The organism is Planktotalea sp., assembly GCF_018607965.1.
Classification (GTDB): domain Bacteria; phylum Pseudomonadota; class Alphaproteobacteria; order Rhodobacterales; family Rhodobacteraceae; genus Planktotalea.
Genome location: NZ_JABBAM010000109.1, coordinates 1 through 57085 on the forward strand (window position 1 = coordinate 1; position 57085 = coordinate 57085).

Consider the following 57085-nt stretch of genomic DNA (forward strand, 5'->3'; position numbering starts at 1 on the left):
CGTGAATCATATCAGCCCCACAGGCTCAATCAGTTAATGGGTCCTGACCATAGCCTATCGGATGATTTCGCAGTTTTTTGGGCCAGTCACAGGTGTCAAAGTGAATGAAAATAAGGGCGCGTTATCCTTATCCAATCCCCTTTCATTTGAATTTGTTTCGAATGGCTTGCTGACGTGTAACAATATTGAAGCCGGTGATTTTCTAACAGGTATCGACTTGATCGCACCTGATTGGGGGTCCTTTCGCGACGCCCTTGATGATCGCTTTTCGGACCTTCCAAGAACGGTGACCACTCGAACCGCGCAAATCTCACACGTGTTTCTGCCCCGATCCCTCGCTGACCCGATGGAACTAGAAATAGAACAGCACTCATCAGGGGCGTCCGTTTTCATCCGTCAACGCGTGAGCGACCTTGATATTGACGGGATTGCCCTGCACGATGTCCTTTCAGCCTTGCCAAAGCTTGAACTGATTAAATCAGTTAGCGACCGCGCGCCCTTTCCAGTTTGGCAAACACTTGCAGACGGATCCGTGGGCTGGTCAAACGCGCGGTACAAAACACTGGATGCACAGGTTTCACGTGATGATGATGCGGTGTTATTCAATTTCACACCTACGACAGAAGCAACTGACAAGCCTACGCGCGTGACGGTGAAGGATGACGCCCATAATCGCGCCTATTGGTTTGATGTAACCAGCCAAGAATTTGATCAAGGCTACATGAATTTTACGGTCGATATGCACGCCGGAATCAGCGCGGAATCAGCCCAGCGCAATTTCGTTCAAACTTTGGCCAAAACCTTTGCCCACCTTGCAACAGGGCTCGCTATTTTTGATCGTAATCGGCAATTGGTCCTCTTTAACCCATCCCTTTTTGATATCACCGAACTGACACCGGAATTTCTGACGGCTCGGCCAAACCTTTTCTCCTTTTTGATCAATTGCGTGACAATCAGATCATGCCAGAGCCCAAGAATTATTCAAACTGGCGCAAACGCATCGCCGATGTAATATCCGCGGCAAGCGAGGATAATTTCAACGAAACACGGCATCTTCCAAACGGCCTGACGTATCGCGTTACGGGTAGACCCCATCCTGACGGCGCAATCGCTTTCCTTTTTGAAGACATCAGTGCCGAAATTTCCCTGACGCGCAGGTTTCGCAGTGAAGCAGAAGTCACGCGGTCTGCCTTGGATTCGATGGATCACGCTATCGCCATCTTCGATCCCGCAGGCTTTGTCCAACAGTGCAATGCGGCTATGGAACACTTTGTTGACGAAAGTGCAGAAAGCAATCTTGAGACCATGTCCGTGCGCGACATCACGCGTCTTTGGCAAAAGACATGCAAGCCAAGCCCTGCTTGGGGTGAAATTCGCGATTTCGTGGCCGGCCATTCAGAACGTGAGGTATGGACCACCGTCCTGCAGCGCAAGAATGGAGAAACGTTTGATCTTCAGGTTTCGCCCTTGGTTTCTGGTGCCAGTCTTGTCACCTTAACACCAAAACCAGTTGTGCTTTTTTCAGCCAACCCAGCAATGTTGGTCAACGCAAACGGCAAGCAAAGCCCGACAGTCGCAGTCTAGTCGCAATTCGCAGTTTCGTATCGTGCGAAAGCACCGTAACTTGCGGTCATGTCCATCACCTTGCCCAATCTTTTACTAGACACACCAAGTGCAACGACCGAAATCGCATCGCGTATCGGCGCATGTCTGATTGCAGGCGACACGCTCTTGTTGCACGGGGATATTGGCGCCGGGAAAAGCTATTTCGCGCGTGCGCTCATTCAATCCCTGCAAGATCGCCCCGAAGATGTGCCATCGCCAACCTTCACCTTAGTGCAAACCTATGAAACGCAATTGGGCGAGGTTTGGCACGCTGATCTTTACAGATTAAGTGATCCAGGTGAGGCCGAAGAGTTGGGCCTAACCGACGCCTTTAGCAGCGCGATTTGTCTGATCGAATGGCCAGACCGATTGGCAAGTCTGGCCCCCAAAGGCGCGCTCTCGCTACATTTTCAATACACTGACAACAACACGCAACGTGACCTTTCCTTCATGGGTGGTTCAGATACGTTGTGTACGCGCATATCAAGGGCCTTAGCATGACCGATAGAAACGACGTAATCACCAAATTCCTTGCGAACACACCTTGGGCCGATGCACCACGCACGCCACTGGCGGGTGATGCCTCAATGCGCAAATACCAACGTCTCGACGCGAACAAGGCTGGTCAGATTGCAGTCCTCATGGATGCTGACCCAAACCTTGGAAATGATGTCAGGCCCTTTCTAAAAATCACCAAGTATCTGCGTAGTATTGGTCTTAGTGCGCCTGAAATTTACCACTCCGATATCGCAAATGGTTTACTTATTATCGAGGATCTTGGAGATGCGCTCTACGCTCGCGTTGTTCTGGAGGCTCCCGAGCAAGAGATCCCCCTCTACCAAGCCGCAACAGATACCTTGTTTCAGCTTCACAAATCGCCACCTCCCACGCTTGATCCGTATGATGCAAATTTGATGACACAAATGGCAGGTCTTGCTTTTAATTGGTATCAATTGGGTGCATCAGACGGTGTGGATACTGCCGCCAAAAACGCGTTCAAAAATAAGTTTATGTCATTATTAGACACTGAAATTGACCCACCCAGCGTTCTGATCCAACGAGATTACCACGCTGAAAATCTACTGTGGCTTCCAAGCCGTGCCAACAATGCACGCGTCGGTTTGTTGGACTATCAGGACGCGCTTCTGGGCCATCCCGCCTATGATCTCGTTTCGCTTCTCAAAGATGCGCGCAGGGACGTGCCGCAAGACATCGAAGAAATGATGATCCTGCGCTATGTTCAAATATCAGGGACAAATGACGCGAATTTTCGAAACGCCTACCATCTTCTTGGACTACAAAGAAACCTGCGCATCCTCGGTGTATTTGCGCGCCTGTCCATGCATTTTGGCAAGCCGTCCTACATCGACCTAATTTCCCGTGTTTGGGATCACATCCAGCGAGATCTTAAGCAACCGATCAATGCGCCCCTTGCTGCAATTTTGAATGAAGCGCTGCCCATTCCAACCCTCGACATTCTTCAAAGGCTTAAAGACAAATGCGCGACAGTCCCAACGCTGTAATGCTCTTCGCGGCCGGCTTCGGTACGCGCATGGGTACACTCACAAAAGACCGCCCTAAGCCGCTGGTTAACGTCGCAGGTCGCGCCTTGCTGGATCATGCGCTGGAGCAAGTTGACGGCATACAGCCAGATAGCATTGTTGTGAATTGCCACTATTTCCCTGATCAAATCAAAACACACCTCAAGGATCGCGCAGACATTACCCTAATCCATGAAGACCAAGAGATTTTGGAAACAGGTGGCGGACTTAAAAACGCATTACCAGCGTTGGGGAGTGGGTCAGTTTTCACGATGAACACAGATGCGGCTTGGCTTGGGCCCAACCCCCTACAGGCACTTTTGGCTGCTTGGGAGCCTGAAAAAATGGATGCGCTGTTGCTCTGCGTTCCCTTGCAACATGCTGTTGGGCATAAAGGGTCAGGCGATTTCATTCTTGGCAGTGAAGATCGGATCACCTACGGCGCAGGTGACATCTACACAGGTCTGCAAATCATCCGAACGGATCGCCTTTCTGAAATTTCTGACGTGTCATTCTCATTGAAACTGCTTTGGGCGAAATTGCTCGTCGAACAGCGTATGTTCGGTCTGTGCTACACTGGAAAGTGGTGTGATGTTGGAACGCCCGAAGGCATCACGTTAGCTGAAAACATGCTGGACCAAACCGATGTTTGAACCACAATCCACACCCCGCATATTCGCACTCGGACTTGGCGTAGATTTTCCCCAAGTCTTGGTGGAGGGCGTGATCGAACGCATGAAAGACCAGCCGCCCGAAGCAATGGCGCGCGTTCAATTAATCGTAAACACCGCACGGATGCGTCGGCGCGTGACCTCGCTTTTCATTGGTGGTGGTGCGCGACTTTTACCCCAGATCACATTGCTTGGTGACATCGGGAAGCACCCGAAATTTCACACAATCCCACAAGCGGTCTCCCCCTTGTCGCGCCGTATCGAATTAATCTCGCTCGTGGATGCGCTTTTGCAGCAGAACCCAACGCTCGCAGCGCGCAGTTCTTTATTTGATCTTGCAGATTCACTCGCTGGGTTGATGGACGAAATGCAGGGTGAAGGCGTATCGCTTGAAGATATTTCGAACCTTGAGGTTTCTGATAAATCAGGACACTGGGCGCGCACGAAAGAGTTCATCAGCATCGTCGGAAAATTCCTCGACATCTCGCAAGAGCAACCCGATACGCAAGCCCGCGCGCGCGCTGTTGTCCTCGCTCAGATCGCCGATTGGCAGGAAAACCCACCAGACCACCCTATCATTTTGGCCGGCTCTACGGGATCACGTGGCACGACTGCGCTGCTTATGAATGCCCTCACCAAGCTACCACAAGGAGCGGTCATTTTGCCTGGTTTCGACACTGATACGCCCTCCGAAGTTTGGGAGGAATTGATTGTTGAGCACCCTTCTAGAATGGATCCCCAAGATCATCCGCAATACAGGTTCGCCAAGCTTCTCAAAGACCTCGAACTTCACCCCGAGCGCGTTCCGCCTTGGATACAAGCACCCCCAACAGACGGCCCACGCAACAAGGTTGTTTCACTTGCGCTGCGCCCCGTTCCTGTCACCGATGGGTGGCTGCGCGATGGTCCGGACTTGGGTAATTTACCCAGCGCTATGCAGAACGTAACGCTATTGGAACCACAAACGTCGCGCGAAGAAGCGCTTGTGATCGCGATGCGTCTTCGCCTTGCCGCTGAGCAGGGAAAAACCGCTGCCCTTATCACGCCGGATCGTATGTTAACCCGCCAAGTCACCGCTGCATTGGATCGCTGGGATATCAAACCCGATGATAGTGCGGGCATACCTTTACAGCTTTCACCACCCGGGCGCTTTTTGCGTCACGTACTGGACCTATTCACGCGATCACTTGATGCCGAAGCGTTGCTGACACTTCTAAAACACCCGCTCACCCATTCGGAATCAGATCGCGGCATCCATCTGCTTTTGACTCGTGAACTTGAACTCTCTATTCGCAAATACGGTCCTGCGTTTCCTGATGCAGAAAGCCTTCAAAAATGGGCGGATAAGAACAAGCTTGAAGGTGCCGCTGAATGGGCCAACTGGGTCGCCGAAACATTCTGTGGACATCAAATTGAAGGCCCCCAAAATGCTGTTGAGTTGGCCGAACGCCATATTGACTTGGCTGAACGGATTTCTCTTGGTCAATCTAGCGAAGGTGTCGGAGAGCTGTGGAAGGAAGCTGCTGGTCGCGAAGCGCTTTCACAATGGATGATGCTGCATCCGTTCCTGGATGCTTTGCCCGATCTAAGCGCACGTGATTATGCAGACTTATTCGGTGGCATTCTTTCGAAAGGCGAAGTGCGCAATCCTGACACAGATCATCCAAATGTTCTGATTTGGGGCACCTTGGAAGCGCGGGTTCAAGGGGCCGACCTGCTTATTCTTGCGGGGCTGAATGAGGGAAGTTGGCCCGAGGTACCCAGTCCAGATCCTTGGTTAAACCGTTTTATGCGCGCCGATTCGGGGCTGCTCTTACCTGAACGCCGCGTTGGTCTGTCCGCGCATGATTTTCAACAAGCAATTGCCGCACCAAAAGTTTGGCTGTCGCGCGCGCAACGCTCTGACGATGCGCAGACTGTGCCCTCAAGATGGCTCAACCGATTAACCAATCTCATGGGTGGTTTACCTGATCAGAACGGCCCTGAAGCAATAGACCAAATGCGCGAACGTGGACAAGCGTGGTTGGATCGGGTGTTGCAATTGGAAACTCCAATTGATGCATCGCCTGCTGTGCGCCCCTCACCGCGCCCACCACTTACAGCGCGACCAAAACAGCTTTCGGTGACCGAAATTAAGACGCTCGTGCGTGACCCTTATGCGATCTACGCCAAACATGTTCTGCGCCTGTCGCCGCTGGATAGTCTTGTCAAAACCGCCGATGCCCGCCTACGCGGAATCGCCGTGCATCAAGTCTTTGAGGACTTCGTGCACGATTGGAAAGCCGACAGCACTCCTGAGGATTTGGTTGCAATAGCGCGGCGTATTTTCGCGGATGACGTTGATTGGCCATCTGCGCGTTTAATGTGGGAAGCCCACATCGCGCGTATTGCTGAGGATTTCGTCACGCAAGAACGCGAACGGCAGCAAAACAACGTGTCCACGCATCTAGAGGTCAAAGGCGAAAGTACCCTTCGCGACCTTGGCTTTACCTTGAGCGTCAAAGCAGACCGCATTGATCTGAATGACCGAAGTGGTGTGCATTTGTATGACTATAAGACGGGTCAAATTCCAACTAAACCACAACAGCTCTCGTTCGATCTTCAGCTATTGCTAGAGGCCGCGATGGCCGAACGCGGTGACTTTGAAGGGCTGAACCCGCGCCATGTTGAAAGCGCCACGTATTTAGGTGTTGGGACGAGTGTTAAGTCTGTGCCAGCCCCCTTGAATGAAAAACCGACAGCGCAAGTGTGGAAGGAATTCCACAAACTGATATCGGATTATCAAGACCCTAAAAAGGGCTTTACGGCCCGTCGTGCAATGGAGAAATCCAAAAGTTTTGGGCGTTACGATCAGCTTTCGCGCTTTGGAGAATGGGACGAAACCAACAGGCCCGATGATGGGGGAGTCACATCATGATCCAACACGATGACGCGACCCGAGCACAGGTAAATGCCGCGCGCCCACATTTTTCTACATGGCTTTCGGCCAACGCGGGCTCTGGCAAAACCCGCGTTCTGACAGACCGCGTTGCGCGCCTTCTTTTGGCGCAAGTCCCCCCCGAACGCATCTTGTGTTTGACCTACACCAAGGCCGCGGCAGCAGAAATGCAGAACCGCCTTTTCAAGCGCCTTGGCAAATGGGCAATGCTGGACAACGAAAAATTACAAGCCGCATTGCAAGAGCTTGGCGAAGAAGGCGCGATTGATATAGAGGCCCTACGCAAAGCCCGAACGCTTTTCGCTGCCGCGATTGAAGCGCCGGGTGGTTTGAAAATTCAAACTATCCATTCGTTTTGTTCAACCATTTTGCGCCGTTTTCCGTTAGAGGCAAATGTCAGCCCACAGTTCGCAGAGATGGAAGAACGCGCGTCTGATCTATTGCGCGAAGAGATCATCGAAGACATGGCCAGCGGCGATGAGGCTGCAATGATCATGGACTTGGCGACGGTTACAGGCGCTTATGATCTGACAGCGCTTAGCGGTGAAATCGTCGGTCAGCGCACAGCGATGATCACACCGCCAACGGACACAGCCATCTACGGTGCCTTCGATCTTGATCCCAACACGACACCCGAAACCATCGCCAGTTCGGTCTTTATGGGTGGTGAAGGGGGCGTTCTTGCTGCGCTCATTCCTGCATTAAATGGATCGAGTGTTAACGATGTTAAGCTCGCGGCAAAGCTCTCGTTAGTAACCACCCTAGACGCAAAATCTTTATCAGCGCTCGAGGGGGCATTCCTGACAGCAGACGGACGTTCCAAAGCTGGGAAAATCCCTGCCAAGAAAGCACAAAAAGACTTCATCGCGCATCAATCTGCGTTGGACGCTTGGATCGAACGTATCGAGGCCGCACGTGCGTCTCGCCTGAAGCTTGCAGCCGTTCAAAAGACCCTTCACCTGAACCGTTTCGCAGCAGCGTTTCTAAAGCGGTACGAGGCGCGCAAACAAGCACATGGCTGGCTGGATTTCGACGATCTCATTCTAAAAACGCGCGACTTGCTGGCAAATTCGGAAATGGCGCAATGGGTGCTGTATAAGCTCGACGGCGGCATTGATCACATCCTCGTTGACGAAGCGCAAGACACGAGCCCAGCACAATGGGACGTGATTGAACGCCTTACCTCCGAAATTATTGCCGGCGAGGGTGCGCGCGGTGAAGTGCCGCGTGCGATCTTTGTAGTGGGTGACAAAAAGCAGTCGATCTATTCGTTTCAGGGTGCAGATCCGCGCGAATTTGATCGGATGCACGGCGAATTTGACGAACGTTTGCACCCCACGAATTCACCACTTGTTCCTGCTGAATTGCTCTATTCTTTCCGCTCTGCTAGCTGCATTCTTGAACTGGTCGACCAAACGTTTGAAGGCCATGCAGCAGCGGGCTTTGACAGCTCGATCCACCTTGCCTTTGACGGCGGCCCCCCCGGTCGCATTGATATTTGGCCCGCCATTCCCAAGGCGGAAAAAGCAGACAATGACGCCGATTGGTCAGACACCGTCGACAAGCTTGGCGAGAATGATGAAATCGTTCTGATGGCGCGTCGCATTGCTGGTGAAATCAAGCGGATGACGGGACGAGATGGTGGAAAACCCGAACCAATCTACGACCAAAAACTGAAAGCGTTTCGCCCCGTTCGTGCGGGCGACATTCTAATCCTTGTTCAGCGTCGATCTGATCTGTTCGAAGAGATCATCCGCGAATGTAAGGTTGCAGAACTGCCCATCGCGGGTGCGGATCGCTTAAAGGTTGGCGCAGAAATGGCCGTGCGCGATTTGCAGGCTTTGCTTAGTTTTCTCGCAACGCCAGAAGATGACTATGCATTGGCCGTCGTCTTGAAATCCCCCTTGTTTGGGTGGAGCGAAAAGCAGCTTTTCGATGTGGCCAATGATCGTGGATCACGCTTCTTGTGGCAGGAACTACGTGGGCAAAAAGGTCAGCATCCCGACGTGCTTCGGGTACTCGAAGACCTGCGTAGCCAAGCCGATTTCTTGCGCCCCTACGATCTGATCGAACGTGTCCTAACCCGCCACAATGGCCGCAAACATTTCATCGGTCGCCTTGGGCGCGAAGCGGAAGACGGCATCGACGCGCTGCTTGCCCAAGCCCTGTCATTTGAGCGTAGCCGCATTCCATCGCTGACGGGTTTCCTGACATGGATGGAAAAAGATGACCTGACGATCAAGCGCCAACTTAGCCAAGATCGCGACGAAATTCGCGTGATGACGGTGCACGGATCTAAGGGGCTTGAGGCGCCCATCGTGATCATGCCCGAAACCCAAAAACGCCAAAGCCCCAAGGGTGGTTCGCTGATCAAGATTGATGACCTTGTTGCATGGAGCGTGCGCAAAGAGGATGCGCCCCAAGCGGTTCATGACGCCAAAGCCCAGCGCGAGGAGCGTCAGGCCGAGGAGCGGATGCGCTTGCTTTATGTCGCGATGACGCGTGCTGAAAAATGGCTAATCCTTGGCGCTGCTGGCGGCGTCGGCAAAACCGCTGAGGAGAGCTGGTACGGTATGGTCAACGCCGCTGCGCGCACGCGGCCGCATGTGGATCATGATTTCGGGTTTGGCACGGGCTTGCGAATCGAACCCGTTCCGTGGGGCGATGTTAACACCCAGCCAGCACGTGCGGCAGTAACGCCAATTCAGAACCTGGAACCCTTTTTTCTGAATCCCGCCCCACAGGTTATCGCGACGCCAGACACCCTCAGCCCCTCTAACCTTGGCGGTGCAAAGGCGCTTCCCAGTGAACAGGGTCTTGATGAAGACGCTGCAAAACTGCGGGGAACGCGCATTCATCTTTTGCTCGAACACTTCTCTGAAACGCCACCAGACAGCTGGCAGAACATTGCAAACGCGTTGCTTGGCGATATCACCGATCTTTCAGACCTCATCGTTGAGGCAAAACGCGTTGTTATGAACCCTGACCTTCGTTTCTTGTTCGCCAAGGGGTCGCTTTCAGAGGTGCCAATCACCGCAATTCTACCTGAATTCGAGAACACTCCACTGCACGGCATCGTGGATCGCCTTATTGTGAACAAGACTGACGTATGGGTCGTCGATTTTAAAACCAATATTGCTGTGCCGCAATACATGGGCAAATGCCCCGAAGGATTACTACGCCAAATGGGTGCCTATCATGCTGCTTTGACGCAGATTTATCCCGAAAAGCGCATTCGCCCAGCCATTGTTTGGACACGGGATGCCTCCCTTATGGAACTCTCGATTGATCATATGAAAGATGCGCTGCACAGGGCCAGTGAATCTATGCAGCTTGACGGCGTCACCCCCAATACCTAGTTTGAGCATCAAGAATTCCCGCGATATTCCCTAGGAGATACCCCATGGCTACCGTTGCTGTTACAGACGCCACATTCGAAGCTGAAGTAAAAAATTCCACTGTCCCTGTTGTTGTAGACTTCTGGGCCGAATGGTGCGGACCTTGCAAACAGATCGGTCCATCTTTGGAAGCGCTGTCCGCCGAATACGGCGACAAGGTTAAAATCGTTAAGGTTGACGTTGATACAAACCCGAATTCTGCTGCCGCTATGGGCGTGCGTGGAATTCCTGCGTTGTTCATCATCAAAGACGGCGAGGTTGTTTCCAACCGCGCAGGTGCCGCTCCAAAAGCAGCACTGCAAAGCTGGATCGACGACGCGATTTAAGTCGTCTAGTTTCGGACCAATCAGGGGGCGTGCCAATGGTGCGCCCTTTTGCTTTTTTGGCGCGCTTTCTTGCACCACACTGCGACCCTCGCCATATAGAGCAGACAGAACAAGGAGAGACCCATGAGCAGCAACGAATTTCCCGGCTGGCACGGAACCACGATTATCGGCGTTCGCAAGGGTGGCGAAGTAGTGATTGCGGGTGATGGACAGGTCTCACTTGGACCAACGGTGATCAAGGGCACTGCCAAAAAGGTGCGTCGCTTGTCCCCCGGTGGATATGATGTTGTTGCAGGTTTCGCGGGATCTACCGCTGATGCGTTCACATTGCTGGAACGCCTTGAGGCCAAATTGGAGGCGACCCCCGGTCAATTGGCGCGCGCCTCTGTTGAATTGGCCAAAGACTGGCGCACCGATAAGTACTTGCAGAAGCTAGAAGCGATGCTGATTGTTACGGATGGCACAGACCTCTTCGTGATCACCGGGGCTGGCGATGTTCTGGAGCCTGAACATGGCGTCGCTGCGATTGGGTCTGGCGGTAACTTCGCACTCGCCGCTGCACGCGGTTTAATGGAAGGCGACGGAACCCCAGAGGAAATCGCGCGCAAAGCGATGGCGATTGCGTCCGACATTTGCGTCTACACCAACGGCAAACTGACCGTCGAAACCATCAAGGCCACATCATGAGCCTAGATAAAGACGACATTCGCGCCGCTGTCGCAGGCAACATTCTGACAGAACCACAGGCCGCATCCTTGATGGCGCTTGCTGATAGTCGTCGTGGAACACGTGAAAACATGGATGGCCATGATGAACCATTCGAATTGTTCCGTGGCTTCAACGAAGTGTTTATCGTCATTGGTCTTGTTATTCTTTATGCGGGCTGGATGGGTCTGACGGGGATCAACACGTTCCTGTCCGAAAATGCGAATTTGAGCACGCTGATTTATGGTGTCATTTCCGTTGTCGTCACCTATTTTCTCACGCGGTACTTCACATTGAAACGCCGTATGGTTGCGCCGTCGATCATGCTCGTTGTTTTGATGATGCTGAGCGGACTTCAGATTGGTGCAAGTCTCGCTAATCTGTTTGGGTTCGATGGCGCATCTATGGTGGCTTTAGCTGTTAGTCTTTCAACGCTGTTGCTTGCTGCGTTTTATTTCGTGTTTCGTATTCCCGTTACGGTGTTTTTCATCGCACTTGGTGTATTCGTCGGAACCGGCGCGCTTGTTGTGCAAGGTGGTGTGAACACCCCCAGCTTCAACGATTTTTTCATGCTCACGAATAGCGGCCCCTATGCCTATATCACTATCATCTTGGGTTTTATCGGCCTCGCCATTGCACTGTCTTTCGACATGTCTGACCCGCACCGCGTCACGCGTCGTGCATCTTCTGGGTTCTGGCTACACGTGATCGCAGCACCCGCAATTGTGAACACAGTAGCCCTCACGCTTTTTCAAAGCGGTAGCATGGTCAGTCAGTTCATCCTTCTCGCCTTTCTTGCTGCGATGGCCATCTTCGCAATAGTAATTGATCGACGCAGTTTCCTGGTCGCAGGTATTGGTTACATCGTTGCAATCGCGATTGCAGTGCTTGACGGAAATGCAGCGATCGTAATTCTTATCCTCGGCCTTGGGCTCGTCTTTCTGGGTGCAAAATGGGAAGGCTTACGTGCAGGAATCATGGACGCTTTGCCCGCGTTTCGAGGCAAAGATAAACTACCCCCATGGGGTTTGACGGAGACTTCACTATGACCGACCTCACCCCCCGCGAAATCGTATCCGAGCTTGACCGCTTTATCATTGGGCAGAACGACGCCAAACGCGCAGTCGCCGTTGCGTTGCGCAATCGCTGGCGCCGCAAGCAGTTGGCTGATGATCTACGCGATGAAGTGTATCCCAAAAATATCCTGATGATCGGGCCCACGGGTGTCGGCAAGACCGAGATTTCCCGTCGCCTCGCCAAACTGGCACGCGCACCGTTCATTAAGGTGGAGGCGACCAAGTTTACAGAAGTCGGCTACGTGGGTCGCGACGTAGAACAGATCATTCGTGACCTCGTCGACGCAGCCATCGGCGAAACTCGCACCTACATGCGTGAAGACGTCAAATCAAAGGCCAAAGCTGCCGCCGAAGAACGTGTGATTGAAGCCATTGCTGGCGAAGGCGCGCGCGACGCAACGCGTGATATGTTCCGCAAAAAACTGCGTTCGGGTGAATTGGATAACACCATAATCGAACTTGAGGTCGCTGACAGTTCGAACCCAATGTCCGGTTTTGAAATTCCAGGTCAGCCTGGTTCGAACATGGGCATGATGAACATTAGCGATCTTTTCGGCAAAACCATGGGCGGTCGCACGACGCGCAAGAAGCTCACGGTTTTAGAAAGCTATGATGTGCTAATTGGTGAAGAAGCGGATAAACTACTTGATAATGAGGCCGTCACGCGCGCAGCCCTTGAGGCAGTTGAACAAAACGGCATCGTTTTCCTTGATGAGATCGACAAAGTTTGTACCCGTGCCGATGCACGCGGTGGTGATGTGTCCCGCGAAGGCGTGCAACGTGATCTGCTTCCCTTGATTGAAGGCACGACGGTCAGCACAAAACATGGTCCTGTGAAAACAGACCACATCCTGTTCATAGCGTCTGGTGCATTTCACATCGCGAAACCATCTGATCTATTGCCCGAACTACAGGGTCGCCTTCCAATCCGCGTGGAATTGCGCGCACTCACGGAAGACGACTTCGTTCGTATTTTGACAGAAACAGATAACGCGCTGACGCTTCAGTATACTGCGTTGATGCAAACGGAGGAAGTGATCTTATCCTTCACCAACGACGGTATCGCGGCCCTTGCCAAGATCGCAGCAGAGGTCAATCACAGCGTGGAAAACATCGGCGCGCGTCGGCTCTACACTGTTCTAGAACGCGTTTTCGAGGAACTATCCTTCACAGCACCGGATCGTGGTGGCGAAACGATTTCTGTCGATTCCGCTTTTGTAGAGACGCATTTGGGTGAATTGTCCCGCTCAACAGATCTTTCTAGATACGTGTTGTAAAACCAAAAAATGGGCGCGCTTGGCGAATTCCTAAAGGCCAATGCTCGCTGGTTAAGTGCAGGCATTTTATTGACGGGCCTGTCCAGCTTTGGGCAGACCTTTTTCATCGCACTCTTTGCGGCCAACATCCAAGCCGCGTTCGACCTAAGCCACGGCGCATGGGGATTGATGTACACCGTCGGCACAACTGCGTCCGCAATCGTTATGGTTTGGGCAGGACGACAAGCCGACATATTTCGCGTACGCACTTTAGGCGCACTGTCTCTAGCAGCACTCGCACTTGCGTGCCTCGCAATGGCGGTAAACCCATGGATTTGGCTTTTGCCCGTTGTCATTTTCGCACTACGCCTGACGGGCCAAGGCATGACGAGCCACATCGCCGCCGTCGCAATGGCGCGTTGGTTCGTGGCCTCGCGCGGTCGCGCCCTTTCGATTTCAGCGCTTGGATTTTCTGTTGGCCAAGCGCTGTTCCCAATCATCGTCGTTGCATTGATGGCCTTCATGGATTGGCGGATAATCTGGGTGGTTTGTGCGGGCATTGCACTGCTTGGCATTCCCATTTTGTTCAAACTGCTTTCCCAAGAACGCACACCAGCATCCATGGCGAAAAACAGTGAAAGACTCGGCATGGGCGGGCAACATTGGACCCGCCAGAACGTGCTGCGCCATCCCCTTTTCTGGTTAATGATCCCTGCCCTCCTTGGCCCATCCGCCTTCAACACAGCGTTCTTCTTTCACCAAGTCCACTACGCCAGCGTGATCGGCATCACCAACATGCAAATGGTCAGCTATTTCCCGTTCTTCATGATCATCACAGTTGGCGCGACGCTTTTGTCAGGCGCCCTTTTGGACCGTTTCGGAACTGCACGACTATTGCCGTTTCATCAACTTCCGTTGGTGATCGCGTTCGTGATCTACGGCACACATCTCCTTGGACTTGGCTACGGTTTCTTTTTCCTCGCCCTAAGTGCGGGCGCACAGGCCACTCTGATCGCAGCGTTCTGGGCGGAATTCTACGGAACTGCACATCTGGGCGCAATCAAAGCGATGGCAGCCGCCGTCATGGTTCTGGGATCTGCAATTGGACCAGGTATCACGGGCGCGTTGATTGATTTCGGCATCGGAATCGAGGTGCAATATCTTTGGGTCGCTGCATATTTCATGCTGGCCACATTAATGATGTGGCTCGGCATTCAGATGTCTCGCGGATCGTTAACGCGCGCGGCGTAAGTAGACGTAATATGCGCCTGCCCCACCGTGACGAATATGGGATTCTGTGACCTGCAGGATTGCGGACGACACAGGCGACATGGTCAGCCACATAGGAACTTGCCGTTTAAGAGCGCCCATACGTTGGGGCGTGAATGTGCCAGGTTCAGCACGCTTACCGCCCTTGCCCGTAATCACCAAAACCAAGCGTTTGCCAGATGCCTGCGACATTAGAATGAAGGAGATCAACGCGGGATGCGCCTCGGCAACAGTCATTCCATGTAGGTCGATACGGCCTTCTGGTTTGATCTTGCCACGCTGCATCGTTTTGTAGGACTTTGCATCCATCTGCAAAACCGCTGACCGTAGACGATCGCGTAGTTCGGGCAAAACATCATGCACCTCGCGCGTGGATGTCGAAACAGCACCTAACGAGAACGAAGCAATGGGCTTGGGTTCAGCTGATTTCGGTTTCTTCTTAGCTACGATATCCGCGATGGGTTCACGCGCGGGTGGGTTTAAACGTTCCGCCGTGCGCGCCACCTGATTCCACAGATCAAGCTCTTCAGGCTTCAAGCGACGACGTACCATTTTACTGCACGTTCTCTGGCAAATAGGCGTACGCGCGCTGAATCGGCATCAGCACAACCATGCGGCCCGGATCGCGCAAGCGACCAGCTTCGCGACCAGCTTCGTCACCTGTTCCAAAGAAGACGTCAGCGCGTTGTGATCCCTTAATCGCCGATCCTGTATCCTGCGCAATCATCAGACGGCGCAACGACTTTTTGCCGTCCTTTTCGATCCACACAGGCGCACCAAGGGGCGTAAATTTTGAATCAACCGCGACAGAACGCATGGTCGTGATCGACCGGTTCATCGCACCAAGCGGACCCTTGTCGGCAGGCACTTCGCTCACTTCGCGAAAAAACACGTAAGATGGATTGTGATACAAAAGCGCCTTACCGTCTTCCGGATTGCGCCTAACCCAATTTTTAATCACTTGCGCCGACACTTGATGCGCTTCGTAAATCCCACGCCGCACCATTTCTTGACCGATAGAGCGATAATTATGTCTGTTCGACCCAGCAAAGCCAACACGCAGAAAGCTTCCATCGGGTAGCTTTACGCGACCCGACCCTTGGATTTGTAGAAAGAATAACTCAACAGGATCATCGACGTAGCAGATTTCATGGTTAAGACCGTCCATGACGCCATCTTCCAAAATCTCGCGACGTGTGTGCCACTGTGATGCGGTCTTGGCATCTTTTGGCATTCCATAGATCGGATATTTATAACGCGGTGTTTTAACGCGCGAGCCATCAAGCTCGGGTTCAAAATACCCCGTAAACATCGCGTCATTGCCGTCTTCGATCATCAAGGGTCGGAAGAATAATTCAAAGAACGCGCGCGCATTCGTTTGATCGTTCGCGGCCTTGCACAAGTTCTTCCAGTCCGCGGTTTTCATATCGCGGCACGTGTTGCTAAACACGTCTAACGCCGCTTGGTGATCATCTTCGGCCCAACCATCAAGGTCCTTGAAATCGAGAATGCTGTAGACGGTTTCTGCCTGTGCAGGGGCGGTCATTGAAACAGCCCCTGCCAAAAATATTGCCCTAAGGGCACGGATCATTCGCCAGTGGCAACAAGTTGCCAGTTAGGATCGTCAGAACCCATGTGACGCGCGAAGGTCCAAATGTCTTTCTGACGCTTCACTTTTTTCTCATCACCCTCGACGATTTCGCCAGAGTTATCGCGCACAACGGATGTCATTTCACCAACGAAACGAACTGTGACTTCACCGATGCCTGTCGCATCATCGAATGTGGCATCTGCCAAAGACATTTCGCGGATACCAATGAACTTGGCTTCAATCGTTAGGCCCTGCTTTTCGCGGGACTCAACCACTTCTGCAAAGCTTTCGTACACATCATCATCAAGAAACGGTTTAATGTCAGCCATTTCGCCGCGCTCGAAACCCAACAGGATCATTTCGTATGCGCCACGTGCGCCGCCAAGAAAATCGGACACGCCGAACGACGGCTCTGCCGATTTCATTTTGGCCAAAGCTTCGGCGGCTTCAGGCATATTCTCAGTGTGATCCGCGATGTCCGGATCAGGACCACCTTCAATCACTTCAAACTCGGGGCGTTTGCGTGTGGGCGCTATGGTTGGTGGCTTTTCAAAGCCATCCCGTGTGCCAAGAACATTTTTTAGGCGCAAAATTAGAAAAACCGCGATGCCGGCTAGTACTAAAAGCTGGATAATGGGCGAATTCATGTAAGTGTCGTCCTTCTGGGCATAGCAACAGTTATACTGAGGACTTATGTACGCAAGGGCGGCGGTCAAGTCCACTACACCGCCAAGTGACAGGAGAAGCAGAAAGATGTGGTTATTTTTAGCCTTTTTATCGGTCCCATTGATTGAAATTGCGTTGTTTATCCAAATTGGTGGGGCAATTGGCCTCTGGTCTACTTTGGGAATCGTCATTTTGACGGCTGTGGTCGGTACGTTTTTGGTGAAAACCCAAGGCGCACTTGCGATGAACAACCTGCGACAGTCCTTCGGAACGCTGTCTGATCCTTCAGAGCCGCTTGCCCACGGGGCTATGATCCTCGTATCTGGCGCGCTTTTGCTGACACCGGGGTTTTTCACAGACACTGTTGGATTTGCTTTGCTTGTCCCCGCGGTTCGCTCTGCGGTGTTTCGCTATCTGAAGTCGCGCATCAAAGTGAAAAGCTTTGATATGGGTGGCGCACAACAACGTCCCCAGCAACACCCAAGAGATCCAAACGTTATCGACGGTGAATTTGAAGAAGTGCCGCGTGATCCGAATGCACCCCCTTCTGGATGGACCAAGCATTGAGGCCCGCGCATCTTACTGCTAAGCACTGCGCCAACTGACATTTTACCGGAGAATTCCCATGGCTGAAAACGAAACAGCGGCTGCTGCACCAGAAGCACCCCAAGTTAAAATGAACATCCTCGCGCAATTCATTCGCGACATGTCTTTTGAAAACATTCTTGCCCAAAAAGGCATTCAGGGCGAAGTGAATCCGGACGTAAACGTTCAGGTGAATTTGGACGCGAAAAAACGCGCAGCCGAGCACCAGTATGATGTCATCACCAAGATCGAAATTAACTCAAAGGTGAAAGACACTGGCCAGCAACTATTTTTGCTGGAACTTGAGTACGCAGGTGTTTTCCACATTGAAGGCGTGCCAGACGATCAGATGCACCCGTTCCTTTTGATCGAGTGCCCGCGCATGACGTTCCCATTCGTACGTCGCATCGTTTCCGACGTGACACGTGACGGTGGCTTCCCGCCGTTGAACCTAGAGACTATTGACTTTGTAGCGCTGTATCGCAATGAAATCGCGCGTCGTCAGGCCGAAGCTACTGCGCAAGCCCAACCGAATTAATCAAATTTCCGCCAAAGCGCATCATCGCCTAGTTTTTCAACGAAAGCAGCATGCGCTTTGGCTTCCACTTCGCTCACTCTATCGGGCAAAGGGGTCGGGCGTTTAGATGCGCGCCATGTTTCTTCAGCGTTTCCGCTGTTTCCCCCACCAGAGTTTGCAAGAACCAGACCTGGTTGGCGACCCCCCAGTAATTCCAAATACACTTCGGCCAAGATTTCAGAGTCAAGCAAAGCACCGTGCAGCGTCCGGTTCGAGTTGTCGATGTGAAACCGTCGGCAAAGCGCATCCAACGACGCTGGTGAGCCTGGGAATTTCTTACGCGCAATCGCGAGGGTGTCTAATGCTTGCTCCCATGGAAGCTGTGGAAGGTTCAGCCAGCCCAGTTCAGCATTCAGAAATTTCATATCAAAGGCTGCGTTGTGGATCACCATCTTATCATCTTTGACGAAATCCAGAAATTCCTGTGCGATCTGTTTGAACACAGGTTTGTCGCGTAGAAAGTCATCGCCCAACCCGTGCACTTCGAATGCGTCATTCGGCATCGCGCGTTCAGGGTTGATGTATTGATGATACGTCACGCCCGTAGGCATTTGGTTGATCAACTCCACCGCACCAATTTCAACGATGCGATCACCACTTTGGGGATCAAAACCTGTCGTTTCCGTATCCAGAACCAATTCACGCATGGGTCAACCTCCCTTTGATGTCCGCAAGGATCGCCGCGACCTGAGCCCGTGCATGATCCAGAGTATCGGTTTCGATCACATAATCACTAAGCGCGCGTTTTTCTTCAATGGGCATTTGGCGCGAGAGGATCATCGCAAAATCATCCTCAGACATTGTTCCACGTGACAGAACGCGTTCTTTTTGCGTTTCTGCGTTGGTCCAAACGCAAGCAACTGCATCCATGCCAACGTTGCCACCCGTTTCGAATAGCAAAGGTGTGTCGAAAACGAGGATTTCAGACGCAGCATCCGCTTTGAACGCGTCACGGCTAGCGCCGACCAACGGATGCACGATCGCCTCAATCTTTGAAAGCAACGAAGCATCGGCGCGGATTGCGTTGCGCAGAACAGTTCGATCCAAGACATTGTCTTGCAAGGCATCTGGAACTAGTACCGCAATCGGCGCAATCGCAAGACCGTTTGGCGCATAAAGCTGATGGACAGCGGCGTCCGCATCCCAGACAGCACAGCCCGCATCAGCGAACATTTGAGCAGTTGTAGATTTTCCCATGCCAATAGATCCGGTTATGCCCAAAAGAAAACTCATCGCAAAACAGCCGCGCGCAGTTCGTCATCGACTTCTGGGCGGACCCCGAACCAGCGTTCGAACGCGGGGACTGCTTGGTGCAGCAGCATGCCTAAACCATCAACGGGGGTCGCGCCCGCATCTGTGGCCGCGCGCAAGAGTTTGGTTTGCAAAGGCGTATAAATCAAATCGCTGACCAACATCCCGGGGGCAAGCGCGTCAAGCGGAACGCGCATCTCCTGTTTGCCGACCATCCCAAGCGAGGTGGTGTTCACAATAGTCTTCACACCTTCCATCGCGTTGCCAACCTGAGCCCAATCAACAATCGTGATCTTGTCGCCAAAATCGGCCTTTAGCATTTCCGCACGCTCGCGGGTTCTATTGCTCAGAAAAATCTCTGGCACGCCAATATCAAGAAGGGATGCAAGAACCGCGCGCGCAGCACCGCCAGCACCCAGCACAAGAGCTGGGCCCAACGTCGGGTTCCATTTCGGTGCCGATTGCAACAAATTCTGCATAAAGCCGTAGCCGTCAGTGTTATCCGCATGAATTTGACCGTCCTTACGAAAAATCAACGTGTTTGCCGCGCCAATCAGCTTGGCACGATCTGTCACGATGTCCGCAAGCTCATGTGCAGCGTGCTTGTGCGGGAGGGTCACGTTTGCCCCAACGAACCCAAGCGATGGCAAAGTACGCACCAAACGTTCAAAATTATCGACCTTGATATCCAACGGCACATAGTGCCCTTTGATCGCGTACTTACGCAGCCAATGGGCATGAAGCTGTGGGGATCGAGAATGTGCGATCGGGTGGCCAATTACGCCTGCCAATGGAATTTTAGTATCACTCATAGCTGTAGTTCCCCTTTGAGAGTGAGATAGTTCACCAGTTCAATCAGGGGAAGTCCGAGAACGGTGAAATGATTGCCTCCAACTTGCGCAAACAGACGCACGCCTTCGGCTTCTAATTTGTAGCACCCAACACAGTGGCGTACGTCATCCCAATTGCGCGCTAGATAATCGTCTAAAAAGTCGTCTGAAAACACGCGCATCGTCAGACGCGCAATTCCAACATGACGCCAGATGGGTTTACCGTCTTCATACAGAACCGCCGCTGATAAAAGGGAATGACGTTTACCACGTAGTTCTGTCAGTTGTTCTTTTGCCTCTTCGACCGTGCGTGCCTTGGAATACAGCACACCTTTAAGGTCGAGAACCTGATCACAGCCCAGAACTAGACGACTGGGGTGTTTTTCACTGACACGACGCGCTTTCATTTCTGCCAAAGCATCCGCAATATCGCGGGGTGGTGCGTCCTCTGCCAGCATCGCATCGCGCATCATCTCTTCGTCAACGCGCGGCTTCACAACCTCGATTTGAACGCCAGCATTTTCGAGCAGTTCGCGACGGGTTTCAGACCCAGATGCCAGAATAAGAGGCGCGCGCATGTGGATAACTCCGTGGATCAAGGTAAGGACTTCTTAAGGAGTATTACTGGGCAACTCAGTGAGATTTTGCAAGTTGGGGAATGTCACACCGTCCCACAGTTTTACGCTCCGATTCCTCCTGTGTGGATGAGGATAAGTTTTGGAGCGGTTTTTGGAGATCTGAAGAAGGTTGTGCAGATCTATATGTCAATCAATACATATCCTAATACAACTAAATATATGAAAAAAAACAATAAAATATGGTAATCCACAGCTGGGGATATATCGAATGAAACTCTTAATCATGAGGGTAGATATGTGGATATCAGAATAATCCACAGAAATCGGCTTACCTACATAATCATCAACCTTTAAATCTTTCTTTATTATTATTAAGGAAGGGTCATGTCTGATTTTCTCGCTCTCGCCTTTCCTTGGATCAAGTCACTGCACATCATGGCAGTGATTTCTTGGATGGCAGGGTTGTTCTATTTTCCAAGATTGCTTGTGAACCATGTAGAACGGGATGATCCGACTGGGATCTTGAACACCATGTACCAAGACATGGAAATGAAACTTTATAAAGTGATCATGCAGCCTGCGATGATTGCGACATGGATCTTTGGGCTTCTTTTGGTTTTGACACCTGGCATTGTAGATTGGTCCTCTGTTTGGCCTTGGACGAAGTTGGTTGGTGTTCTTGGTATGACCTGGTTCCATGAATGGTTAGGTAAACGTCGTAAAGATTTCATTAGCGGCTCAAATACGCTCACTGGGCGTCAGTATCGTTTAATGAACGAGGTACCGACCATTTTGATGGTTCTCATCGTTGTATCGGTCGTTGTGAAGTTCTGAGGGCCTAATTGACTTGAGATCTTAGGCGCCTTAAATGATCTTCAACGCGCGCCCATTCGGGATCACCGTGCACTCCCATATTTAAGATTGATCAAGCAGCAACAAGCGATGTGTGCTGCGTAAGGAATATTCATGTCCCAGAACTCCCTCACCCTTGCACAGCTAAAAGCACAAAGCCCAAAAGATCTGGTGGCTATGGCCGAAGAGCTGGAAATCGAAAACGCGTCTACGATGCGTAAGGGCGAAATGATGTTCCAAATTCTGCGTGAACGCGCAGATGAAGGTTGGGAGATCATGGGCGACGGTGTTCTCGAAGTTCTGCAAGACGGTTTTGGTTTTTTGCGTTCTCCTGAAGCGAACTACCTGTCCGGTCCGGATGACATCTACGTGTCTCCTGAAATGATCCGTGCGAATTCATTGCGCACGGGTGATACTGTTGATGGTGTGATCAAAGCGCCTGATGAGCAGGAAAGCTACTTTGCCTTGGTCACTCTAATGGCGATCAACTTTGAGCCACCTGAAAAAGCCAAGCATAAGATTGCCTTCGACAACCTGACGCCGCTTTATCCTGATGAGCGCTTCAACCTAGAAATCGAAGATCCGACTATCAAAGACAAGTCTGCCCGCATCATCGATCTGGTTGCGCCAATTGGTAAAGGCCAGCGTTCGTTGATCGTGGCACCCCCGCGTACGGGTAAAACGGTTCTTCTGCAAAATATTGCGGCCAGTATCGAAACCAATCACCCTGAATGCTACGTGATCGTTCTTTTGATCGACGAACGTCCCGAAGAAGTGACCGACATGCAGCGTTCGGTTAAGGGCGAAGTTGTCTCGTCTACGTTTGACGAACCAGCAACACGTCACGTAGCAGTTGCTGAAATGGTCATTGAAAAGGCCAAGCGTCTTGTCGAACATAAGCGCGATGTTGTTATCCTTCTCGACTCTATCACAAGACTTGGTAGAGCGTTCAACACTGTGGTGCCGTCCTCAGGAAAGGTACTAACAGGCGGTGTAGACGCGAATGCGCTGCAACGGCCTAAGCGCTTCTTTGGAGCTGCTCGTAATATCGAAGAAGGTGGATCGCTAACGATTATCTCGACCGCGCTGATTGATACGGGGTCTCGTATGGACGAAGTTATCTTTGAAGAATTCAAAGGTACGGGTAACTCAGAAATCGTTCTTGATCGTAAGATTGCGGACAAGCGCGTGTTTCCGGCGATCGACATTCTCAAGTCTGGTACGCGTAAGGAAGAGCTGCTTATCAACAAGGTCGACATGCAGAAAACATTCGTTCTGCGCCGTATCCTTAACCCAATGGGCACGACCGATGCTGTTGAATTCCTACTCGGTAAGTTGAGACAAACAAAGAGCAATGCTGAATTCTTCGATTCAATGAACACCTAACAAACAGGTAGGGCAGGTGTCATGGACACAATCTTTGCTCTAGCGACGGCGCTTGGAAAAGCGGGCGTTTCGGTGATCCGTATTTCAGGGTTTAAGGCTTGGGATACGGGTGTTTTGCTTTGCGGTGATTTACCTCCGTCGCATAAAGCTGCTGTTCGCAATGTGTCTGACAGTGATGGTGCTTTGATTGATCAAGCGCTTGTTATCCCTTTCGAAAATCAACGAAGTTTTACAGGAGAACCTGTTGTTGAACTTCATTTACACGGCAGCACTGCAATCGTTGCGCGTGTTATAGAGATGCTTGGCGGGATTGCTGATTTGCGTTTGGCAGAACCGGGTGAATTTACGCGACGTGCTTTGGAAAACGGTAAACTTGATCTTACGCGGGTTGAGGGGCTCGCTGACTTGATTGATGCAGAGACCGAAGCACAACGCAAACAAGCGGTTCGTGTTCTTGCGGGGGACTTGGGTCGAACTGCTGAAATTTGGCGCAGCGATCTAATTCGTGCCGCGTCTTTGTTGGAAGCAACGATTGATTTCGCTGATGAAGATGTTCCCGTCGATGTCACCCCAGAAGTGCGCGATCTGCTTACACGCTCACAAGCAGCTATTTCTAAGGAAGCTGACGGCGTTAAAACGGCAGAACGCATTCGCACAGGGTTCGAGGTCGCAATTATTGGTGCGCCTAATATTGGTAAGTCTACGTTGCTGAACGCAATCGCTGGTCGCGACGCTGCGATTACATCTGAATATGCAGGCACGACACGTGATGTTATTGAGGTGAAGCTTGATCTTAATGGTCTAGCTGTGACAATTCTTGATACCGCCGGACTTCGTGAAACCGAAGATTTTGTGGAAAAAATCGGAATTGAACGGGCTTTGACGCGGGCTGCAAGCGCGGACCTGCGTGTGTTTTTGAGAGAAAATGCAGATGAAGCGCTTTCGATTGATCCTCTTCCTGATGACATCATCGCAATTGGCAAAGCCGATGTTCTGTCAGTTGATGCTGAGTTTCCGGTTTCAGGTAAGACGGGCGCAGGTGTTGATAAGCTCGTAGATGCGATTTCGTCTATTCTGCTCAATCGTTCTGCTAGTGCTGGTATCGCGACGCGAGAACGCCATAGGCAAGCGTTACTGAAGTCTCAGCAGTTTCTTGCCGCCGCACAGGATGGGCTTGACCTTGGGCCAGATCACTATGATTTGGTAGCGGAGGATTTGCACTCTGCCATTCGTGCTTTGAACAGTTTGATTGGTCATGTAGATGTCGAAAATCTGTTGGATGAGATTTTCTCAAGTTTTTGCCTTGGTAAGTAAGGAATGTTTCACGTGAAACAATCAAGTTTTGATGTAGTGGTAATCGGTGGTGGTCATGCAGGCTGTGACGCCGCACACGCAGTTGCGCGGATGGGATCTTCCACAGCGCTTGTGACACTAAACAAAGGCGGAATTGGTGTTATGTCATGCAATCCTGCGATTGGCGGTCTTGGAAAAGGTCACCTCGTTCGCGAGATTGATGCGCTTGATGGCGTTATGGCGCGGGTTGCTGATAAGGCGGGTATTCAATTCCGTTTGCTGAATCGCCGCAAGGGACCTGCAGTTCAAGGTCCGCGAGCGCAATCAGATCGGGCGATCTATCGCGCTGAAATGTTGCGTGAAATTGAGAATCAAGAGAACTTAAGTATCGTTGAGGGTGAAGCGGTCGATTTCCTTATGGAAGATGATCGTGTGGCAGGGGTCGTTCTCGCAGACGGCAGCCAATTCAGCGCTGGTGCTGTTATCCTCACAACTGGAACGTTTTTGCGGGGTGTGATCCATATCGGTGACATTGCGTGTCCTGGTGGCAGAATGGGTGACAAGCCCTCAATCAAGCTTGCAGAACGCATTGATAGCTTTGGATTGCCGCTTGGTCGTTTGAAAACTGGAACGCCGCCTCGGCTAGATGGGCGAACCATTAACTGGGATATTCTTGAAAGTCAGCCGGGTGATGATGATCCTGTACTGTTTTCATTCCTTTCCAAGGGCATCACAGCGCCTCAAGTAAATTGTGGGATTACGCATACAAACGCCGAAACCCATCGTTTGATTGCTGAAAATCTAAAGCGCAGCGCCATGTATGGTGGCCATATTGATGGAATTGGTCCGCGTTACTGTCCTTCCATTGAAGATAAGATCGTTCGATTTGCCGATAAAACCTCACATCAGATCTTTTTGGAACCTGAAGGCGCGACAGATCAGACTGTTTATCCAAACGGAATTTCGACGAGTTTACCCGAGGATGTTCAGCACGATTATGTCCATACAATTGTGGGGCTCGAAGAAGCAAAAATATTGCAGCCGGGTTATGCAATTGAATATGACTATGTTGATCCACGAGCGCTTGATGCGCGTTTGGCTGTCAAAGGTGTCCCCGGGTTATACTTAGCTGGCCAGATTAACGGAACAACAGGATATGAAGAGGCCGCCGCACAAGGACTTGTAGCTGGCCTAAACGCTGCTCTGGCTGTTCAAAACCGCGATCCAATACTGTTTAGTCGCACGAATAGCTATATTGGCGTAATGCTGGATGACCTAATAACGCGTGGCGTGATAGAGCCGTATCGGATGTTTACATCACGCGCAGAATTTAGGCTTTCGCTGAGAGCAGATAATGCGGACCAGCGCCTTACTCCCATGGGAATAGAAATTGGCTGCGTTGGAAAAGAACGTCAAGACGCGTACGGTACGAAGAAGGCCAAGATTGATCATACGATCAAGACGCTTAGGTCAAAATCGTTAACGCCCAAAGAGGTGAACGCTGGCGGCGTCACGGTTAAGCAAGACGGAGATCGGCGTGACGGAATTCAAATTTTGGCATTTCCTGATGTCGAGTTTGATAACATCCTTGCCCTTTTTCCAGAGCTTGATGGGACGGAACGCGAGATTAAGGAACAAGTTGAACGAGACGCGCTTTATTCGAATTATATTGGGCGGCAGCAAAAAGATGTTGATGCGCTTAAGCGAGATGAGGCGCAGGTAATTCCAAGGGATTTTGACTATGAGTCAATCAACAGTCTTTCCAATGAATTGAAGCACAAGTTAGGTCAGGTTCAGCCAATGAATATCTCACAAGCTGGGCGCGTTGATGGCATGACGCCGGCTGCTTTAACGCTGCTGCTGGCTAAACTTCGTCAAAGAAAGCGTGCTTGATATGACCTTAAAGCTTGGAAACCTAGATGTTTCACGTGAAACATTCGAGCGGCTTGAAACGTACTCGGCGCTGCTTACAAAGTGGAACCCCAAGATAAACTTGGTTTCCAAGTCTACAATCGAGGATATCTGGACGCGGCACATTCTAGATTCCTCTCAGGTATTCGATATGGCACCTGCTGAAGTCAATAGCTGGGTGGATATCGGAACAGGCGGCGGCTTTCCTGGATTAGTCGTCGCAATTCTATCAAAAGAGCTTACACCCGATCGGGTTGTGACCTTGGTTGAAAGCGATCAAAGGAAATGTGCGTTCTTGCGAACAGTTGCACGCGTAACCGGATGCGCAGTTACGGTACTGGCTGACAGAGTTGAAAAACTTGCAGAACAAAAGGCCGATGTCTTATCTGCAAGAGCGCTGGCAAGCCTAGACGTCTTACTTGGATTTGCGGATTTACACCTATCTTCCGAAGGAATCTGCTTGTTTCCAAAGGGACTTACATGGGAAAAAGAAGTTGCCCAGGCTCAAGAGGCTTGGAACTTTAAAGTCGAAGCAATTAAGAGTGAAACTAGCGAAGAAGCCGTTGTTTTGCGCATAAGTGAGATCAAACATGTCTGACCCGACTCGCACGAATGATACCAAAATCGTCGCGGTCGTGAACCAAAAAGGTGGTGTTGGTAAGACAACGACAACGATCAACCTTGCTGCGTCGATGGTTGCCGAAGGTCTCCGTGTTTTGATCATTGATCTTGACCCGCAAGGAAACGCGTCGACTGGTTTGGGAATCGATGCGAACGCACGAGAATTGACGACGTATGAACTGTTGCTCGAAGACATTCCGCTTGGTGATGTTATTCAGAAAACCCAAACTGTCGGGTTGGAAATTGTTCCGGCGACGGTTGATCTTAGCTCTGCTGATATAGAGCTGATGTCGAATGAAAAACGAAGCTTCTTGCTGCATGATGCATTACGACAGCCCCTTATGGATGAATTTGAGTACGATTTTATCCTGATTGACTGTCCGCCATCGCTGAATTTATTGACAGTGAACGCGATGGTTGCTGCCCACTCGGTCCTCGTACCGCTCCAAAGTGAGTTCTTTGCGTTGGAAGGTCTGTCACAGCTCATGCTGACGATCCGCGAGGTGCGCCAAACAGCGAATCCTGATCTAAGGATCGAAGGTGTTGTTTTGACGATGTACGACGCACGCAATAATTTGTCTCAACAAGTAGAGAGCGACGCGCGTGAAAATCTTGGTGACATTGTGTTTCAGACGAAGATCCCTAGAAATGTCAGAGTAAGTGAGGCACCGTCGTTTGCAATGCCTGTGCTCGACTACGATCCCACATCTAAAGGCGCGAAAGCCTATGGTGACCTTGCGCGTGAAGTTATCGCAAAGAAAGCAAAATTGAAAGTTTAAAAGGGGAACGACATGGCAGATATCAAAAAGACACGTGGTCTAGGTCGTGGTCTTTCCGCATTGATGGCGGATGTTGGTCCAGAGCCGACGAGCGCAGCGGTTGCACCTGCACGCCCTGATTTGATCGTTCCGATTGAAAAGGTGTTTCCAAACCCTGACCAGCCGCGACGCAGTTTTACCGCAGACCATCTTGAGGACCTTTCAGCGTCTATCAAGGCTAAAGGTATCATTCAGCCCTTAATCGTTCGCAAACGTGCGTCTGGAAATGGTGAGTTCGAGATCGTTGCAGGTGAACGCCGTTGGCGCGCTGCGCAGATGGCGCAGTTGCATGAAATTCCTGTTTTGGTGCGTGAGTTCACGGATACAGAAGTTCTTGAAGTTGCGATCATCGAGAATGTCCAACGTGCAGATCTGAACCCCGTTGAAGAAGCTGCTGGTTATCGTCAGTTGATGGATAAGTTTGGTCACACTCAGGAAAAGCTGGCGTCAGAGCTGGGTAAAAGCCGTAGCCATATCGCCAATTTGATGCGCCTTTTGCAGCTTCCAGATGACGTGCAAGAATTATTGGTCGCTGGTAAACTTTCAGCGGGACATGCGCGTGCTTTGATTACGTCGGAAGATCCGTCGGCCTTGGCTAAGCAAGTCGTGGCGCAGGGTCTGTCTGTTCGCGCAACGGAAGCGCTCGCCAAGAGAAAAACCGATGGGGAGGCGTCAACAACAAAGGCGCGCCCACGTGGTTTGGAGAAAGATGCAGACACTAAAGCGCTTGAAAATGACTTGTCAGCTGCGATTGGAATGTCGGTTGAAGTCCAGCATAAATCGGGCGGTGAGACAGGTCAGGTCCTGATCAAATATGCGTCGTTGGATCAACTAGACGAGATTTGCCGGATCCTAAGCATTACTTAAAACAGCAATTCTGCGATCACTGAATTCAACAAAAGACGACCTTTGGTAGTGGCCCGCAATTGCGTGTCGCTGCTTTCTACCAGTTCAAGATCCGTCATGTGGATTAACGCTGATTGGTCGACCGCTGTACCAGCGAGCGCTTCCAAACGTGGCAGATTAATACCTTCGGAAATACGCAGGCCCATCATCAGATATTCATTTGCTTGATCGGTTGCGCTAAGGGCGTTGCGAAGTTTCTCGCCTTTAACGCGCTCGACATTTTCCAACCAAGCAGTTGGCATTTTGTAGTGCTCGGTCGCATAGCGAGTTCCGCTGATTGAAAGGCGACCATGGGCACCAGGGCCAACACCAAGGTAGTCGCCATATCGCCAATAGATCAAATTGTGCCGAGATTCCGATCCCGGCCGCGCATGATTGGACACTTCGTAGGCTTCAAAACCGGCTCTCTCGCCGATCTCCTGCGTTGCCTCGTACATATCTGCGCCGAGGTCTTCGAGAGGAAGCCCTAGAAGCCTACCTTTTTCATACCGATCCGAAAAAACTGTTCCTTTCTCGATAGTTAGCTGATAAAGGGACAGATGATCAATTGCCAAAGAAAGGGCTTCATCTAACTCATTTTCCCATTCTTTCAGGGTTTGGTCCTGTCGGGCGTAGATAAGATCGAAACTAACGCGATCAAAGACAGAGCGCGCGGTGTCGAAGGCAATTTTCGCTTCAGCTACTGTATGGATGCGGCCCAAGCGTTTTAGGTCGCGATCATTCAGCGCCTGAACCCCCATAGAGATCCGCGTGACACCGCCGTCGGCATATCCACGAAATCGTCCCGCTTCGACAGAGCCAGGATTTGCCTCGAGCGTGATTTCAGGATCGTTCGCCATTGGCCAATGCTTGCGAATACGAGTGATGATTGCAGTGACCGTATCAGGATGCATCAGGCTGGGCGTCCCACCGCCAAAAAAAACTGCGTTAACGACGCGCCCGGGAAGTTCGACTGCGGCACGATCCAGTTCTACTAAGTACGCGTTCAGCCAACGCGTTTCGTCTATTTCACGTGAAACATGGGAGTTGAAATCGCAGTAGGGGCATTTGGCTTGGCAAAATGGCCAGTGCACATAAATGCCAAAGCCACCATTTTGCCAATCAGCGTTCAAAACAACCCTTAACCAATTTGGCGAACGCGTCCGCACGGTGGCTGATTGTGTTTTTCACAGTGAAATCCATTTCGGCGAAGGTGATGTCATAGCCGTCGGGCATGAACATTGGATCATAGCCGTGGCCCTGCGCGCCGCGCATCGGCCAAACGAGGGTGCCGTTAACTTTGCCAGTAAAAACCTCGTCGTGACCGTCAGGCCATGCGAGCACCAAGGTCGAACAGAACCGCGCGCGGCGCGGGTGGGTAGCATTGATGGCCTCTAACTTGTCATGGGTTTTGGTCATCGCCATTTCAAAGTCGCGACCATCCGGCGTTTCGGCCCAATCGGCTGTGTTAACGCCGGGTTCATTGTCTAACGCTTCGACTTCGATGCCGCTGTCATCGGAAAGGGCGGGTAGGCCCGTTGCCTTGGCTGCTGCGTGGGCTTTGATTCGTGCGTTGCCGACAAACGTGCTTTCGGTCTCGTCTGGCTCTGGCAAATTCTTTTCAGCGGCACCTACAATGCTAACCCCAAAGGAGGTCAGCAATTCGCGCATCTCATCCAGCTTGCCTGCGTTGTGCGTGGCAATCAAAAGGGTGCTGTCTGTGAATTTCCTGCTCATGCAACAGCTGCCAATTGAATCGCGGACAATTCGGAAACACCTTTCTCGGCCAGGTCGATCAGCTGGTTCATTTGATCGCGCGAATATGTACTGCCTTCAGCGCTCATCTGCGTTTCGATCATTTGGCCGTTTGCGAGCATGATGAAGTTGCCATCAACGCCGGCTTCGCTGTCCTCTGGATAGTCTAGATCAAGAATGGCTTGGCCGGCATAGATACCACAAGAGATCGCTGAAACGGGGCTAATCAAAGGATCAGAAATGATGTCACCGGCCTTGATCAGCTTGTTCACAGCCAATTTCAAAGCAACCCAACCGCCTGTGATAGAGGCACAACGCGTGCCGCCATCTGCTTGGATAACGTCGCAATCAATGATGATTTGACGTTCGCCAAGCGCGACGCGATCAACGCCCGCACGCAAAGAACGCCCTATTAGTCTCTGAATTTCGACTGTTCGCCCACCTTGCTTGCCCGCTGTCGCCTCACGACGCATACGCGATGTAGTGGACCGCGGAAGCATACCATATTCAGCAGTGACCCATCCCAGACCGGACCCTTTGATGAATTGGGGAACGCGTGGTTCAAGGCTGGCGGTACACAAAACATGGGTGTCGCCAATTTTTATCATGCACGATCCTTCTGCATGTTTCGTCACACCTGTCTCGATAGAAACCGAGCGCATTTCGTTGAGTTCACGTCCAGAGGGCCGCATGTGATATCCTTTCAATTTGCATATGGGATACAAGGCGCGCGGATGGTTGCGCAACCCCGATTGACCTTTGGCCCTTAGCGGTCCTTTAATAGACGCGTATTATAGGTGATGCGCATGCAAGACGGTCCGCAGTTATTATCAGAAATGAACGATCGCTCACGCGAGGTTTTTCGGCAGGTTGTCGAGGGATATTTGGCGAATGGCGAGCCTGTGGGATCAAGGACGTTGACGCGGTCGCTGTCTGAAAAAGTAAGCGCGGCAACGATCCGTAATGTGATGCAGGATTTGGAATTTCACGGGTTACTGGGTAGCCCGCATGTCAGTTCAGGACGCATTCCAACGCAACAAGGGTTGCGCATGTTTGTGGATGGTCTGCTTGAGGTGGATGATCTGAACCATGATGATCGCCAAAAGATCAACTCAACCGTCGATAATGGGTCTGATGTTGGTGATATATTGGATCGCGTTGGATCTGCTTTGTCTGGCGTCACCCAAGGTGCATCGCTGGTTCTAACGCCGAAACATGAAGCTGCGATTAAGCATATCGAATTTGTGTCACTTTCACTGGATCGAGCACTGGTTGTGTTAGTCTTTGCTGATGGCCATGTGGAAAACCGCTTGTTCACGCCGCCTCCTGGTCAAACGCCAAGCTCTATGCGCGAAGCAGCAAATTTCCTGAATGCCTTGATGGAGGGCCGCACGCTAAGCGAGCTGCAAACTGTAATTCGCCGCGAAATTTCATCGCGCCGCCAAGAGATTGATGTTCTGGCGCGTGATCTTGTGGAAAGCGGCATCGCTGTTTGGGAAAATGAGGGCGAACTTCATGAACGCTTGATCGTGCGCGGTCGTTCAAATCTGCTTGCGGATGAAGCGCCTGAAGAAGACCTTGAACGAATCAGAACGCTGTTTGATGACCTTGAACGTAAGCGCGATATCGCTGATTTCTTGGAGCTGACCCAAGATGGGGACGGTGTACGCATTTTTATTGGTTCTGAGAACAAACTTTTCTCACTTTCGGGTTCCTCTTTGGTGGTTTCTCCCTATATGAACTCTGAGCGAAAAATTATTGGTGCAGTGGGTGTTATCGGTCCGACGCGACTCAATTATGGGCGTATTGTGCCGATAGTCGATTACACGGCGCAACTGGTTGGTAAGCTGATTTCCGACCGGAGTTAGAGGTGAGATATAATGGCAGAGCGTAATGAAAACGAATTTTTGGACGATCTGGACGCGCTAGAGGCGGAGTTCGACGAACAAGAAGAAGCAGAGCCGACAGAGGACGAGCTAGCTGCGGATGCGCTGGCGATTGTGACGGCGGAGCGTGACGAATTTAAGGACCGTTTCATGCGTGCCTTGGCGGATGCCGAGAATTCGCGCAAGCGGTCTGATCGTGATCGCAAGGAAGCAGAGAACTATGGTGGCTCTAAGTTGGCCCGTGATTTGCTACCTGTGTACGACAACATGAAGCGTGCTTTAGAAGCCGCGACAAATGAGCAGCGCGAATTTTCCGCAGCTTTGATCGAAGGCATTGAGCTGACGATGCGCGAATTAATCAATGTCTTTGGCAAGCACGGAATTACACCCGTAACGCCTGAAGTCGGTGATAAGTTTGATCCCAAAGTGCACCAAGCGATGTTTGAAGCGCCTGTTCTCGGCGCGAAAGCCGGTGAAATTATTCAGGTCGCAGCGGAAGGGTTCATGTTGTTTGATCGCCTTTTGCGTCCGGCCCAAGTTGGGGTGAGTTCGTCAACGTCTTAAAGCGTTGATGCTTCCGGCGGGGATATTTTGAAAAGGTGAAGAACGGCGTTGCAATTAAGTTTGCGACGCCGTTTTTAGTTTGTAGATCAGGTCTAGCGCTTCTTTTGGCGTAAGCTCGTCAGGGTGGATGGTTTCTAGCAGGTCTACCACTGGCGATTGTTTGGTTTGGATTGTTGGCGGTGGGGGTGTTGCTGAAAAGAGGGGCAGATCGTCGACGACCGCCTTTTGTCCGCCGCCCTCACGCTCGCTTTTTTCGAGGGCATCCAAGACGATACGGGCGCGCTCAACCACCGTCGCTGGTAGGCCGGCAAGTTTGGCAACTTGTACACCGTAGCTTCGGTCGGCTGCACCTTTGATGACCTCATGCAAGAAGATTACATCGCCTTCCCATTCACGCACGAAAACTGTGGCGTTTTCTGCGCCGTCGAGTTTCGCGGTGAGGTTGGTGAGTTCGTGATAGTGTGTCGCGAACAGTGCGCGGGATCGATTGACGTCATGCAGGTGTTCAAGTGTGGCCCATGCGATGGAAAGGCCGTCGTACGTAGCGGTTCCACGCCCGATTTCATCGAGGATGACCAGCGCGCGATCATCGGCTTGGTTGAGGATAGCAGCGGTTTCGACCATTTCGACCATGAATGTAGAGCGCCCTCGTGCGAGATCGTCAGACGCGCCAACACGGCTGAAAAGTTGGCTGATAATCCCGATGTGCGCGTCTTGCGCAGGGACGTAACTGCCCATTTGCGCAAGGACGGCGATAAGGGCGTTCTGACGAAGGAAGGTCGATTTACCCGCCATGTTCGGACCCGTCAAAAGCCAAATTGCAGCACCGTCGGCATCATTGGAAAGATCGCAGTTGTTGGCGATAAACGGCGTGCTGCCTTGGTTGCGCAGGGCTTGTTCAACGACTGGATGGCGGCCGCCCGTCACGTGAAACATTCTGGTGTTGTCGACTTTAGGCGCGCTCCAATCCTCAGCGCGTGCGAGGGCGGCAAGACTTGCGTTTAGATCGATTTCCGAAATGGCGCGCGCGGTGTTTGATATCTCAGCAGCGCTGTTAAGTATTGCCTTTGTTAGTGTCTGATAATGACGCTTCTCAATCTCAAGAGCGTGGTTGCCTGCGTTAAGGATCTTGGTTTCAATTTCTGATAGATCGACCGTCGTGAAGCGTACTTGATTGGCCGTGGTCTGGCGGTGAACGAAGGTTTCATTCAAGGGCGCAGCCAGCATCTTTTCAGCGTGTGCAGAGGTGGTTTCGATGAAGTAGCCAAGGACGTTATTATGTTTGATCTTTAGCGACGTGATGCCAGCAAGTTCTGCATAGTTCTTTTGCATCGTTGCTATAACGCTGCGGCCCTCATCACGAAGTGCGCGCGTGTCGTCGAGATCGTCGTCAAACCCAGCGGCAATGAAACCACCATCGCGTGCCAGCATGGGCGGTTCAGCAACGAGCGCGTCGTCGAGCAATTTGATAAGATCAGTGTGACCTGAAAGTGATGCAAGACTGGTTGCGAGCAGTTCAGGTGCGTCGGTCAATCCTTGGTTTTGGATATCATCAGCCTGTTCAAGCCCATTGCGGATGGCGGCGACGTCACGTGGTCCACCACGTTCCAGAGAAAGGCGCGAAAGCGCGCGATCGAGGTCTGGAACTTTGCGCAGCGTGCTACGTAGATCTTCAGTCTTTCGCGTGTTCTCAAAAAACCAAGTGACGGCGTCAAGACGGGCATGGACCGTGGCAAGGTCACGGGATGGGCTAGATAGGCGACGTTCTAAAAGACGGCCGCCACCAGCGGTAACGCTACGATCAATAACGGACAAAAGTGAACCCGCGCGACCCCCATTTAGGCTGGCGGTCAGTTCAAGGTTTCGACGCGTGGCCGCATCGATCTGCATGGTGCCGCCGCTGCTTTCTTTTTGGGGTGGGCGCAAAAGCGGGAGTTTACCTTTTTGGGTAATTTCAAGATATTCAATCAACGCACTCATCGCGGAAATTTCTGGGCGGGTGAACTCACCGAAGGCATCTAGAGAAGCAATCTTGAACACATCGCATATGCGTTTCGCGCCTTGTGTGCTGTCGAAGGCACCAGGGGACAGGGGTGAAATAGCTGCGCCTGATTCAGAGACTAAATTGAGGGTTTCAGTCTCTGACGTATCAGACAGAACGACTTCGCTGGGGGCGAGGCGTGCCAATTCAGGGGAAAGACGAACCGCACTAAGTGGCATCACGTGAAACGCACCTGTCGACATATCGGCCCATGCCAATGCACCATCACCACGCACATCTGCGTAGGCCGCGAGATAATTGTGTCGCCGTGCGTCTAGCAGACTTTCCTCGGTTAACGTGCCGGGGGTCACAAGGCGGATTACCTCGCGATGAACCACGGATTTCGCACCGCGCTTTTTCGCTTCTGCGGGGCTTTCCATTTGTTCGCAAACGGCGACACGAAACCCTTTGCGGATCAACGTCAAAAGATAGCCTTCAGCTGCGTGATGGGGAACGCCGCACATCGGGATTTCGGAGCCCTCGTGTTTACCACGTTTCGTGAGGGCAATGTCCAAGGCTTCGGACGCCGCTACGGCATCATCAAAGAACAGCTCGTAGAAATCGCCCATTCTGTAGAAGAGCAGCGCATCAGGATAGCTGACTTTGATGTCCATAAATTGCGCCATCATGGGCGTGACGGTTGGTTTTTCGGTGCTCATGCAGTCCCCCTGAACTTGGGGCGCAGACTAGCGGTGCGACACTAAGGGCGAAAGGTGTATTTCGACGAGGAGTTGAGCGCGAAGAGTGCTTAAGCTAAGAAGTTCTAACGCCATAAGGAACGCAGCATCATGTCTAGACAAAAAATCACCGACGAAGACGCACTCGCGTTCCATTTAGAACCCACGCCCGGCAAGTTCGAAATCACAGCGACCGTCCCGATGACGACGCAGCGCGATCTGTCGTTGGCCTATTCGCCAGGTGTTGCGGTGCCGTGTTTGGCAATCGCTGAAAACCCAGAGCTGGCGTATGATTACACCAACAAAGGCAATTTGGTAGCGGTGATATCTAACGGTACTGCTGTGTTGGGTTTGGGCAATCTTGGTGCGCTTGGATCTAAGCCGGTGATGGAGGGGAAGGCGGTTTTGTTCAAACGCTTCGCCGACGTGAATTCCATTGATATCGAGTTGGATACAGAAGACCCCGATGCGTTCTGTGATGCTGTTCGTCTTATGGGGCCGACGTTTGGGGGCATTAACCTTGAAGACATCAAAGCGCCTGAGTGTTTCATCATCGAACAACGCTTGAAGGAAGAAATGGACATTCCCGTCTTCCACGATGACCAACATGGAACTGCCGTTATTTGTGCGGCGGGACTTTTGAATGCGCTGCACCTCTCGAGCAAAAAGATCGAAGACGTTAAGATTGTTTTGAACGGTGCGGGGGCGGCTGGTATCGCGTGTATTGAGCTGCTGAAATCGATGGGCGCCAAGCACAACAATTGCATCGTGTGTGACACAAAAGGCGTTATTTATCAGGGCCGCACGGAAGGTATGAACCAGTGGAAATCTGCCCATGCAATCACGACAGAGTTGCGTACCTTGGACGAGGCGATGGTTGGTGCAGACGTATTTCTTGGTGTGTCCGTTAAGGGTGCTGTGACGCAAAACATGGTTATCAGCATGGCTGACAACCCAGTGATTTTCGCGATGGCGAACCCTGATCCAGAGATTACGCCAGAAGATGCGCATGAAGTGCGCGCGGACGCGATTGTTGCAACGGGTCGTTCTGATTACCCGAACCAAGTTAATAACGTGCTTGGTTTTCCGTACCTGTTCCGTGGTGCTTTGGACATTCACGCACGCGCGATTAACGATGAGATGAAGATTGCGTGTGCCCATGCGCTGGCGCAATTGGCGCGCGAGGATGTGCCTGACGAAGTGGCGATGGCCTACGGCAAGAATCTGACGTTTGGACGTGATTACATCATTCCGACACCGTTCGATCCGCGTTTGATCCACCGTATTCCACCCGCTGTTGCGAAGGCTGGAATGCACACAGGTGTTGCGCGACGTCCGATCATCGACATGGATGCATATGAGCTTTCGTTGAAGACACGCATGGATCCAACGGCCAACATTTTGCGCGGAATCAATGCGCGAGCTCGCACGGCGCAGGCGCGTATGATTTTTGCAGAGGGCGACGATCCTCGCGTGTTGCGCGCTGCGGTTCAATATCAGCGAAACGGTCTAGGCAAAGCCTTGGTTGTGGGGCGTTCCAACGACGTTAAGGCCAAGCTGGAAGAGGCGGGCATGGGCGATGCGTTCCGCGAATTGGAGATTGTGAATGCGGCGAATACGCAGCATTTGGATACCTATAAAGACTATCTGTATAAACGTTTGCAGCGCAAAGGTCTGGACAGCGTAGATGTGCACCGCCTTGCGACGCGGGATCGGCATGTGTTCTCATCCTTGATGTTGGCGCATGGGCACGGCGATGGTTTGGTCACGGGTGCAACACGTAAATCCGCGCATGTGCTTGAACTTGTTAACCACGTTTTCGACGCTTCCGCGAAGCATGGCGCGGTTGGTGTGACTGCGCTTTTGCATAAAGGCCGGATTGTTTTGATGGCCGACACGCTTGTGCACGAATGGCCTGATGAAAATGATTTAGCGACGATTGCAGAACGTGGCGCAGCCGTTGCGCGTGATCTTGGCTTGATGCCACGTGTGGCCTTCGTTAGCTTTTCCACGTTTGGTTATCCGGTGTCAGAGCGTGCAGAAAAGATGCACATCGCGCCCGACGTGCTAAAAGCCCGTGGCGTTGATTTCGAGTATGAGGGCGAAATGACAGTCGACGTTGCCCTGAACGCGAAGTCTGCAGAGCAATATCCGTTCTCTCGTTTGACTGGTCCTGCGAATGTTCTTGTCGTTCCTGCGCGTCACTCTGCCAGCATTTCGGTTAAGCTGATGCAGGAGCTTGCGGGTGCGACTGTTATTGGTCCGATCCTGAGCGGTGTTGATAAGCCAATTCAGATTTGTTCGACGGTCTCGACGGCAAATGACATTCTGAACATGGCGGTTCTGGCTGCTTGTAAGGTTGGTTAACCTCTTGAGGGGCGTAGCATGACGATTTTTAATCTAGGCTCTATCAACGCAGATCACGTGTACCGCGTCCCGCATTTGCCTGGGCCCGGGGAAACGCTTGCAGCAGGTTCGATGCAGACTGGTTTGGGCGGTAAGGGCGCAAATATGTCTGTCGCTTCTGCGCGTGCTGGCAGCCATGTCGCGCATATCGGTGCTGTTGGTGCGGACGGCCTTTGGGCGCGCAATCGCCTTATGGAATATGGTGTGGATACGCGCCATATTGCGCTGCTTGATGTGCCGACGGGCCACGCGATTATTAACGTCGACGATGCAGGCGAAAACGCGATCACGCTGTTTTCTGGGGCGAACCAAATGATAGAAGAAAACGCTATCTCAGCAGCCCTAAGCGTAGGACGTACCGGCGATATTCTGGTGATGCAGAATGAAACGAATGCGCAGGTGATTGCGACACAAATAGGCTCTAATTTAGGGTTTCGTGTCTGCTATGCCGCAGCTCCCTTTGATGCGGATGCTGTGAAAGCAGTTCTGCCGTTTCTTGATTTCCTGATCTTGAACCAGATTGAAGCAAGGCAGCTGGAAACGGCGCTGGGCATTAAGATTGAAGACCTCAAGGTCGCAGATATCATCGTCACTTTGGGCAGTGACGGTGCGCGTTGGTTGAATGCAGCGAAGGGTGTGGATCAGCAATTCGAGGCGCTCAAAGTTACACCCGTAGATACGACTGGCGCGGGCGATACGTTTACCGGCTACGTGCTATCCGCTTTGGATCGCGGGATGTCGATGGGCCAAGCAATTTCATTGGCAATGCGGGCTGCTGCGCTGATGGTGACACGCATGGGTACTGCTGACGTGATCCCCGACCTCAAAGAGGTCGAGGAATTTTCTGGTCTTTAGTGGTTCGCAAACGGCGCTGCAGAACCCCAAAGTTGCTTAACACGTGCATCACGGCCACAGCCTTTACGATACCGCTTGTATGCATCTGACTGCTTAACCGCACCGAACCGCGTCAAAACACGCTTTGAGCCTTTGTAGTAATCTTGGTGATACGCTTCGGCTTTGTAGAACTGGCCTGCTTGAACAATTGGTGTGACAATTTTTTGGCCAAGCGCGCTTTGTGCGTCTTGCTTGGCCTGCGTCGCTAACTTGCTCTCTGCGTTCGTGGATACGAAGATTGCTGAGCGGTAGCTTGCGCCGCGATCACAAAATTGGCCACCCGCGTCAGTTGGATCAATGGAACGGAAGAACATGTTTAACAGCTGACCGCGAGACACTTTAGCTGGATCGAACATAACTTGAACGGCCTCATAGTGACCAGAACTACCGCCCGTTACTGATTTGTAGGTTGGGTTCTTTGTTTTGCCGCCCGTGTAACCGGGCACGACTTCTTTAACGCCCTTTACGCTCTCGAAATCACTTTCGATGCACCAGAAACACCCGCCTGCAAGGGTTAGTGTTTCTGTTCCAGCGGCCTGTACAGGCGCGGATTGGAATGCGAATCCGATGGCCATAAGGCCTGCGAGGAGGGCGGGTTTAATCTGCTTAAGTTGAAACATGTGTGGTCTCCTTTGCGATATGAGTGCGCTATGAAGGCGAGGCAAGCAATCGTGTGTCATTGAATGTCACGGCTTGGTGAGTTGAATTTACCTATTGGCGCGAAGTGTTTCAGTGCTTAGCATTCGTTTAACCAAGGAGAGCGGTTCATGAAAATCGCGATGTGGTCGGGCCCGCGAAATCTATCAACTGCGCTGATGTATAGCTTTGCGAATCGTGCTGATGTCACGGCTGTGGATAAACCCTTCTATGCGACCTACCTTGCGAAGACCGGATTTGATCACCCAATGCGCTACGCTGTTATTGCGTCCCAATCGACTGATCCAGAGGTGGCGGTCGCTGATCTATTGCAGTCGAAAGAGACGCCGCACTCTTACCAAAAGCACATGAATCAACACATGGTGTCCGGTATTTCGCGCGATTGGATGAAAGAGGCGACGAACGTTTTTCTGATCCGTCACCCGTCCCGTGTCCTCGCCAGTTAGGCGAATAAGCATGATGCACTGACCTTGGCGGACATCGGATTTGCACAGCAGCTAGAGCTGTTCGAGTATGTTAAATCGCTTGACCAAACGCCAATCGTTATCGATTCCGCGGATGTGCGCGCGGATCCTGAAGCAGAGCTGCGCGACCTATGTGATGCGATTGGACTTGAGTAGGACCCAGCGATGCTGTCATGGCCCGCTGGGCCGAAAGCGTTTGATGGCGTGTGGGCAAGCCACTGGTACGACGCGGTTCACCGATCAACTGGATTTTCTGGAGGTGAGGGTGATCTACCTGTTCTCAACGGCGAACTTGCAGCCCTGAATGAAAAAGCGCTGCCAATTTACGAAGAACTGGCAGCGCATAAACTCTCAATTTAGAGCCTACTTTTTGAGGCGGCGCTCGCGTGCTGCAAGCAGCTTTAGGCGCAACGCATTCAGCTGAATAAAGCCCGCTGCATCCGTCTGATCGTACGCGCCTGCGTCATCTTCAAACGTCACATGTGCCTCTGAATACAGGCTGTGATCTGACCAGCGGCCCACGGTGCGCGCAGAGCCTTTGTACAGTTTCAAACGCACAGTTCCTGTCACATGCTTTTGACTGTGGTCAATCGCGGCTTGCAGCATTTCGCGTTCAGGGCTGAACCAGAAACCATTGTAGATCAGCTCTGCATAGCGTGGCATCAGCTCATCCTTCAGATGGCCCGCGCCACGATCAAGCGTGATTTGCTCAATTCCGCGATGCGCCTCTAGCAGGATTGTGCCGCCTGGCGTTTCGTAAATGCCACGTGATTTCATGCCAACAAAACGGCCCTCAACCAGATCAAGGCGCCCGATACCGTGCTTGCCACCAAGTTCATTCAGCTTGGTTAGAACGGTTGCGGGGCTCATTGCTTCGCCGTTGATGGAAACCGCGTCGCCCTGTTCGAAACCGATCTCGATGAATTCGGCTTCGTTTGGCGCGTCTTCCGGACTGACGGTGCGCTGATACACGTAATCGGGTGCGTCGACTGCTGGATCTTCCAGAACTTTGCCCTCGGACGAAGTGTGCAACAGGTTCGCGTCAACAGAGAACGGCGCTTCGCCGCGCTTGTCTTTTGCGATTGGGATCTGATGCTTTTCTGCGAAATCGATCAGCTTAGTCCGGCTGGTCAAATCCCATTCACGCCAAGGTGCGATCACCTTGATGTCTGGGTTCAGCGCGTATGCGGCCAATTCGAAACGAACCTGATCGTTGCCTTTGCCAGTCGCACCATGCGCAATTGCGTCGGCGCCAACCTCTTCCGCGATCTTGATCAAGCGCTTGGAAATCAGAGGGCGCGCGATGGATGTGCCGAGCAGATACAAGCCTTCATAAACAGCGTTTGCGCGGAACATCGGGAATACGAAGTCGCGCACGAATTCTTCCCGCACGTCTTCGATGTAGATGTCTTTAACACCCATCAATTCGGCTTTGGCGCGGGCTGGCTCCAGCTCTTCGCCTTGGCCCAAATCGGCGGTGAATGTGACGACCTCACAACCGTATTCAATTTCAAGCCACTTCAAGATGATCGACGTGTCGAGGCCGCCGGAATAGGCCAAAACGACTTTTTTAGGCGCAGTCATCGCGGGTTCCTTTCAAGAGAATTTAGGCGGGCGATACCGTTTTTTCAAAGGCGCTTCAAGACGACGTATCGCGTATATCCCTTGAATGCCCGTCTTTGCTGCGTCAAACACAAAGAATGACCAGTTTTCAAGATAGAGCCATCCTCGCTGAGCACGCAATTCGCGGTGTTCTTGCGCCTACGCCTTTGCAGCGCAATGTCCATTTGTCCGAAACGTACGGTGCAGATATTTGGCTGAAGCGCGAGGATCTGTCACCAGTGCGATCCTATAAAATTCGCGGTGCCTTCAATGCGATGCGTAAGGTGCTGAGCGCAAATCCTGAGAAAGGTCATTTCGTCTGTGCGAGTGCGGGAAATCATGCGCAAGGCGTTGCATATATGTGCAAGCACTTTCAGGTGACAGGCACCATTTTTATGCCGGTGACCACGCCGCAGCAGAAAATTGATAAAACGCGTATTTTTGGCGGTGAGCATATCGAAATTCGACTAGTGGGCGATTATTTCGATGACACCTTGCGCGCGGCGCAGACATATTGCAGCGGTGTCGGCGGTCATTTTCTATCCCCTTTCGACGACGAAGATGTGATCGAGGGGCAAGCGACAGTCGCAGTTGAGATTGAAGCACAGCTTGGCGGTATGCCAGATCGCATTGTTTTGCCTGTCGGTGGCGGCGGTTTGTCGGCGGGTGTGCGCAGTTACGCAGATGATCGCACTGCTATGAGTTTTGTTGAACCCATGGGCGGTGCTTGTCTTTTCGCTGCGTTGCAGGCGGGGAAACCTGTTTCATTGCCGCGCGTTGATACGTTTGCAGATGGTGCCGCGGTTGGACAAATCGGTGCCCGTACCTTTGAACGATTAAAGGGGGTCGAATTGAAAGACACACTTCAGATCAACGAAGATCGTGTGTGTACGACAATGCTTGAGATGCTAAATATAGAAGGGATTGTTCTTGAACCAGCAGGCGCGCTTGCGCTGGACGCATTAAAGGACTTGCGTGACGAGATCGCAGGTAAGCAGATCGTGTGCGTTGCCTCTGGTGGGAATTTTGATTTTGAACGTCTGCCTGAAGTGAAAGAGCGCGCACAAAGGTTCGCTGGATTGAAGAAGTATTTTGTTCTGCGCATGCCGCAGCGACCAGGGGCGTTGAAAGAATTTTTGGGGATGCTTGGCCCAGATGATGATATTAGCCGCTTTGAATACCTTAAGAAATCAGCACGAAATTTTGGGTCTGTCTTGATCGGCCTAGAGACCAAAGAGGCCGAGAATTTCGATGTATTGCTAGTGCGGCTCACGGCTGCTGGGTTCAACCATACGGACATAACAAACGATGAAATTCTTGCACAATTCTTGATTTAAGGAAGCCCCATGCCCACTGAAAAAACTGTCATAATTACGGGTGCAGGTAGTGGTATCGGTGCCGCGATCGCACGCGTTTATTCCCAGCAAGGTGCGAAGGTTTGTGTTGCGGACTTGAACGGTGAAGCGGCTAATTCGGTGGCGCAAACAATTGGGGCTATGGCAGTTCAATGCGATGTTAGAAAAGAAAGTGATATTGCTCGCTTGATTGATGACGTTGAATCAAAGCTTGGCCCGGTCGATATTTTCATCTCGAACGCTGGTTTGGCGCGACCTGAACCCAGCCATGCGGCATCAGCGATTAACGATGATTGGCAAATGAATTGGGAGGTGCATGTGATGGCGCATGTTTATGCCGCGCGGGCTTTGCTTCCCAAAATGATCGAACGGGGTCATGGGCATTTGGTAAATGTTGCCTCTGCAGCCGGCCTGCTTAATCAAATTGGTGATGCGGCTTATTCTGCGACCAAACATGCAGCTGTAAGTTTTGCCGAGTCTTTGGCCATCACACATAATGATGACGGCATAGATGTATCCGTTGTTTGCCCTCAGTACGTGGCCACTCCCCTTCTTGAAATGTCTGACAAAACTGATGTTGTCGGATCACTCATTTCTGCATCTGAAGCGGCGCATGTTATTGTTGCGGGCATAGAGGCTAAAGATTTTTTGATCCTACCTCATCCGCAAGTGTTGGACTACTGCAAGGCAAAGGGAGTGGATCATAAGGGTTGGATTGGAGGTATGAAGGGTTTGCGTCGGAAATTTCTTCGCGAATCCAAGACCGGAAAATTAAACGAAATGTACAAATTTGTTTAAACTAGGCGGCAATTTTTCCTGCCAAACTCTCTAAAAACTCTGCTTTTGAAGAGTTGTAGACGCTTATAATATAGTGGCGATCAATCACAGATTCACCCTTTGCCGCGCGCCCTTCACCTTCGTGACAAATTGCTGCGAGGTCACTGAACCCCAGATTCAAGGCACTACCCTTTAAAAAATGCAAATCTTCCTCGACGCTTTTATGATCTTCTTTAGAGAGCAAAATCGCCAAACGCTTTTCTACTTCGATGAGAAATAATTCGACAACCTCATCGAAGTCGTCCAATCCAATTTCTTCACTCACCTCGATTATTCTTGCCCAGTTTATCATGTGGCCTCCTTTTCAATAGGTAACGTCGCAAAGGTAAATAAGCGGTTGTTGTTCTTGGTTCTTGGTCAACTTTTATATTCAATTTGAATTTTTAGAATTCCTTAGGTTTTGCACCGTACCCAGTCCATCGAAGGGAATCTTTGTGGGTGCGATTCAAGAAATAAATGGTCCGAACCTTGCGCAAGAACGCTTGCGATACATCAAGGTATTGATTGTGGATGATAGCCGCCTTCAAAGGCGCATTCTGTCTGTGTCGTTAAAAAGCATGGGTTATGAAGTGCGTGAGGCTGATTTTGGCCAAGCGGCATTGGATATTTGTGCTGATTGGCCGCCCGATATGGTGTTGAGTGATTGGATGATGCCTGGGATGGACGGTTTGGAGTTTTGCCAAGCCTTCAAATCGCTGCCGCGAGACGGGTATGGCTACTTTATTTTGCTGACGTCGAAGAGCGCCAAAAATGAAGTCGCGCAGGGCTTGCAAGGTGGTGCCGATGACTTTCTAACAAAGCCTGTAAGCGTGCTAGAACTTCGTGCGCGTTTGGCAGCAGGTGAACGCATAATTCAGATGCAAAGGGCGTTGACCAAACAGACCAAAATTGTTTCCGAAACGTTGGAACAGCTTCGTGTTGTGCACGATTCACTCAATCAAGATTTGATCGAAGCAAAGAAATTACAACAATCATTGGTCAGAGAGAAGTTTAGAAGCTTTGAGCATGCTGCGCTTTCGTTTGTGCTTATGCCTGCGGGTCATGTTGGCGGTGATCTGGTCGGTTATTTCCCCGTTTCAAAGGCCGAGGTCGGTATCTTTGCGATTGATGTATCTGGGCATGGGGTAAGTTCAGCACTAATGACAGCGCGTTTGGCAGGATATCTAACGTCGCCTTCGCCAGAGCAAAACATTGCTTTAATAAAGGGCTTGGACGAGGAAATCAAAGCCCGAGCATTGTCTGATGTTGTGACAGATCTTAATCGAATCGTGCTGGAAGAGATGGAAACAGATCACTATTTCACAGTAATTTTGGTGCTTGCAGATATGGAGACAGGTTATGTAACCCTGTGCCAAGCGGGGCACCCACATCCATTGGTACGGCGGTCAAATGGAAAAATTGAGCAAAGTGGAACAGGTGGCCTACCCGTAGGTCTTTTTGCTGAAGCTGAGTTTGAAGAGTTTCGGATAAAGCTGGAAAAAGGTGATCAGCTTATTCTGGCGTCTGATGGGATTACAGAATGCCCTGACATGAATGACAATATGTTAGGGGAGGTGGGTTTAGAGAGAATGATCCGCGATCTCAATGGAATGCGCGGGCCTCAACTGCTGGAAGCGCTTGTTTGGATCCTATCAGAACACGCAGAAGAATCGCACTTTCCTGATGATCTATCCGCGGTTCTATATGAAAATAACCCTCAGGATAATTGATGTAGTGTTTTGCGCAAGAAATGCTTAGCACCGAGGCTTTCGACAAGAGTAGGCGCCATGTCAGGAGAAACCCAATGACAGTGATGCCCTTGTTCTGTTGGCGCACTGATGCGCATTGCAGGTCTTGCTAGGAAAACATGGCAAATTTTGTCAGCCCACATGTCATATTCGGGCAAGAAAACGAAACAGCGGAACGCGCCTATCCTTAAAGGCGACCCTATGGACCAGCCAGTTTCTTCGAAAACTTCACGCCTCAGGGCTGGAACCATGCTTTCGCCGGGATCTATCCCGCCGCCAGGTATCTGAAATTCCGGCTCTGGTTCTTCTTGAAATGTCAGCAAGACCTGACCGTCTCTAACAAGAATTGCGTAAGCGCCGAGGCGTGTACGATACTGAATTCCTCTTTTGGGTGCCGTACCAAAACGTTTCATCATATGCTTGCCCTTGGACCGAAGCTTGCCGCGCTTATATATGCGCTGTATGCCCACAGCCTGCGTATAAGGAAAGCCGATGTCACTAGGACAAAAAATCACTTGGGACGATTCAGTTCTGCCCTTTCAATTGGATGCTTCGGATATTCGTGGCCGTGTCGCGCGGCTAGACGGTGTTTTGGATGGCATTCTAAAGCAACACAACTATCCGCCAGCCGTTGAAGCGCTTGTTGCGGAAATGGCTGTGTTGACGGCGTTGATTGGTCAAACAATCAAGTTGCGTTGGAAGCTGTCTTTGCAGGTTCAGTCCAAAGGTGCTGTTCGCATGATCGCGACGGATTATTATGGTCCAACCGAAGACGGTGAGCCCGCACGTATCCGCGCCTATGCCAGCTATGATGCTGACCGGATAACGGATGCTGCTCCGTTTGAGCAACTTGGCGAGGGATATTTTGCTGTTCTGATTAACCAAGGCGAAGACATGACACCCTATCAGGGAATTACGCCAATCGCAGGTGGTTCATTGTCCGATTGTGCAGAGGCATATTTTGCACAGTCAGAGCAAATCCCAACACGGTTTGAGCTGAGTTTTGGCCTTTCCACAGAAACCGAAGGCCCGCATTGGCGTGCGGGTGGTGTCATGTTGCAGCACATGCCCAAAGCATCGCCATTTGTTTCTGACGCAAGCGGCGAGGGCGGAGTGTTAACCGCGAACGATGTCGTGGCTGGTGGTGACGATGGTGAAAACTGGACCCGTGCGAACATTTTGCTCGACACTGTGGAAGAGTTAGAATTGATCGGGCCTAGCATTGCCCCTGATATGCTTTTGCTCCGTTTATTCAACGAAGAAGCGCCCCGTGTTTATGAGGCCCAGCCGGTTCGATTCGGCTGTACTTGTTCTGAAGAACGCGTGCGTCAAAGTCTTTCGATCTATTCGGCAAAAGACATCCAAACGATGACCACGGACGAAGGGCGCGTTACGGCGGACTGTCAATTCTGTGGTTCGCACTTTGATCTAGACCCTGCGAGTGTGGGTTTTGAGGCAAATGCCTAACACAATCGACCATATAAAACGTAGTTTGACGGGGGGCGGTGCACCCTCGTCTGACTTTGATTTGAATCCTGAAATTACCCTTCCGTCGGGCCGCATATTGCGGTCGGCAGCAGTGCTTGTTCCACTGATTTGGCAAAATGATGAATGGCATGTCATTCTAACGATGCGATCCAGCGCGCTAAAACATCATCCTGGCCAGATAGCGTTTCCAGGTGGCAAGCAAGATGATGGCGATTCAACTTTGATTGAAACAGCGCTTCGCGAGGCTGAGGAAGAGATCGGCCTGCCTCGCGAATGTGTTGAAATTTTGGGCAGCATGGCCTCGCATGAAACTGTGACCGGCTTTGTCGTCACCCCTATTGTTGGTGTTTTGCGGACTGATTTTGATGTTTGCCCAGAATCTGGTGAGGTAGCCGAGGTGTTTAGCGTTCCATTGACCTTCCTCGCGGACAACAAGAATTTTGAAATTCAATCACGACGCTGGCGTGGTAAACGGCGCTATTATTATGTTGTGCCCTACGGACCTTATTATATCTGGGGTGCAACAGCGCGAATGTTGCGCGCGTTCGCTGATACGTTGGCAACGTAATGATGGTCACTGGCCCTTGGATTGCTGACCCTGCGACGCAACGTGTCTGTGCAGCGTTAACAAATGAGGGCTATCAAGCCCTTTTTGTAGGAGGGTGCGTGCGCAACGCGCTGCTTGGCGTGCCAGTTTCTGATGTCGATATCGCAACTGACGCGACGCCAGATGACATTCTTCGATGTGCTGGGCTTGCGCAGATCAAGGCGATTCCAACGGGCATCGAACACGGCACGATAACGCTGGTGGCGGGAGGAATTCCGCATGAAATAACGACGTTTCGAAGTGATATTGAAACGGATGGACGCCACGCCAAGGTTCGCTTTTCCAAGAGCGTGGAGGAAGACGCGGCACGTCGGGATTTTACCATGAATGCGATCTATGCGCGCCCTGATGGCAGCGTGCTTGATCCGCTTGATGGTCTATCAGATCTAAAATCGCAGCATCTGCGCTTTATTGGTGATCCCAATGCGCGCATACGCGAAGACTATCTGCGCAGTCTTAGGTTTTTCCGCTTCACGGCTTGGTACGGAGATCCAACGTTGGGCATTGATGAGGGGGGGCTAGCAGCAGTCGCGGAAAATTTGGATGGGCTGACTGGATTGTCGCGCGAACGCGTGAGTGCGGAGCTGACAAAGTTGTTGGCGGCAGTTGATCCGGCACCTGCGGTTGCTGCGATGCGTAGTTCAGGCGTGTTGAATACGGTGCTGGAGGGTGCAGATGATCGGGCTTTGGCCCCTTTGGTGCATCATGAACAGATGTGGGACATGCAGCCGAATGCAATGCGTCGGTTCGCTGTGTTGTCTGACGTGAGTGCAGCCAAAGGCCAGCGCCTGAGCAAATCTGACACAAAACGCTGGACGGTTCTGCGTGACGAGGTTGGCTCACTGAAGTCGGCAATTCACTTGGGCTATCAACATGGAGCGGGACTTGCCAAAGATATATTGGTGCTACGCGCGGCACTTTTGGAAAGCACTGTAGGTCGGGCGCAATTCGAAGAGACTAATAAAGGGGAAACGCAAGTTTTTCCAATCAATGCGAAAGATCTAAAACCGCTTTCAGGTCGGGAACTAGGGGGAAAGCTCAGGTCACTTGAGGCACGCTGGATAGCGTCGAATTTTATTTTATCCCGCGATGAATTGCTATCGTAACCATGTTACTTGATCCGCTATATGTCTTCGTTTTCCTTGGCCTATTTCCACCCGGTCCGAATATAATTTTGCTGACGGCATCAGGGGCAATGTTCGGGTTCAAGCGCACTGTCCCACACGTGCTGGGCGTCGCGGTGGGTGTGGGGATAACGGCGGGACTGACGGCGTTCGGACTAGGGGCAATTTTGCTCGCACTACCAAAGCTGATTATTGTGCTGAAAGTCCTCGCGGCACTTTGGATCCTTTGGATGGCATGGGGATTATGGACCGCCACGCCTTCCTTAGCTAGCAAGCCTGCTGCGCCGATGACCTTTGTTCAGGCGGTGCTGTTTCAGTGGGTAAATCCAAAAATTTGGGCGATCGCTTTGGCGGCTGTTTCTGCATATTCTGCGGGGTTAACGCCAATCGGTGAGGCACTTAGAGTGGGCAGCGCATTTTCGGGCATTAACTTTTTTGTCTGCATGTTTTGGACCTTTGCGGGCACACTTCTAACGTTTCTCTTAACCTCTGACGTCGCGCGGCACGTTTTCATGCGCGCGATGGCCTTGGCCCTAGCTGCTTTTTCGCTCATGATCTTAGCTTAACCCCAAAGCTATTGAAAGTAGATTACGATGCTGCGATTTTTTGAACGCCTTGTAGATCCATATATAGATTATTCAGAAACGGACACGCCGCCGCAAAAGCTGTGGCCGTTTATGATGAACTATTCACAGCCCTTTAAACGCGTGTTTTGGGCTACGGGTATTATGTCGATCGTGGTCGCGGTGGTTGAGATTTGGCTGATCGCTTACATGGGCCGCGTTGTGGACATTTTGCAGGGCGATCCTGCGTTGGTTTGGCAAACGTATGGTCGTGAATTCATCTACGTGGCGCTGTTCATTTTGTTTGTACGCCCTGCTCTGCAATTCATCGATGTGGCGCTTTTGAACAATACGATCTTGCCGAACTTTGGGACGTTGATCCGCTGGCGAGCGCACAAACATGTACTGCGTCAATCGGTGGGATGGTTTGAGAATGATTTTGCGGGCCGCATCGCAAACCGTATTATGCAAACGCCGCCCGCAGCGGGTGAAGCGGTGTTCCAAGTGTTTGATGCGATCACGTTTTCGCTGGCCTACGTCATTGGTTCTGCGTTCTTGCTCGCCAATGCGGACCCGCGGTTGGCAGTGCCTTTGATTATTTGGTTGGGCCTATATTTTTGCTTGGTTGTGTGGACGGTCAAGCGCGTTGGCCCAGCATCGCAAGCGTCCTCTGATGCGCGGTCCACAGTGACTGGGCGCGTTGTGGACGCCTACACGAACATCCATTCGGTCAAGATGTTTTCGCACGGTCCACAAGAGCTAGACTACGCGAAAGACGCCATCGAAAACGCACGCGCAACTTTCCAAGCAGAGATGCGCATATTCACCGTTATGGACTTCGTTCTGGTGATGCTGAACGGCGTTCTGATCATCGGTGTTGTGGGTGGTTCCGTTTGGCTTTGGACGCAAGGCGAGGCATCGGTTGGAGTTGTTGCGGCGACCACCGCGCTTGTCTTGCGCCTTAATGCGATGACCGCTTGGATCATGTGGGCGCTGACCAGTTTCTTCCGTCAACTTGGTGTTGTGAAGGAAGGAATGGAAACGATTGCGCAGCCGATTGATCTGGTTGATGGTGCTGGTGCAAAGGCGTTGGAATTCCGCGAAGGTCTGATCGAAGCAGAAGCGTTGACGCATCACTATGGGAGACAAACGGGCGGTTTAGAATCTGTTTCGTTACGTATCGAGCCAGGCCAGAAGATTGGTTTGATCGGTCGATCTGGTGCAGGAAAGAGTACGTTGGTCAAGCTGCTGCTACGCTTTTACGATGCCGACGGGGGGCGCATCCTGATCGATGGCCAAGACATTTCTGAGGTGACCCAAGACAGCCTGCGCGCGCTGATCGGGATGGTGCAACAAGACAGTTCTCTGTTGCATCGCTCGGTGCGTGACAACATCCGTTATGGTCGTCCTGACGCAACCGACGAAGAGGTGATCGCCGCGGCCAAGAAGTCGGAAGCGCATGAGTTCATTCTTGGTCTGGCCGATGCTGAGGGACGCGAGGGATACGACGCCCAAGTTGGTGAACGTGGCGTGAAATTATCAGGTGGTCAGCGCCAGCGGATCACCCTTGCGCGGGTCATTCTGAAGGATGCGCCGATCCTGCTTTTGGACGAAGCGACAAGTGCGCTCGACAGTGAGGTTGAGGCCGCCATTCAAGAGACGCTTTACAAAATGATGGCGGGTAAATCCGTGATCGCGATTGCGCATCGTCTGTCTACCATTGCGCAGATGGATCGCATTCTTGTGCTCGACCATGGCAAAATTGTTGAGGACGGCAGCCACGACGCGCTTTTGACGCAAGGTGGGCTATATGCTGATTTCTGGGCGCGTCAGTCTGGTGGATTTTTGAACGCTGAGGACACATGAAAAATATTGAAAATTGGATCGAAGCGTTTCGCCCTGCGGATGGACTGCCCCCTAGAACGCTAACGGCATTCATCGGTTGGTGCTTGGCCAGCGCATGGCCTGCGTTGATGTTAGCTGCTTTGCTCTCCGCCGGCGCTGGCGCGATGGAAGCGGGAACGGCATACATCTTGGGTCTTGTCGTTGATGCAGTTGTTGGATCTAGCCCTGAAAATTTCTACACGCCGACTAATGTTGCGATGATCGCCCTTGCGATTGGCTTTTTCGTCATCCTGCGCCCTGTGATGTTTGCGCTGTCCTCTGGCGCGAACCACATTGTTGTCATGCCCAATATTTCCACGCTGGTTCAATCGCGCTTGCATCGCTGGTCACTTGGCCAATCCGTTAGCTTTTTCGATGACGATTTTGCGGGTCGCATTGCGCAAAAGCAGATGCAAACGGCGCGGGCTGTGACAGATGTTGTGTCAGAATCGATCAACGTTGTTGCGTTCGCGCTTGCGTCGTTGCTGGGCAGCTTGGCGTTGTTGACGGCAATTGATTGGCGCATTGCGGTCGTGTTCGTGTTCTGGCTGATCGCCTATTTCGCGCTGATCGGTTGGTTCTTGCCACGTATCCGTGCGCGTGCTGCAACGCGTGCAGGTGCGCGTGCGATGGTGTCAGGGCAGTTGGTTGATACGATTACCAACATAAAAACGGTAAAGCTGTTCGCGCATGATGCGCATGAAGATGAAGTCGCACTGCAAGCCATGAGCAAGTTTCGCACGCAGTCCCTTAGCTATGGTTGGATCGCTGCTGGTTTCCGGTTCTGTCTGATGGTGATTGCGGGAATTCTACCTGTGCTTTTGATGGGCGCGTCGATCTATTTCTGGCAGTTTGGCCAAGCTACACCTGGCGATATTGTGGCAGCTGGTGCAGTGTCGATCCGCATCGCCCAGATGACGGGTTGGGTGTCGTTCACATTGATGGCGATCTATTCGAACGTTGGTGAAATTGAGGACGGTATGCGCACCCTGACGAACCCTGATCGGGTTGAAGATGCAAGCGATGCGGCTGAGCTGCGGATTGGCAAAGGCGAGATCACGTTCGAGAATGTCGGCTTTCAATACGGCAATGATCTGGGTGGCGTGACGGGTCTGAATTTAACCATTGGTGCGGGTGAAAAAATTGGAATTGTGGGTGCGTCAGGTGCTGGAAAGTCCACGTTGGTTTCATTGTTACTTAGGCTCTACGATGCGGAACAGGGTCACATCCTGATTGACGGGCAACCCGTTGAATCGGTCACTCAAGCGTCCTTGAGACAAGCCATAGGAGTGGTCACCCAAGAAACCGCGATGTTCAATCGTTCTGCACGTGAAAACATTTTGTACGGTCGTCACAGCGCGTCAGAGGCGGACATGATCCACGCAGCTGAGCAAGCAGAGGCACACGGCTTCATCGCCAACTTGCGGGATAGCAACAAGCGTAAGGGCTATGACGCGTATCTTGGTGAGCGAGGTGTTAAGCTGTCAGGCGGTCAACGCCAGCGGATCGCGTTGGCGCGTGCAATTTTGAAAGATGCGCCGATCCTTGTTCTGGACGAAGCAACAAGCGCGCTGGACAGCGAAGTCGAAGCCTCTATCCAGAGCGCCCTTGAGCGCGCGATGGTGGGCAAGACGGTTCTGGCGATTGCGCACCGTCTTTCCACACTCAGCCAAATGGACAGGATCATCGTGCTTGATGACGGTAAGATCGTCGAAGATGGCACGCATGACACGCTGTTGCAGCAAGCCGGGTTGTATGCGCGGTATTGGAACAGACAGTCGGGTGGATTTATCGACGTGCGTTCAGCCGCGGAATAAGGCACTAGCGCCTTCATGGATGAATTTTTGATCGAACGTTTAGGGTTTCAGGGCGACGGGATCGCCAAGGGCCCCATTTTTGTTCCCCGCACTTTGCCGGGTGAGCGCGTGCAGGGTATTCGCAATGGGGATCGTCTGAGCGACGTGAAGATCATTGAGCCGTCTGAAACGCGCGTGTCTGCGATTTGTCGGCATTACAAAAGCTGCGGTGGATGTCAGTTGCAGCATGCGGCCGATCCGTTCGTGGCAGATTTCAAGCAGCAGATCGTGAAAAACGCACTGGACGCACATGGGATAGAGACTGAGTTTCGCCCCATCGTTACCTCGCCTGTGCAAAGCCGTCGTCGCGCGACGTTCGCGGTGCGCCGCACGAAAAAGGGAGCGCTTTGGGGATTTCATGCGCGCGGTTCTGATACCGTGATTGCGGTTCCTGATTGCCAGTTGGTGCTGCCAGAGTTGCTAGAGGTCAGTCCAATGCTGGACGATCTTGCGATGATTGGTGGATCGCGCAAGGGCGAGATGGCTGTGACGGTGACGATTTCCACGGTTGGGCTGGACGTTTTTGTGAAAGACGGCAAGCCGCTTGATAAGGAACTGACGATCGCGCTGTCTGGTTTGGTGGAAAAGCACAAACTTGCGCGGTTAGTTTGGGATGATGAGGTTATCGGTATGCGTAATCCGCCGTTTCAGCGATTCGGCGCTGGCAAGGTTACGCCGCCCCCAGGAGCATTTTTGCAGGCCACGCAACATGGTCAGGATTCGTTAACGGCCGCTGTGCTAGACGCGGTTGATGGCGCGCGTGGAATTGATCTGTTTTCAGGAAGTGGGACGTTTACGTTGCCTTTGGCGGAGCGGTCAGAGATTTGGGCGCTGGAAAGTGACAAGGCGATGATCCGAGCGTTGGATGATGGTTGGCGCATGGCGAAGGGCTTGAAGAAGGTCATTGCGACCGCGCGTGATTTATATCGCCGTCCTGCGCTGCCGGATGAATTCAAGAAGTTCGATTTTGCGGTTCTTGATCCACCCCGCGCAGGTGCAGAAGCGCAAGTTGCTGAGATTGCACAAAGTGCGCTCGGCCAGCTTGCCTATGTGTCGTGTAATCCTGTCACCTTTGCACGAGATGCCAAGGTGCTGATCGAGGCGGGTTTCAACCTTGATTGGATACAGGTTGTGGATCAATTCCGCTGGTCTTCGCATGTTGAACTTGCAGCGAAGTTCTCGCGCTCTTAAATGCAGGGCTAATCTCTTGGGCAGGGAATGAAGATGCGCCAGCAATTGGATAAGTGGCTAGATCAGCCGTGGGTAAGCAACACGATCATTGCGGTGATCTTGTTGAACGCTGTGGCGCTTGGTCTTGAGACATCGCCAGAAATTATGAACCGGTTCGGCGGGATCATCCTTGCGATTGATAATGCCTGCCTTGCGATCTTTGTTATCGAGATTGCGCTGAAACTGATTGCGCGTGGGACTGCGTTCTTCCGCAATGGTTGGAACCTGTTTGATTTTGCGATTGTTGCGATTGCGTTGGTTCCGTCGGCTGGCGGTCTTTCTGTGCTACGCGCGCTGCGCATTCTGCGCGTCTTGCGCGTTATCTCCGCCGCGCTGCGTTTGCGTCGTGTGGTTGAGGGTTTCATCACGGCGCTTCTTGGTATGGGCAGTGTATTTCTGTTGATGTCGATCATTTCTACATTGGCTCTGTCATCGCGACGAAGATGTTTGGCAGTGATTTCCCGCAATGGTTCGGTTCACTTGGGCAATCGGGATATACGTTGTTTCAGATTATGACACTGGAAAGCTGGTCCATGGGCATCGTGCGCCCCGTGATGGAAGTTTTCCCCTACGCCTGGGCGTTCTTCTTGCCGTTCATTTTGGTGACGACTTTTGCGGTTGTTAACTTGCTGGTTGGTTTGATTGTGAATTCGATGCAGGACGCGCATCAAGAAGAGGATGTCCAACGCACTGACGCGTACCGCGATGATGTGGTTGCGCGTTTGGAAGCGATTGAAGCGTTGTTGCAAAAGCAGGCAGATTCACAAGAACGTCACAAATAGCGAAAACCTTTGGTGTCGTGGTTGAAACGGGCTAAAGATGCAGCAACCTGTGAGTGCAGTGTATTTTAGGGCAGTATTTTAGATGAATAGACGTTTTCTTTTGCTTTCCACGGCAGCGCTATTTGCGTTGAGCGCCTGTGCGAGCAAGTTCAAACGATACAATGGTCCCAGAGTGACGCGCGTGATCGTGTATAAAGGTCAGCGCAAGATGCACCTGATGAGCGGATCACGGACGTTGAAAAGTTATGACATTGGCCTTGGATTTGCGCCGTATGAACATAAAAGCGAAGAGGGTGATGGACGCACACCAGAGGGCGAGTACATCATTGACCGTCGCAACCCCAATTCGAAATTCCACCTGTCGATTGGGATCAATTACCCCAACGCACAGGATGTCGTGAAAGCGAAAGCTGCGGGCGTTAAACCGGGTCGCGATATCTTTATCCACGGACGCCCACCAATGTTTGCAAAAGGCGGGCGTGATTGGACTGCGGGTTGTATCGCAGTGACGGACAAAGAAATGGAACGGATCTATGCCATGGTTAAGAATGGCACACCGATTTCTATCTATCCGTAATTAGTTAGCGGATGCGACTTGGGTTGATCCGAAGCTCGCAGGCGCGCCTGTGACCAGTGTCCACCAAATCTTGCCGTTACTTTCCTGGAAGTAAGAAAAGCCCATATCTGTGGATGTGGGATCCATGATAACGTTGCGTGTGTTGGGTTGTTCCATCCAAGCGCCTAGCGTTTCGAGCTCTGTTTCGTAGGTTTCAGAGATGTTTTCGCCTTTGAGCTGACCTGTGTATCCGACGCGACGTACACGATCTATTGGTGAGGATCCGTCAGATCCGAAATGCCAAGGGCGGTTTTGGATCGACATATCGCGCGAATGCGTCGCGGCTGCTGCATTAAGCTGTGCGTTCAATTGCAACGGTGCAGCACCGCGTGCTTGGCGCAAAGAATTCATCGAATCTAGCATACGGAATTGAATCTGGGAGGCATCATTTGAACCGATCCGGTAAACTTTTGGAAGCGGCTTTCCGTCAGAACCAATTGTGCTGGTTTGTGATCCACCACATGCGGAAAGGGCGAGTGTCGCCGAAATAAGTAAAAAACCGATGCGCATCATTGTCTGTATTCCCAACACTATTTGCCTAGGACTACTCTTCAATGCGTTGCGACTCAAACCCACAATTGGTTTCATCTTGCCTAAAAAGGCCCGTTTGAATTGCGAGTGAGGCTTTCGCGCAATAATAGAGATGGAAAAAGACGTTAGTTTGAATTGGCGGACGCTATGAGTGGACCAGTGAAGAAACGACTAGATCAGCGCGGATTTATTGGTGCAGCAGGGGCCGCGATGCTGGCTGGACCTACGTTTGCACAAGACGCTGTTTTGCCAAGCACAGGCACCGTCGAGATTGAGCGCGATATTACGCAAGCCGTACGGCGTAACATTTCCAGTTTTCGAACTTTGGATTGGCGTCCTTACTTTAGCAATTTGAACAATTGCGCAGTTTTGGTAGATATTTCAAGCCGTGCTTTGCATTTCTGGCCAGAAGGCGGTCAGGGATATCGTTTGTTCCCCTCTTCTGTCCCCCTTACACCTGATTTAACGAAAAAAGGGCGCACTACGATTGTTCGTAAAGTTGAGGGTCCAACGTGGCGGCCAACACGGTCAATGAAGAAGCGCAATCCAGAATGGCCAGATTTTGTGGCTGCCGGTCCAGATAATCCCTTGGGGACACATGCGTTGTACCTAAGTTGGACATATTACCGAATTCACGGCACGCACGACACTCGTAAAATTGGGCGTCGATCGTCAAATGGCTGAATTGGCCTTTATAATGAACATATTGCGCAACTTTTTGCGCTGACTAAAGTTGACGGCTTTGTTGCACAAATCGGGCTCTGTAGGATTCACTGTGTGAATCTAGCGTGATAGCTCGGGGACATGAGCAGTTGGACACCGACCAAGTACAAGACCCGGAATTGGGCAGAGTATAACCTTTCACTGAAGAAGCGGGGATCGCTTTCGATCTGGTTTGATCCAGAGATGG

53 protein-coding genes and 3 pseudogenes are annotated in these 57085 nt (G+C 51.7%); 40 read left to right on the forward strand and 16 right to left on the reverse strand.

The features are described 5' to 3' along the window. The first annotated feature begins 100 nt into the window (after positions 1-100). The 12 genes from QZ279_RS10055 (at position 101) to QZ279_RS10110 (ending at position 14767) form a co-directional block, all read left to right on the forward strand. Complete coding sequence (locus QZ279_RS10055) at positions 101-1012, forward strand: hypothetical protein (protein WP_293450433.1); 912 nt, start codon at positions 101-103, stop codon at positions 1010-1012. Beyond that, a complete protein-coding gene (locus tag QZ279_RS10060; RefSeq protein ID WP_293450435.1) occupies positions 961-1584 on the forward strand; it encodes a hypothetical protein in 624 nt (207 codons plus the stop codon). The genes QZ279_RS10055 and QZ279_RS10060 overlap by 52 nt, the downstream gene beginning before the upstream one ends. 48 nt (positions 1585-1632) lie before the next feature. Next, complete coding sequence (tsaE, locus tag QZ279_RS10065) at positions 1633-2106, forward strand: tRNA (adenosine(37)-N6)-threonylcarbamoyltransferase complex ATPase subunit type 1 TsaE (protein WP_293450437.1); 474 nt, start codon at positions 1633-1635, stop codon at positions 2104-2106. Continuing rightward, positions 2103-3128: a phosphotransferase gene (locus tag QZ279_RS10070; protein ID WP_293450439.1), complete on the forward strand. Its 1026-nt coding sequence runs from the start codon at positions 2103-2105 to the stop codon at positions 3126-3128. The genes tsaE and QZ279_RS10070 overlap by 4 nt, the downstream gene beginning before the upstream one ends. Beyond that, positions 3104-3799, forward strand: a complete 696-nt coding sequence (locus tag QZ279_RS10075) for a nucleotidyltransferase family protein (protein ID WP_293450441.1) — start codon at positions 3104-3106, stop codon at positions 3797-3799. Before QZ279_RS10070 ends, QZ279_RS10075 begins: the two co-directional genes overlap by 25 nt. Beyond that, positions 3792-6734 (forward strand): double-strand break repair protein AddB, encoded by a 2943-nt coding sequence (gene addB, locus QZ279_RS10080; RefSeq protein WP_293450443.1) that lies wholly within the window; start codon positions 3792-3794, stop codon positions 6732-6734. The genes QZ279_RS10075 and addB overlap by 8 nt, the downstream gene beginning before the upstream one ends. Continuing rightward, positions 6731-10114: a double-strand break repair helicase AddA gene (addA, locus tag QZ279_RS10085; RefSeq protein ID WP_293450445.1), complete on the forward strand. Its 3384-nt coding sequence runs from the start codon at positions 6731-6733 to the stop codon at positions 10112-10114. Before addB ends, addA begins: the two co-directional genes overlap by 4 nt. A 44-nt stretch (positions 10115-10158) precedes the next feature. Beyond that, positions 10159-10479, forward strand: a complete 321-nt coding sequence (gene trxA, locus QZ279_RS10090) for a thioredoxin (RefSeq protein WP_293450447.1) — start codon at positions 10159-10161, stop codon at positions 10477-10479. Positions 10480-10602: 123 nt separating this feature from the next. Then, positions 10603-11166, forward strand: a complete 564-nt coding sequence (hslV, locus tag QZ279_RS10095; RefSeq protein ID WP_293450449.1) for an ATP-dependent protease subunit HslV — start codon at positions 10603-10605, stop codon at positions 11164-11166. Beyond that, entirely contained in the window at positions 11163-12233 is a 1071-nt protein-coding gene (locus QZ279_RS10100) for a hypothetical protein (protein ID WP_293450451.1), read from the forward strand. Before hslV ends, QZ279_RS10100 begins: the two co-directional genes overlap by 4 nt. Continuing rightward, complete coding sequence (hslU, locus tag QZ279_RS10105) at positions 12230-13537, forward strand: ATP-dependent protease ATPase subunit HslU (RefSeq protein ID WP_293450453.1); 1308 nt, start codon at positions 12230-12232, stop codon at positions 13535-13537. The genes QZ279_RS10100 and hslU overlap by 4 nt, the downstream gene beginning before the upstream one ends. Positions 13538-13546: 9 nt before the next feature. Beyond that, entirely contained in the window at positions 13547-14767 is a 1221-nt protein-coding gene (locus QZ279_RS10110; RefSeq protein WP_293450455.1) for an MFS transporter, read from the forward strand. Here QZ279_RS10110 and QZ279_RS10115 read toward each other — a convergent pair. Genes QZ279_RS10115 through QZ279_RS10125 form a run of 3 tightly spaced genes read right to left on the reverse strand, consistent with a single transcriptional unit; the run spans position 14750 to position 17023 of the window. Then, a complete protein-coding gene (locus tag QZ279_RS10115) occupies positions 14750-15337 on the reverse strand; it encodes a Smr/MutS family protein (protein ID WP_293450457.1) in 588 nt (195 codons plus the stop codon). The genes QZ279_RS10110 and QZ279_RS10115 overlap by 18 nt on opposite strands. A gap of 1 nt (position 15338) precedes the next feature. Further along, on the reverse strand, positions 15339-16376 hold the full coding sequence (locus QZ279_RS10120) for a murein transglycosylase A (protein ID WP_293450459.1): 1038 nt from the start codon (positions 16374-16376) through the stop codon (positions 15339-15341). Further along, the gene (locus tag QZ279_RS10125) at positions 16373-17023 is read right to left on the reverse strand and encodes a Tim44/TimA family putative adaptor protein (RefSeq protein WP_293450461.1); all 651 of its coding nucleotides are present in this window, start codon (positions 17021-17023) and stop codon (positions 16373-16375) included. Before QZ279_RS10125 ends, QZ279_RS10120 begins: the two co-directional genes overlap by 4 nt. 106 nt (positions 17024-17129) lie before the next feature. On the opposite strand from QZ279_RS10125, the gene QZ279_RS10130 reads away from it, so the two are divergent. Both QZ279_RS10130 and secB read left to right on the forward strand, forming a co-directional pair. Beyond that, positions 17130-17609 (forward strand): FxsA family protein, encoded by a 480-nt coding sequence (locus QZ279_RS10130; RefSeq protein ID WP_293450463.1) that lies wholly within the window; start codon positions 17130-17132, stop codon positions 17607-17609. A 58-nt stretch (positions 17610-17667) separates the two neighbouring features. Next, positions 17668-18165: a protein-export chaperone SecB gene (gene secB, locus QZ279_RS10135; protein ID WP_293450465.1), complete on the forward strand. Its 498-nt coding sequence runs from the start codon at positions 17668-17670 to the stop codon at positions 18163-18165. Here the strand turns inward: secB and dnaQ are convergent. From dnaQ to QZ279_RS10155, 4 genes are read right to left on the reverse strand one after another with little or no spacing between them, the layout of a single operon-like run. Next, positions 18162-18851, reverse strand: coding sequence for a DNA polymerase III subunit epsilon (gene dnaQ, locus QZ279_RS10140; protein ID WP_293450467.1), 690 nt, complete (start codon positions 18849-18851; stop codon positions 18162-18164). The genes secB and dnaQ overlap by 4 nt on opposite strands. Next, entirely contained in the window at positions 18844-19437 is a 594-nt protein-coding gene (coaE, locus tag QZ279_RS10145) for a dephospho-CoA kinase (RefSeq protein ID WP_293450469.1), read from the reverse strand. The genes dnaQ and coaE overlap by 8 nt, the downstream gene beginning before the upstream one ends. Then, entirely contained in the window at positions 19434-20267 is an 834-nt protein-coding gene (locus tag QZ279_RS10150) for a shikimate dehydrogenase (protein ID WP_293450471.1), read from the reverse strand. Before QZ279_RS10150 ends, coaE begins: the two co-directional genes overlap by 4 nt. Further along, positions 20264-20863: a nucleoside triphosphate pyrophosphatase gene (locus tag QZ279_RS10155; protein ID WP_293450473.1), complete on the reverse strand. Its 600-nt coding sequence runs from the start codon at positions 20861-20863 to the stop codon at positions 20264-20266. The genes QZ279_RS10150 and QZ279_RS10155 overlap by 4 nt, the downstream gene beginning before the upstream one ends. 384 nt (positions 20864-21247) lie before the next feature. Between QZ279_RS10155 and QZ279_RS10160 the strand changes: the two genes are divergently transcribed. The 7 genes from QZ279_RS10160 (at position 21248) to QZ279_RS10190 (ending at position 28611) form a co-directional block, all read left to right on the forward strand. Continuing rightward, the gene (locus tag QZ279_RS10160; protein WP_293450475.1) at positions 21248-21697 is read left to right on the forward strand and encodes a CopD family protein; all 450 of its coding nucleotides are present in this window, start codon (positions 21248-21250) and stop codon (positions 21695-21697) included. 132 nt (positions 21698-21829) lie between these two features. Continuing rightward, positions 21830-23101 (forward strand): transcription termination factor Rho, encoded by a 1272-nt coding sequence (rho, locus tag QZ279_RS10165; RefSeq protein ID WP_293450477.1) that lies wholly within the window; start codon positions 21830-21832, stop codon positions 23099-23101. 21 nt (positions 23102-23122) lie between these two features. After that, positions 23123-24415: a tRNA uridine-5-carboxymethylaminomethyl(34) synthesis GTPase MnmE gene (gene mnmE / locus QZ279_RS10170; protein WP_293450479.1), complete on the forward strand. Its 1293-nt coding sequence runs from the start codon at positions 23123-23125 to the stop codon at positions 24413-24415. Positions 24416-24418: 3 nt separating this feature from the next. Then, positions 24419-26287: a tRNA uridine-5-carboxymethylaminomethyl(34) synthesis enzyme MnmG gene (gene mnmG / locus QZ279_RS10175; protein WP_293450481.1), complete on the forward strand. Its 1869-nt coding sequence runs from the start codon at positions 24419-24421 to the stop codon at positions 26285-26287. Between the two features lies 1 nt (position 26288). Next, on the forward strand, positions 26289-26903 hold the full coding sequence (rsmG, locus tag QZ279_RS10180) for a 16S rRNA (guanine(527)-N(7))-methyltransferase RsmG (protein WP_293450535.1): 615 nt from the start codon (positions 26289-26291) through the stop codon (positions 26901-26903). Then, positions 26896-27705 carry an AAA family ATPase gene (locus QZ279_RS10185; RefSeq protein WP_293450483.1) on the forward strand — a complete coding sequence of 270 codons (810 nt, stop codon included), beginning with the start codon at positions 26896-26898 and terminating at the stop codon, positions 27703-27705. The genes rsmG and QZ279_RS10185 overlap by 8 nt, the downstream gene beginning before the upstream one ends. A 12-nt stretch (positions 27706-27717) precedes the next feature. Next, positions 27718-28611, forward strand: a complete 894-nt coding sequence (locus QZ279_RS10190) for a ParB/RepB/Spo0J family partition protein (RefSeq protein ID WP_293450485.1) — start codon at positions 27718-27720, stop codon at positions 28609-28611. Here the strand turns inward: QZ279_RS10190 and hemW are convergent. The 3 genes from hemW to rph are packed head-to-tail and all read right to left on the reverse strand — an operon-like array spanning position 28608 to position 31076. After that, complete coding sequence (gene hemW / locus QZ279_RS10195) at positions 28608-29762, reverse strand: radical SAM family heme chaperone HemW (RefSeq protein WP_293450487.1); 1155 nt, start codon at positions 29760-29762, stop codon at positions 28608-28610. The two genes, QZ279_RS10190 and hemW, sit on opposite strands and share 4 nt — an antisense overlap. Beyond that, positions 29752-30366, reverse strand: coding sequence for an RdgB/HAM1 family non-canonical purine NTP pyrophosphatase (gene rdgB / locus QZ279_RS10200; RefSeq protein ID WP_293450489.1), 615 nt, complete (start codon positions 30364-30366; stop codon positions 29752-29754). The genes hemW and rdgB overlap by 11 nt, the downstream gene beginning before the upstream one ends. Continuing rightward, on the reverse strand, positions 30363-31076 hold the full coding sequence (rph, locus tag QZ279_RS10205) for a ribonuclease PH (protein ID WP_293450491.1): 714 nt from the start codon (positions 31074-31076) through the stop codon (positions 30363-30365). The genes rdgB and rph overlap by 4 nt, the downstream gene beginning before the upstream one ends. 114 nt (positions 31077-31190) lie before the next feature. On the opposite strand from rph, the gene hrcA reads away from it, so the two are divergent. Together hrcA and QZ279_RS10215 are read left to right on the forward strand one after the other, a co-directional pair. After that, positions 31191-32252 (forward strand): heat-inducible transcriptional repressor HrcA, encoded by a 1062-nt coding sequence (gene hrcA, locus QZ279_RS10210; protein WP_293450493.1) that lies wholly within the window; start codon positions 31191-31193, stop codon positions 32250-32252. Between the two features lie 12 nt (positions 32253-32264). After that, positions 32265-32834, forward strand: a complete 570-nt coding sequence (locus QZ279_RS10215) for a nucleotide exchange factor GrpE (RefSeq protein ID WP_293450495.1) — start codon at positions 32265-32267, stop codon at positions 32832-32834. 54 nt (positions 32835-32888) lie between these two features. Here QZ279_RS10215 and mutS read toward each other — a convergent pair whose 3' ends face one another. Continuing rightward, the gene (gene mutS / locus QZ279_RS10220) at positions 32889-35504 is read right to left on the reverse strand and encodes a DNA mismatch repair protein MutS (protein WP_293450537.1); all 2616 of its coding nucleotides are present in this window, start codon (positions 35502-35504) and stop codon (positions 32889-32891) included. Positions 35505-35663: 159 nt separating this feature from the next. Between mutS and QZ279_RS10225 the strand changes: the two genes are divergently transcribed. Continuing rightward, the gene (locus QZ279_RS10225) at positions 35664-37919 is read left to right on the forward strand and encodes an NADP-dependent malic enzyme (protein WP_293450497.1); all 2256 of its coding nucleotides are present in this window, start codon (positions 35664-35666) and stop codon (positions 37917-37919) included. 18 nt (positions 37920-37937) lie between these two features. After that, on the forward strand, positions 37938-38813 hold the full coding sequence (locus QZ279_RS10230; RefSeq protein WP_293450499.1) for a ribokinase: 876 nt from the start codon (positions 37938-37940) through the stop codon (positions 38811-38813). On the opposite strand, the gene msrA is transcribed toward QZ279_RS10230, so the two are convergent. Next, positions 38810-39472 carry a peptide-methionine (S)-S-oxide reductase MsrA gene (gene msrA / locus QZ279_RS10235; RefSeq protein WP_293450501.1) on the reverse strand — a complete coding sequence of 221 codons (663 nt, stop codon included), beginning with the start codon at positions 39470-39472 and terminating at the stop codon, positions 38810-38812. The two genes, QZ279_RS10230 and msrA, sit on opposite strands and share 4 nt — an antisense overlap. Before the next feature lie 147 nt (positions 39473-39619). Here msrA and QZ279_RS10240 point away from each other — a divergent pair. Then, positions 39620-40333: pseudogene (locus QZ279_RS10240) on the forward strand (HAD family hydrolase). A 3-nt stretch (positions 40334-40336) separates the two neighbouring features. Here the strand turns inward: QZ279_RS10240 and QZ279_RS10245 are convergent. After that, positions 40337-41557, reverse strand: a complete 1221-nt coding sequence (locus QZ279_RS10245; protein ID WP_293450503.1) for an argininosuccinate synthase — start codon at positions 41555-41557, stop codon at positions 40337-40339. 116 nt (positions 41558-41673) lie between these two features. Between QZ279_RS10245 and ilvA the strand changes: the two genes are divergently transcribed. Both ilvA and QZ279_RS10255 read left to right on the forward strand, forming a co-directional pair. Continuing rightward, entirely contained in the window at positions 41674-42912 is a 1239-nt protein-coding gene (gene ilvA / locus QZ279_RS10250; protein ID WP_293450505.1) for a threonine ammonia-lyase IlvA, read from the forward strand. A 9-nt stretch (positions 42913-42921) separates the two neighbouring features. Further along, positions 42922-43728, forward strand: coding sequence for an SDR family oxidoreductase (locus QZ279_RS10255; RefSeq protein WP_293450507.1), 807 nt, complete (start codon positions 42922-42924; stop codon positions 43726-43728). Position 43729: 1 nt separating this feature from the next. On the opposite strand, the gene QZ279_RS10260 is transcribed toward QZ279_RS10255, so the two are convergent. Next, a complete protein-coding gene (locus QZ279_RS10260) occupies positions 43730-44059 on the reverse strand; it encodes an Hpt domain-containing protein (protein WP_293450509.1) in 330 nt (109 codons plus the stop codon). A 142-nt stretch (positions 44060-44201) separates the two neighbouring features. On the opposite strand from QZ279_RS10260, the gene QZ279_RS10265 reads away from it, so the two are divergent. After that, positions 44202-45476: a SpoIIE family protein phosphatase gene (locus QZ279_RS10265; RefSeq protein ID WP_293450511.1), complete on the forward strand. Its 1275-nt coding sequence runs from the start codon at positions 44202-44204 to the stop codon at positions 45474-45476. Here the strand turns inward: QZ279_RS10265 and QZ279_RS10270 are convergent. Continuing rightward, complete coding sequence (locus QZ279_RS10270) at positions 45464-45910, reverse strand: NUDIX hydrolase (protein ID WP_293450513.1); 447 nt, start codon at positions 45908-45910, stop codon at positions 45464-45466. The two genes, QZ279_RS10265 and QZ279_RS10270, sit on opposite strands and share 13 nt — an antisense overlap. Positions 45911-45986: 76 nt before the next feature. Here QZ279_RS10270 and QZ279_RS10275 point away from each other — a divergent pair, with 76 nt between their 5' ends. The 9 genes and pseudogenes from QZ279_RS10275 (at position 45987) to QZ279_RS10315 (ending at position 55605) form a co-directional block, all read left to right on the forward strand. Further along, positions 45987-46961 (forward strand): Hsp33 family molecular chaperone HslO, encoded by a 975-nt coding sequence (locus QZ279_RS10275; protein ID WP_293450515.1) that lies wholly within the window; start codon positions 45987-45989, stop codon positions 46959-46961. Continuing rightward, positions 46954-47550 carry a CoA pyrophosphatase gene (locus QZ279_RS10280; protein ID WP_293450517.1) on the forward strand — a complete coding sequence of 199 codons (597 nt, stop codon included), beginning with the start codon at positions 46954-46956 and terminating at the stop codon, positions 47548-47550. The genes QZ279_RS10275 and QZ279_RS10280 overlap by 8 nt, the downstream gene beginning before the upstream one ends. After that, positions 47550-48695 (forward strand): CCA tRNA nucleotidyltransferase, encoded by a 1146-nt coding sequence (locus QZ279_RS10285; RefSeq protein WP_293450519.1) that lies wholly within the window; start codon positions 47550-47552, stop codon positions 48693-48695. Before QZ279_RS10280 ends, QZ279_RS10285 begins: the two co-directional genes overlap by 1 nt. Before the next feature lie 2 nt (positions 48696-48697). Beyond that, a complete protein-coding gene (locus tag QZ279_RS10290; protein WP_293450521.1) occupies positions 48698-49279 on the forward strand; it encodes a LysE family transporter in 582 nt (193 codons plus the stop codon). A 27-nt stretch (positions 49280-49306) separates the two neighbouring features. Beyond that, positions 49307-51142, forward strand: coding sequence for an ABC transporter ATP-binding protein (locus QZ279_RS10295; protein ID WP_293450523.1), 1836 nt, complete (start codon positions 49307-49309; stop codon positions 51140-51142). Beyond that, positions 51139-52977, forward strand: coding sequence for an ABC transporter ATP-binding protein (locus QZ279_RS10300; protein ID WP_293450525.1), 1839 nt, complete (start codon positions 51139-51141; stop codon positions 52975-52977). Before QZ279_RS10295 ends, QZ279_RS10300 begins: the two co-directional genes overlap by 4 nt. Positions 52978-52992: 15 nt before the next feature. Then, the gene (locus QZ279_RS10305; protein WP_293450527.1) at positions 52993-54207 is read left to right on the forward strand and encodes an RsmD family RNA methyltransferase; all 1215 of its coding nucleotides are present in this window, start codon (positions 52993-52995) and stop codon (positions 54205-54207) included. A gap of 27 nt (positions 54208-54234) precedes the next feature. Beyond that, positions 54235-55028 (forward strand): annotated as a pseudogene (locus tag QZ279_RS10310) (ion transporter). An 82-nt stretch (positions 55029-55110) separates the two neighbouring features. Beyond that, positions 55111-55605, forward strand: a complete 495-nt coding sequence (locus QZ279_RS10315; RefSeq protein ID WP_293450529.1) for a L,D-transpeptidase family protein — start codon at positions 55111-55113, stop codon at positions 55603-55605. Here the strand turns inward: QZ279_RS10315 and QZ279_RS10320 are convergent, their stop codons facing one another. Next, a complete protein-coding gene (locus QZ279_RS10320; protein WP_293450531.1) occupies positions 55606-56157 on the reverse strand; it encodes a CAP domain-containing protein in 552 nt (183 codons plus the stop codon). 165 nt (positions 56158-56322) lie between these two features. Between QZ279_RS10320 and QZ279_RS10325 the strand changes: the two genes are divergently transcribed. Continuing rightward, a complete protein-coding gene (locus QZ279_RS10325) occupies positions 56323-56859 on the forward strand; it encodes a L,D-transpeptidase family protein (protein ID WP_293450533.1) in 537 nt (178 codons plus the stop codon). Positions 56860-56979: 120 nt separating this feature from the next. After that, positions 56980-57085: pseudogene (locus QZ279_RS10330) on the forward strand (IS5/IS1182 family transposase); the annotation flags it as partial.

Excerpts from the sequence above, each read along its gene's own strand:
- QZ279_RS10060 (WP_293450435.1), top strand. The coding sequence starts at position 961 with ATGCCAGAGCCCAAGAATTATTCAAACTGGCGCAAACGCATCGCCGAT.
- tsaE (WP_293450437.1), top strand. The coding sequence starts at position 1,633 with ATGTCCATCACCTTGCCCAATCTTTTACTAGACACACCAAGTGCAACG.
- QZ279_RS10070 (WP_293450439.1), top strand. The coding sequence starts at position 2,103 with ATGACCGATAGAAACGACGTAATCACCAAATTCCTTGCGAACACACCT.
- QZ279_RS10075 (WP_293450441.1), top strand. The coding sequence starts at position 3,104 with ATGCGCGACAGTCCCAACGCTGTAATGCTCTTCGCGGCCGGCTTCGGT.
- addB (WP_293450443.1), top strand. The coding sequence starts at position 3,792 with ATGTTTGAACCACAATCCACACCCCGCATATTCGCACTCGGACTTGGC.
- addA (WP_293450445.1), top strand. The coding sequence starts at position 6,731 with ATGATCCAACACGATGACGCGACCCGAGCACAGGTAAATGCCGCGCGC.
- trxA (WP_293450447.1), top strand. The coding sequence starts at position 10,159 with ATGGCTACCGTTGCTGTTACAGACGCCACATTCGAAGCTGAAGTAAAA.
- hslV (WP_293450449.1), top strand. The coding sequence starts at position 10,603 with ATGAGCAGCAACGAATTTCCCGGCTGGCACGGAACCACGATTATCGGC.
- QZ279_RS10100 (WP_293450451.1), top strand. The coding sequence starts at position 11,163 with ATGAGCCTAGATAAAGACGACATTCGCGCCGCTGTCGCAGGCAACATT.
- hslU (WP_293450453.1), top strand. The coding sequence starts at position 12,230 with ATGACCGACCTCACCCCCCGCGAAATCGTATCCGAGCTTGACCGCTTT.
- QZ279_RS10110 (WP_293450455.1), top strand. The coding sequence starts at position 13,547 with ATGGGCGCGCTTGGCGAATTCCTAAAGGCCAATGCTCGCTGGTTAAGT.
- QZ279_RS10115 (WP_293450457.1), bottom strand. The coding sequence starts at position 15,337 with ATGGTACGTCGTCGCTTGAAGCCTGAAGAGCTTGATCTGTGGAATCAG.
- QZ279_RS10120 (WP_293450459.1), bottom strand. The coding sequence starts at position 16,376 with ATGATCCGTGCCCTTAGGGCAATATTTTTGGCAGGGGCTGTTTCAATG.
- QZ279_RS10125 (WP_293450461.1), bottom strand. The coding sequence starts at position 17,023 with ATGAATTCGCCCATTATCCAGCTTTTAGTACTAGCCGGCATCGCGGTT.
- QZ279_RS10130 (WP_293450463.1), top strand. The coding sequence starts at position 17,130 with ATGTGGTTATTTTTAGCCTTTTTATCGGTCCCATTGATTGAAATTGCG.
- secB (WP_293450465.1), top strand. The coding sequence starts at position 17,668 with ATGGCTGAAAACGAAACAGCGGCTGCTGCACCAGAAGCACCCCAAGTT.
- dnaQ (WP_293450467.1), bottom strand. The coding sequence starts at position 18,851 with ATGCGTGAATTGGTTCTGGATACGGAAACGACAGGTTTTGATCCCCAA.
- coaE (WP_293450469.1), bottom strand. The coding sequence starts at position 19,437 with ATGAGTTTTCTTTTGGGCATAACCGGATCTATTGGCATGGGAAAATCT.
- QZ279_RS10150 (WP_293450471.1), bottom strand. The coding sequence starts at position 20,267 with ATGAGTGATACTAAAATTCCATTGGCAGGCGTAATTGGCCACCCGATC.
- QZ279_RS10155 (WP_293450473.1), bottom strand. The coding sequence starts at position 20,863 with ATGCGCGCGCCTCTTATTCTGGCATCTGGGTCTGAAACCCGTCGCGAA.
- QZ279_RS10160 (WP_293450475.1), top strand. The coding sequence starts at position 21,248 with ATGTCTGATTTTCTCGCTCTCGCCTTTCCTTGGATCAAGTCACTGCAC.
- rho (WP_293450477.1), top strand. The coding sequence starts at position 21,830 with ATGTCCCAGAACTCCCTCACCCTTGCACAGCTAAAAGCACAAAGCCCA.
- mnmE (WP_293450479.1), top strand. The coding sequence starts at position 23,123 with ATGGACACAATCTTTGCTCTAGCGACGGCGCTTGGAAAAGCGGGCGTT.
- mnmG (WP_293450481.1), top strand. The coding sequence starts at position 24,419 with ATGTTTCACGTGAAACAATCAAGTTTTGATGTAGTGGTAATCGGTGGT.
- rsmG (WP_293450535.1), top strand. The coding sequence starts at position 26,289 with ATGACCTTAAAGCTTGGAAACCTAGATGTTTCACGTGAAACATTCGAG.
- QZ279_RS10185 (WP_293450483.1), top strand. The coding sequence starts at position 26,896 with ATGTCTGACCCGACTCGCACGAATGATACCAAAATCGTCGCGGTCGTG.
- QZ279_RS10190 (WP_293450485.1), top strand. The coding sequence starts at position 27,718 with ATGGCAGATATCAAAAAGACACGTGGTCTAGGTCGTGGTCTTTCCGCA.
- rdgB (WP_293450489.1), bottom strand. The coding sequence starts at position 30,366 with ATGAGCAGGAAATTCACAGACAGCACCCTTTTGATTGCCACGCACAAC.
- rph (WP_293450491.1), bottom strand. The coding sequence starts at position 31,076 with ATGCGGCCCTCTGGACGTGAACTCAACGAAATGCGCTCGGTTTCTATC.
- hrcA (WP_293450493.1), top strand. The coding sequence starts at position 31,191 with ATGCAAGACGGTCCGCAGTTATTATCAGAAATGAACGATCGCTCACGC.
- QZ279_RS10215 (WP_293450495.1), top strand. The coding sequence starts at position 32,265 with ATGGCAGAGCGTAATGAAAACGAATTTTTGGACGATCTGGACGCGCTA.
- mutS (WP_293450537.1), bottom strand. The coding sequence starts at position 35,504 with ATGATGGCGCAATTTATGGACATCAAAGTCAGCTATCCTGATGCGCTG.
- QZ279_RS10225 (WP_293450497.1), top strand. The coding sequence starts at position 35,664 with ATGTCTAGACAAAAAATCACCGACGAAGACGCACTCGCGTTCCATTTA.
- QZ279_RS10230 (WP_293450499.1), top strand. The coding sequence starts at position 37,938 with ATGACGATTTTTAATCTAGGCTCTATCAACGCAGATCACGTGTACCGC.
- msrA (WP_293450501.1), bottom strand. The coding sequence starts at position 39,472 with ATGTTTCAACTTAAGCAGATTAAACCCGCCCTCCTCGCAGGCCTTATG.
- QZ279_RS10245 (WP_293450503.1), bottom strand. The coding sequence starts at position 41,557 with ATGACTGCGCCTAAAAAAGTCGTTTTGGCCTATTCCGGCGGCCTCGAC.
- ilvA (WP_293450505.1), top strand. The coding sequence starts at position 41,674 with ATGACCAGTTTTCAAGATAGAGCCATCCTCGCTGAGCACGCAATTCGC.
- QZ279_RS10255 (WP_293450507.1), top strand. The coding sequence starts at position 42,922 with ATGCCCACTGAAAAAACTGTCATAATTACGGGTGCAGGTAGTGGTATC.
- QZ279_RS10260 (WP_293450509.1), bottom strand. The coding sequence starts at position 44,059 with ATGATAAACTGGGCAAGAATAATCGAGGTGAGTGAAGAAATTGGATTG.
- QZ279_RS10270 (WP_293450513.1), bottom strand. The coding sequence starts at position 45,910 with ATGATGAAACGTTTTGGTACGGCACCCAAAAGAGGAATTCAGTATCGT.
- QZ279_RS10275 (WP_293450515.1), top strand. The coding sequence starts at position 45,987 with ATGTCACTAGGACAAAAAATCACTTGGGACGATTCAGTTCTGCCCTTT.
- QZ279_RS10280 (WP_293450517.1), top strand. The coding sequence starts at position 46,954 with ATGCCTAACACAATCGACCATATAAAACGTAGTTTGACGGGGGGCGGT.
- QZ279_RS10285 (WP_293450519.1), top strand. The coding sequence starts at position 47,550 with ATGATGGTCACTGGCCCTTGGATTGCTGACCCTGCGACGCAACGTGTC.
- QZ279_RS10290 (WP_293450521.1), top strand. The coding sequence starts at position 48,698 with ATGTTACTTGATCCGCTATATGTCTTCGTTTTCCTTGGCCTATTTCCA.
- QZ279_RS10295 (WP_293450523.1), top strand. The coding sequence starts at position 49,307 with ATGCTGCGATTTTTTGAACGCCTTGTAGATCCATATATAGATTATTCA.
- QZ279_RS10300 (WP_293450525.1), top strand. The coding sequence starts at position 51,139 with ATGAAAAATATTGAAAATTGGATCGAAGCGTTTCGCCCTGCGGATGGA.
- QZ279_RS10305 (WP_293450527.1), top strand. The coding sequence starts at position 52,993 with ATGGATGAATTTTTGATCGAACGTTTAGGGTTTCAGGGCGACGGGATC.
- QZ279_RS10315 (WP_293450529.1), top strand. The coding sequence starts at position 55,111 with ATGAATAGACGTTTTCTTTTGCTTTCCACGGCAGCGCTATTTGCGTTG.
- QZ279_RS10320 (WP_293450531.1), bottom strand. The coding sequence starts at position 56,157 with ATGATGCGCATCGGTTTTTTACTTATTTCGGCGACACTCGCCCTTTCC.
- QZ279_RS10325 (WP_293450533.1), top strand. The coding sequence starts at position 56,323 with ATGAGTGGACCAGTGAAGAAACGACTAGATCAGCGCGGATTTATTGGT.